This is a genomic window from Ruminococcus sp. RTP21484sp1_RTP21281st1_A8_RTP21281_210402 (genome assembly GCF_040914025.1).
GTDB lineage: Bacteria > Bacillota > Clostridia > Lachnospirales > Lachnospiraceae > Blautia_A > Blautia_A faecis.
The window spans coordinates 1-57,126 of sequence record NZ_JBCPGE010000029.1; the positions used below are offsets into that span (position 1 = coordinate 1).

Annotated in this window: 56 protein-coding genes; 32 read left to right on the plus strand and 24 right to left on the minus strand. The window is 42.2% G+C overall.

Annotated elements, in window-relative coordinates; all coding sequences use genetic code 11:
* The 9 genes from AB5170_RS14000 to AB5170_RS14040 form a co-directional block, all read left to right on the plus strand.
* The coding region (locus tag AB5170_RS14000) for a PD-(D/E)XK nuclease family transposase (RefSeq protein WP_368365078.1) at window positions 1-782 on the plus strand (782 nt) is incomplete at its 5' end.
* Window positions 783-874: 92 nt separating this feature from the next.
* Window positions 875-1,378: a pyridoxamine 5'-phosphate oxidase family protein gene (locus tag AB5170_RS14005; protein ID WP_148463763.1), complete on the plus strand. Its 504-nt coding sequence runs from the start codon at window positions 875-877 to the stop codon at window positions 1,376-1,378.
* A gap of 26 nt (window positions 1,379-1,404) precedes the next feature.
* On the plus strand, window positions 1,405-1,614 hold the full coding sequence (locus AB5170_RS14010; RefSeq protein ID WP_173717530.1) for a DUF6219 family protein: 210 nt from the start codon (window positions 1,405-1,407) through the stop codon (window positions 1,612-1,614).
* Between the two features lie 3 nt (window positions 1,615-1,617).
* The gene (locus tag AB5170_RS14015) at window positions 1,618-2,073 is read left to right on the plus strand and encodes a peroxiredoxin (protein ID WP_148463765.1); all 456 of its coding nucleotides are present in this window, start codon (window positions 1,618-1,620) and stop codon (window positions 2,071-2,073) included.
* Window positions 2,073-2,825, plus strand: coding sequence for a peroxide stress protein YaaA (yaaA, locus tag AB5170_RS14020; protein ID WP_148463766.1), 753 nt, complete (start codon window positions 2,073-2,075; stop codon window positions 2,823-2,825). Before AB5170_RS14015 ends, yaaA begins: the two co-directional genes overlap by 1 nt.
* A 172-nt stretch (window positions 2,826-2,997) precedes the next feature.
* A complete protein-coding gene (gene ahpC / locus AB5170_RS14025; protein WP_148463767.1) occupies window positions 2,998-3,561 on the plus strand; it encodes an alkyl hydroperoxide reductase subunit C in 564 nt (187 codons plus the stop codon).
* Complete coding sequence (locus tag AB5170_RS14030; protein WP_173717531.1) at window positions 3,561-5,213, plus strand: FAD-dependent oxidoreductase; 1,653 nt, start codon at window positions 3,561-3,563, stop codon at window positions 5,211-5,213. Before ahpC ends, AB5170_RS14030 begins: the two co-directional genes overlap by 1 nt.
* Window positions 5,214-5,461: 248 nt before the next feature.
* Window positions 5,462-6,724, plus strand: coding sequence for a GLUG motif-containing protein (locus tag AB5170_RS14035; protein WP_148463769.1), 1,263 nt, complete (start codon window positions 5,462-5,464; stop codon window positions 6,722-6,724).
* Between the two features lie 11 nt (window positions 6,725-6,735).
* A complete protein-coding gene (locus AB5170_RS14040; RefSeq protein WP_148463770.1) occupies window positions 6,736-7,710 on the plus strand; it encodes an AraC family transcriptional regulator in 975 nt (324 codons plus the stop codon).
* A 48-nt stretch (window positions 7,711-7,758) separates the two neighbouring features.
* On the opposite strand, the gene AB5170_RS14045 is transcribed toward AB5170_RS14040, so the two are convergent.
* Window positions 7,759-8,823 (minus strand): site-specific integrase, encoded by a 1,065-nt coding sequence (locus AB5170_RS14045; protein WP_173717533.1) that lies wholly within the window; start codon window positions 8,821-8,823, stop codon window positions 7,759-7,761.
* Between the two features lie 593 nt (window positions 8,824-9,416).
* Between AB5170_RS14045 and AB5170_RS14050 the strand changes: the two genes are divergently transcribed.
* From AB5170_RS14050 to rsfS, 11 genes are all read left to right on the plus strand, one after another.
* Window positions 9,417-11,288 (plus strand): TIGR03960 family B12-binding radical SAM protein, encoded by a 1,872-nt coding sequence (locus AB5170_RS14050; protein ID WP_368365079.1) that lies wholly within the window; start codon window positions 9,417-9,419, stop codon window positions 11,286-11,288.
* Window positions 11,272-11,982 (plus strand): TIGR03936 family radical SAM-associated protein, encoded by a 711-nt coding sequence (locus AB5170_RS14055; RefSeq protein ID WP_226837713.1) that lies wholly within the window; start codon window positions 11,272-11,274, stop codon window positions 11,980-11,982. The genes AB5170_RS14050 and AB5170_RS14055 overlap by 17 nt, the downstream gene beginning before the upstream one ends.
* A 20-nt stretch (window positions 11,983-12,002) precedes the next feature.
* Window positions 12,003-13,235, plus strand: a complete 1,233-nt coding sequence (locus tag AB5170_RS14060; RefSeq protein ID WP_226837714.1) for a ribonuclease E/G — start codon at window positions 12,003-12,005, stop codon at window positions 13,233-13,235.
* Between the two features lie 231 nt (window positions 13,236-13,466).
* Entirely contained in the window at window positions 13,467-13,772 is a 306-nt protein-coding gene (gene rplU / locus AB5170_RS14065) for a 50S ribosomal protein L21 (RefSeq protein WP_118580170.1), read from the plus strand.
* Window positions 13,773-13,784: 12 nt separating this feature from the next.
* Window positions 13,785-14,108, plus strand: coding sequence for a ribosomal-processing cysteine protease Prp (locus AB5170_RS14070; protein WP_118580173.1), 324 nt, complete (start codon window positions 13,785-13,787; stop codon window positions 14,106-14,108).
* A gap of 5 nt (window positions 14,109-14,113) precedes the next feature.
* On the plus strand, window positions 14,114-14,401 hold the full coding sequence (gene rpmA, locus AB5170_RS14075) for a 50S ribosomal protein L27 (RefSeq protein ID WP_015542711.1): 288 nt from the start codon (window positions 14,114-14,116) through the stop codon (window positions 14,399-14,401).
* Between the two features lie 63 nt (window positions 14,402-14,464).
* Window positions 14,465-15,757, plus strand: coding sequence for a GTPase ObgE (gene obgE, locus AB5170_RS14080; protein ID WP_118580176.1), 1,293 nt, complete (start codon window positions 14,465-14,467; stop codon window positions 15,755-15,757).
* Window positions 15,758-15,793: 36 nt separating this feature from the next.
* Window positions 15,794-16,087: a ribosome assembly RNA-binding protein YhbY gene (gene yhbY, locus AB5170_RS14085; RefSeq protein WP_118580179.1), complete on the plus strand. Its 294-nt coding sequence runs from the start codon at window positions 15,794-15,796 to the stop codon at window positions 16,085-16,087.
* A complete protein-coding gene (nadD, locus tag AB5170_RS14090; protein WP_227200943.1) occupies window positions 16,071-16,706 on the plus strand; it encodes a nicotinate-nucleotide adenylyltransferase in 636 nt (211 codons plus the stop codon). The genes yhbY and nadD overlap by 17 nt, the downstream gene beginning before the upstream one ends.
* Window positions 16,707-16,708: 2 nt before the next feature.
* Window positions 16,709-17,314, plus strand: coding sequence for a bis(5'-nucleosyl)-tetraphosphatase (symmetrical) YqeK (gene yqeK / locus AB5170_RS14095; RefSeq protein ID WP_118580182.1), 606 nt, complete (start codon window positions 16,709-16,711; stop codon window positions 17,312-17,314).
* Between the two features lie 194 nt (window positions 17,315-17,508).
* Window positions 17,509-17,877: a ribosome silencing factor gene (gene rsfS, locus AB5170_RS14100; RefSeq protein ID WP_177968997.1), complete on the plus strand. Its 369-nt coding sequence runs from the start codon at window positions 17,509-17,511 to the stop codon at window positions 17,875-17,877.
* Between the two features lie 69 nt (window positions 17,878-17,946).
* Here rsfS and lexA read toward each other — a convergent pair whose 3' ends face one another.
* Window positions 17,947-18,567, minus strand: coding sequence for a transcriptional repressor LexA (gene lexA / locus AB5170_RS14105; protein ID WP_177968998.1), 621 nt, complete (start codon window positions 18,565-18,567; stop codon window positions 17,947-17,949).
* Window positions 18,568-18,800: 233 nt separating this feature from the next.
* Between lexA and AB5170_RS14110 the strand changes: the two genes are divergently transcribed.
* The 12 genes from AB5170_RS14110 (at window position 18,801) to AB5170_RS14165 (ending at window position 29,449) form a co-directional block, all read left to right on the plus strand.
* Window positions 18,801-20,216 (plus strand): HlyD family efflux transporter periplasmic adaptor subunit, encoded by a 1,416-nt coding sequence (locus AB5170_RS14110; RefSeq protein WP_226841028.1) that lies wholly within the window; start codon window positions 18,801-18,803, stop codon window positions 20,214-20,216.
* A gap of 34 nt (window positions 20,217-20,250) precedes the next feature.
* Window positions 20,251-20,955, plus strand: coding sequence for a YggS family pyridoxal phosphate-dependent enzyme (locus tag AB5170_RS14115; protein ID WP_177968999.1), 705 nt, complete (start codon window positions 20,251-20,253; stop codon window positions 20,953-20,955).
* Window positions 20,956-20,970: 15 nt separating this feature from the next.
* Window positions 20,971-21,600, plus strand: coding sequence for a cell division protein SepF (locus AB5170_RS14120; protein ID WP_177969000.1), 630 nt, complete (start codon window positions 20,971-20,973; stop codon window positions 21,598-21,600).
* A 5-nt stretch (window positions 21,601-21,605) separates the two neighbouring features.
* Window positions 21,606-22,358, plus strand: coding sequence for an RNA-binding protein (locus AB5170_RS14125; protein WP_118580331.1), 753 nt, complete (start codon window positions 21,606-21,608; stop codon window positions 22,356-22,358).
* A gap of 29 nt (window positions 22,359-22,387) precedes the next feature.
* A complete protein-coding gene (aroB, locus tag AB5170_RS14130) occupies window positions 22,388-23,479 on the plus strand; it encodes a 3-dehydroquinate synthase (RefSeq protein WP_227200942.1) in 1,092 nt (363 codons plus the stop codon).
* 6 nt (window positions 23,480-23,485) lie between these two features.
* A complete protein-coding gene (gene lspA, locus AB5170_RS14135) occupies window positions 23,486-24,034 on the plus strand; it encodes a signal peptidase II (RefSeq protein WP_226854541.1) in 549 nt (182 codons plus the stop codon).
* A gap of 57 nt (window positions 24,035-24,091) precedes the next feature.
* On the plus strand, window positions 24,092-25,006 hold the full coding sequence (locus AB5170_RS14140) for an RluA family pseudouridine synthase (protein ID WP_118580200.1): 915 nt from the start codon (window positions 24,092-24,094) through the stop codon (window positions 25,004-25,006).
* 106 nt (window positions 25,007-25,112) lie between these two features.
* A complete protein-coding gene (locus AB5170_RS14145; protein ID WP_118580203.1) occupies window positions 25,113-25,751 on the plus strand; it encodes an AAA family ATPase in 639 nt (212 codons plus the stop codon).
* A 265-nt stretch (window positions 25,752-26,016) separates the two neighbouring features.
* The gene (locus tag AB5170_RS14150; RefSeq protein WP_227200941.1) at window positions 26,017-27,456 is read left to right on the plus strand and encodes an AI-2E family transporter; all 1,440 of its coding nucleotides are present in this window, start codon (window positions 26,017-26,019) and stop codon (window positions 27,454-27,456) included.
* 1 nt (window position 27,457) lies between these two features.
* Window positions 27,458-27,904, plus strand: coding sequence for a D-aminoacyl-tRNA deacylase (dtd, locus tag AB5170_RS14155; RefSeq protein WP_148463019.1), 447 nt, complete (start codon window positions 27,458-27,460; stop codon window positions 27,902-27,904).
* 286 nt (window positions 27,905-28,190) lie between these two features.
* Window positions 28,191-29,246: a tyrosine-type recombinase/integrase gene (locus tag AB5170_RS14160; RefSeq protein ID WP_148463018.1), complete on the plus strand. Its 1,056-nt coding sequence runs from the start codon at window positions 28,191-28,193 to the stop codon at window positions 29,244-29,246.
* 65 nt (window positions 29,247-29,311) lie between these two features.
* The gene (locus AB5170_RS14165; protein ID WP_368357286.1) at window positions 29,312-29,449 is read left to right on the plus strand and encodes a DUF6783 domain-containing protein; all 138 of its coding nucleotides are present in this window, start codon (window positions 29,312-29,314) and stop codon (window positions 29,447-29,449) included.
* Between the two features lie 45 nt (window positions 29,450-29,494).
* Here AB5170_RS14165 and AB5170_RS14170 read toward each other — a convergent pair whose 3' ends face one another.
* From AB5170_RS14170 to AB5170_RS14275, 22 genes are all read right to left on the minus strand, one after another.
* The gene (locus tag AB5170_RS14170) at window positions 29,495-29,914 is read right to left on the minus strand and encodes a twitching motility protein PilT (RefSeq protein ID WP_118580215.1); all 420 of its coding nucleotides are present in this window, start codon (window positions 29,912-29,914) and stop codon (window positions 29,495-29,497) included.
* A 156-nt stretch (window positions 29,915-30,070) separates the two neighbouring features.
* Window positions 30,071-31,126, minus strand: coding sequence for a D-alanyl-D-alanine carboxypeptidase family protein (locus tag AB5170_RS14175; RefSeq protein WP_227200939.1), 1,056 nt, complete (start codon window positions 31,124-31,126; stop codon window positions 30,071-30,073).
* Window positions 31,123-32,283 (minus strand): FtsW/RodA/SpoVE family cell cycle protein, encoded by a 1,161-nt coding sequence (locus tag AB5170_RS14180; protein WP_148463016.1) that lies wholly within the window; start codon window positions 32,281-32,283, stop codon window positions 31,123-31,125. Before AB5170_RS14180 ends, AB5170_RS14175 begins: the two co-directional genes overlap by 4 nt.
* A gap of 4 nt (window positions 32,284-32,287) precedes the next feature.
* Window positions 32,288-32,530: a cell division topological specificity factor MinE gene (gene minE, locus AB5170_RS14185; RefSeq protein WP_118580224.1), complete on the minus strand. Its 243-nt coding sequence runs from the start codon at window positions 32,528-32,530 to the stop codon at window positions 32,288-32,290.
* A gap of 91 nt (window positions 32,531-32,621) precedes the next feature.
* Window positions 32,622-33,404, minus strand: a complete 783-nt coding sequence (gene minD, locus AB5170_RS14190; RefSeq protein WP_148463014.1) for a septum site-determining protein MinD — start codon at window positions 33,402-33,404, stop codon at window positions 32,622-32,624.
* 130 nt (window positions 33,405-33,534) lie between these two features.
* The gene (locus AB5170_RS14195) at window positions 33,535-36,360 is read right to left on the minus strand and encodes a penicillin-binding transpeptidase domain-containing protein (RefSeq protein ID WP_308768428.1); all 2,826 of its coding nucleotides are present in this window, start codon (window positions 36,358-36,360) and stop codon (window positions 33,535-33,537) included.
* A gap of 56 nt (window positions 36,361-36,416) precedes the next feature.
* Entirely contained in the window at window positions 36,417-36,944 is a 528-nt protein-coding gene (gene mreD / locus AB5170_RS14200) for a rod shape-determining protein MreD (protein WP_313718431.1), read from the minus strand.
* Complete coding sequence (gene mreC, locus AB5170_RS14205) at window positions 36,934-37,932, minus strand: rod shape-determining protein MreC (RefSeq protein ID WP_148463011.1); 999 nt, start codon at window positions 37,930-37,932, stop codon at window positions 36,934-36,936. The genes mreD and mreC overlap by 11 nt, the downstream gene beginning before the upstream one ends.
* Window positions 37,933-37,987: 55 nt before the next feature.
* Complete coding sequence (locus AB5170_RS14210) at window positions 37,988-39,001, minus strand: rod shape-determining protein (protein ID WP_148463010.1); 1,014 nt, start codon at window positions 38,999-39,001, stop codon at window positions 37,988-37,990.
* Between the two features lie 84 nt (window positions 39,002-39,085).
* Entirely contained in the window at window positions 39,086-39,799 is a 714-nt protein-coding gene (radC, locus tag AB5170_RS14215; RefSeq protein WP_330590270.1) for a DNA repair protein RadC, read from the minus strand.
* A 220-nt stretch (window positions 39,800-40,019) separates the two neighbouring features.
* Entirely contained in the window at window positions 40,020-41,618 is a 1,599-nt protein-coding gene (locus AB5170_RS14220) for an NAD(P)/FAD-dependent oxidoreductase (protein ID WP_173735558.1), read from the minus strand.
* Between the two features lie 14 nt (window positions 41,619-41,632).
* The gene (locus tag AB5170_RS14225; protein WP_173718921.1) at window positions 41,633-42,823 is read right to left on the minus strand and encodes an NAD(P)/FAD-dependent oxidoreductase; all 1,191 of its coding nucleotides are present in this window, start codon (window positions 42,821-42,823) and stop codon (window positions 41,633-41,635) included.
* 105 nt (window positions 42,824-42,928) lie between these two features.
* Window positions 42,929-44,206, minus strand: a complete 1,278-nt coding sequence (locus AB5170_RS14230; RefSeq protein WP_173769980.1) for a methionine gamma-lyase family protein — start codon at window positions 44,204-44,206, stop codon at window positions 42,929-42,931.
* Window positions 44,207-44,299: 93 nt separating this feature from the next.
* Entirely contained in the window at window positions 44,300-45,250 is a 951-nt protein-coding gene (gene miaA / locus AB5170_RS14235) for a tRNA (adenosine(37)-N6)-dimethylallyltransferase MiaA (RefSeq protein ID WP_173717114.1), read from the minus strand.
* A 12-nt stretch (window positions 45,251-45,262) separates the two neighbouring features.
* Window positions 45,263-47,464, minus strand: coding sequence for a DNA mismatch repair endonuclease MutL (gene mutL / locus AB5170_RS14240; protein ID WP_173717113.1), 2,202 nt, complete (start codon window positions 47,462-47,464; stop codon window positions 45,263-45,265).
* Between the two features lie 97 nt (window positions 47,465-47,561).
* Window positions 47,562-50,186, minus strand: a complete 2,625-nt coding sequence (mutS, locus tag AB5170_RS14245) for a DNA mismatch repair protein MutS (RefSeq protein WP_244095590.1) — start codon at window positions 50,184-50,186, stop codon at window positions 47,562-47,564.
* A 120-nt stretch (window positions 50,187-50,306) separates the two neighbouring features.
* Window positions 50,307-51,596, minus strand: coding sequence for a tyrosine-type recombinase/integrase (locus AB5170_RS14250; protein WP_368361801.1), 1,290 nt, complete (start codon window positions 51,594-51,596; stop codon window positions 50,307-50,309).
* 67 nt (window positions 51,597-51,663) lie between these two features.
* Window positions 51,664-51,861: a helix-turn-helix domain-containing protein gene (locus AB5170_RS14255; protein ID WP_118580248.1), complete on the minus strand. Its 198-nt coding sequence runs from the start codon at window positions 51,859-51,861 to the stop codon at window positions 51,664-51,666.
* Between the two features lie 34 nt (window positions 51,862-51,895).
* The gene (locus AB5170_RS14260) at window positions 51,896-53,173 is read right to left on the minus strand and encodes a hypothetical protein (protein ID WP_368361802.1); all 1,278 of its coding nucleotides are present in this window, start codon (window positions 53,171-53,173) and stop codon (window positions 51,896-51,898) included.
* 727 nt (window positions 53,174-53,900) lie between these two features.
* Complete coding sequence (locus tag AB5170_RS14265; protein WP_148463002.1) at window positions 53,901-54,203, minus strand: hypothetical protein; 303 nt, start codon at window positions 54,201-54,203, stop codon at window positions 53,901-53,903.
* Window positions 54,204-54,236: 33 nt separating this feature from the next.
* Entirely contained in the window at window positions 54,237-56,399 is a 2,163-nt protein-coding gene (locus tag AB5170_RS14270; RefSeq protein ID WP_148463001.1) for a PcfJ domain-containing protein, read from the minus strand.
* Between the two features lie 25 nt (window positions 56,400-56,424).
* Window positions 56,425-57,126 (minus strand): hypothetical protein (locus tag AB5170_RS14275; protein WP_368365080.1); only part of this gene is annotated, 702 nt, incomplete at its 5' end.

Sequence of the window (57,126 nt, forward strand, 5' to 3'; positions counted from 1 at the left end):
TTATTAAGAATTTTACACTCATGAGTGATATATTTATGCGAAACGTGTTCAAGAAAAGAGAATGTCTGGAATATGTTTTGCAGGTCATTATGGAGAAACAAGATTTACACGTGATTGATCAGATAATCCAAAAAGATTATAAAAATTTGCAGGGACGCTCCGCAGTAATGGACTGCGTTGCCAGGGATTCCACAGGCAAACAATTTGATGTGGAAATCCAGCAGGATAATGAAGGAGCTTCCCCAAAAAGAGCCCGGTACCATAGTGGACTGATGGATATGAATACCCTAAATCCCGGACAGGATTTTGAGGAACTGCCGGAAAGCTATGTAATTTTTATTACCAGGGACGATATTCTTGGATATGGACTTCCCATTTACCACATTGACCGGCAAATCAAAGAATTAAATGAAGCTTTTCAAGATGAAGCACATATCATATATGTAAATTCCAGGAAACAGAATGATACAGAACTTGGAAAGCTGATGCATGATTTACACTGTAAAAAGGCAGATGAGATGCACAGTCCGATTCTTGCAAAACGAGTATATGAATTGAAGGAGACACAGAAAGGGGTTGAACTTATGTGCCATGAAATGGAGAAAATCTATAGTGAAGGAATGGAAAGCGGAGAGAAACGTGGTGAGCTCAAAAAAGCAAAAGAAACAGCCCTTTCCATGGCAGAAGAGGGCATGGACGTAAAGATGATTGCTCGTTTGGTTAAGGTAAGTGAAAAAGATGTCCAGAAATGGATTGATGAAACTTTGTGTGTAACAAAATAACTGAAATCATTATAAATGGGGCTGTCGGGACAGCCCCATTATCAATATTAATAAAGAATACTATTAAAAGTGTTATGTCTGGAGGCGGTTTTGTGACACATGATCAATTTAAGAAAGCAGCAGATTATTGGAAGAATAAAAAACAGAATGCTATGCCGGAAGAAAAGCTGAAAAAGACAGTATTGGAATATATCAATTCCAACAATACTTGTGCACTTGCGACTGGAACTGGGGATTATGTAAGATGTACCCCAATTGAGTATAGCTACCATGATGGGAAGTTTTGGATGTTTTCAGAAGGTGGCGAAAAGTTTATTGGTCTTGAGAAAAATGAAAATGTATGTCTGGCCATTTATGATAAGTATGATGGAGCGGACAATTTGAAAAGCATACAGGTAATAGGAAAGGCAGATCTTGTGGAACCTTTTTCCGATACATATAATAAACATGCAAAGATTAAGAAGCTTCCAGTAGAAACATTAAAGAAACTGGCTTCGCCAATGAACCTTATCTGTGTAACACCAGTTAAAATGGAAGTACTTTTTTCTGAATTTAAGAAAAATGGATACAGCAGCAGGCAGACAATAAAATTTTAATAAATTATATTTTATGGGGGTATTGTATGAAAGCACATAAATATTGGTCTATCGGAGCATTTATTACCATGATCGGAACTTTTTATACCGGTTACAAAGGGTTAAAATCAAGCCACAAATATTTCGCACTAAGCTCTCTGCTTTGTATGATAATGTCTATCTATACAGGACATAAAATGATTTCTGGCAGTAAAAAAACAAGAAAGAAAGCGGAAGCTACAGAAACGGAGGATTAAAAAATGTTGGAAACAGGAACAAAAGCCCCTGATTTTGAGTTGCCGGATCAGAATGGAAACATGCATAAGTTAAGCGATTATGCCGGAAAGAAAGTGATTTTATATTTTTACCCGAAAGATAATACAGCTGGCTGTACGAAACAGGCATGTGGATTTTCAGAAAGGTATCCTTTGTTTACAGAAAAAGGAGCTGTTATCCTTGGTGTTAGTAAGGATTCTGTAGCTTCCCATAAGAGATTTGAAGAAAAATACGGACTGGCATTTACTTTATTGGCAGATCCGGAGCGTAAAGTGATTGAAGCATATGACGTCTGGAAAGAAAAGAAGAATTATGGAAAAGTTTCTATGGGAGTAGTCCGGACAACATATCTGATTGATGAGAATGAAATTATCATAAAGGCAAATGATAAAGTGAAAGCGGCAGATGATCCTGAAAATATGCTGAAGGAATTGACGTGATGAAGATTATATTATCACCAGCAAAAAAGATGGTTACAGATACGGACAGCATAGCACCAGTGGGAATGCCGAATTTTCTTGATAAGACAACTGAGATACTAAGTTGGATGAAGGGTCTGGAAAAAGATAAACTGAAGGCAATCTGGAAATGCAATGACAAGATTGCCAGGCAGAACTTTGAAAGATTAGAAAATATGGATCTTTATCACATGCTTACTCCTGCTATTTTGTCCTATGAGGGAATTGCATTCCAGTATATGGCACCAGCAGTGTTTGAATACGGACAATTTGAGTATATCCAAAAGCATCTTAGAATCTTATCCGCATTTTATGGAAGCCTAAAGCCACTGGACGGTGTGAGACCATATCGTCTGGAAATGCAGGCAAAGGTTACAATAGGAAATACCCGGAATTTGTATGACTATTGGGGAGACATGCTGTATAAGTCCATCATTGATGACAGCCAGATCATTATTAATCTGGCATCAAAGGAATATTCGAAATGCATAGAAAAATATCTGTCACCGAAAGATACGTATATAACGATTACATTTTGTGAATTATCCGGAGAAAAGCTAGTAACAAAAGGTACTTATGCAAAAATGGCCCGTGGTGAAATGGTCAGATTTATGGCAGAAAGAGGGATTGAAAATCCAGCTGATATACAAAAATTTAACAGACTGGGCTATAGGTTTAGAGAAGATTTGTCGTCAGAGAAGGAATATATTTTTGAACGGTTGTCTGCACTGTAGTGTGGTATTGCTAAATTGTAATTATTCTTGTTGAGAATGATATTCACTTACGTAAAATTCATTGACATCACCAGAAAGAAATGATATATTGCAGACAAGTTAGTTTTGCCTAACTTGCATTAATCCCTGCATTCCAGGGAATGCTTATTACAAAAAAAGGAGGAATTTTAAAATGTCAATGATCAATAAAGAAGTAAGTGATTTTTCTGTTCAGGCTTATCAGAATGGGGAGTTTAAAACCGTGACCAAGGCCGATATTCTGGGAAAATGGAGCGTATTTTTCTTCTATCCGGCCGACTTTACCTTTGTATGCCCTACCGAGCTGGAGGATCTGCAGAATAAATATTCTGATTTCCAGGCTGCTGGCTGCGAAATCTACTCTGTTTCTACAGACTCCCATTTTGTCCACAAAGCATGGCATGATTCCTCTGAAAGAATCGGTAAGATCACTTATCCAATGCTGGCAGATCCTACCCACGCACTCTGCAAGGATTTTGAAGTGCTGATCGAATCTGACGGAATGGCAGAAAGAGGAAGCTTCATTGTAAACCCGGAAGGCAAGATCGTGGTTTATGAAGTAAATGCCGGCAATGTAGGACGCAATGCAGATGAACTTTTCCGCCGTCTCCAGGCAAGCCAGTTTGTAGCAGAACACGGAGACCAGGTGTGCCCGGCAAAATGGCAGCCAGGAGCCGAAACTCTGAAGCCAAGTCTTGATCTGGTAGGTATGCTTTAATGTCGAACGAAAATTTCTATGATGTAGTTGTGATCGGAGGAGGTCCTGCCGGTCTGACAGCTGCCTTATATCTGGCTCGCGCCTGCTACCGTGTTCTGGTAATTGAGAAGGAAAAATTCGGCGGCCAGATTACCATTACCGATGAAGTGGTAAACTATCCAGGCGTCATGAAAACCAGTGGGAAAGAACTGACCCAGGCCATGCAGAAACAGGCGGAACATTTCGGAGCAGAGTTTTTGCTTGGGGATGTTGTCAGCCTAAAAAAAGCAGAAGAAGCATCCGGCGCAGAAATCTGGGAAACAACCACCGATAAAGGTTCCTACAAAAGCTTTGGAATCCTGCTCGCAACAGGAGCCCATCCAAGAATGATCGGTTTTCCAGGTGAGGCCAAGTTTCGCGGTCACGGAGTAGCCTATTGTGCCACCTGTGACGGAGAATTTTTCCGTGGAAAAGAAATTTTCGTAGTTGGCGGCGGGTTTGCTGCAGCAGAAGAAAGCGTATTTTTGACAAAATATGCAAGCCATGTAACTATTTTAATCCGTGGAAATGATTTTTCCTGCGCAGAAGCGGTAGCGGAAGCCGCCAAAAATCACCCTAAGATCACAGTTTTAACCAATACAGAGGTTGTCTATGTGGAGGGTGACCACACGCTGCGAAAGATCTGCTACAAAAATAAAAACACTGGAGAAGAAACCATTTTCGATTCTGCAGATGACACCTTTGGCATATTTGTATTTGCAGGCTACGCGCCAAATACGGATCTGGTAAAAGACCTGATTGCTCTGGATTCCCATGGATATGTGGAAACGGACCGAACCCAGAAGACCAGCTGTCCGGGAATTTACGCAGCCGGAGATGTATGCCAGAAGAATCTCCGCCAGGTGGTAACTGCAGTGGGAGATGGTGCCACAGCTGCCACAGAGCTGGAAAAATATGCCGCAGCCATGCAGGGGAAAACCGGAATCCACCCGGAAAAGCCAATCAAAAAAGAGGCCGAAGTTCACAAGGAATCACCCGCAGGAAAAGAAACAGAAGGGAAATCCTCAGCCGGTATTTTTTCACAGGATATCATAAACCAGCTGAATGTTGTATTTTCCAGAATGGAGGGAAACCTGCAACTTGACCTGCATCTGGATTCCCGTCCCGTCAGCCAGGAATTGAAAGGCTATATGACAGAACTGGAGAAATATACAGACAAACTGACCGTACAGGAAGCGGACTCTGCTTCGGATTCTGCTGCCTTGCTGCCTTTTGTAGAAGTGCTGACTGCCTCCGGGGAAAAGACTGGATTAGCTTTCCACGGCGTGCCAGGGGGACACGAGTTTACCTCTTTTATCCTGGGATTATACAACGCCGCAGGACCAGGGCAGCCCCTTGACCCTGCCATCAGAGAACGTATCCTCGCTATCGACCATAAGGTGCACATGCAGATCCTGGTATCCCTTTCCTGTACCATGTGCCCGGATCTGGTAGTGGCAGCCCAGAGGATTGCCTCCTTAAATCTCCTTGTAACAGCAGAAGTATACGACATCGCCCATTTCCCGGATTTAAAGGAAAAATACAACGTTATGAGCGTCCCCTGCCTGATAATCAACCAGGATCAGGTAACATTTGGGAAAAAGAATATCCCGCAGCTGTTGGAATTGCTCTAATAAGATAATAAAAACTGTAATGATAAACTCCTATGGTTTATTGTTACAGTTTTTTAATTCAAGAAAATTTTTATTCCCCGACCACAATTGTGGTAAAATAGCGGTAAGTAATAACTAATACCGTATTTCCGCAAAAGAATCTGTCTAAGCAGAGTGGTTATCGTCCAAATGGAGTTGTGTGACCCTGTAAGAAATGGTATGGTTATTGTTAGAAGCAACTAACTATTATATAACTCAGGAGGCACACAATGAAAAAGAAGTTCGTTTCTGTTTTATTAGCACTTACCATGTCAACTACCTTATCTGCCGGATTAACCAGTACCGTATTTGCAGAAGAAGCAGTAAGCACCGCATCTGAATGCTCTTATGACGGCGGCAGTGGCACCCAGGAAGATCCGTACCAGATTTCCTCGACAGATTCTTTCCTGACATTTGCCGCTAATGTAAATGACGGCTCAAACGCAGGTTATGCGGATACTTATTTTCTTCTGACAAATGATCTTGATCTTACAGGCATTGACTGGGAACCCATCGGCAATATGAATGACATGGAAAACCATTCCACCTTGTTTCTGGGCTCCTTTGACGGCGGAGATCACACAATTTCAAATTTAAAATATGAATCTGACAAATACAACTGCGGGGCTGGTCTTTTCGGCGTAAACTGCGGCGAAGTCAAAAATCTGACAGTGGAAAATGCAGAAGTAACCGTAACAGATGGCACCTCTCTGGCTATTGGCGGCGTTGTAGGATACAACATGGGATCAGTGGATCACGTAACCTTAAAAGGAAACTCCGTAATTACAGGCAACAACTGCACTGGCGGAATTGTAGGAGGCAACAACAATTCCGTAACCAACTGCTCCGCAGAAAATGTAACCGTCATCGTAATTGGAGATAATGAATTTGAAGAAAACCATATTGTGCAGGCAGATGTAGCAGAATGTGGTGGCCTGGTCATCGGCGGCGGTTTTGGCGGAACCATTGACAACTGCAGCGCAAGCGGAACTGTAAAGGCAGAAGGAAACGAACCGGTTGGTCTTGGCGGAATCGGCGGCTGTCTGGAAATGATGGATTCCATTACCAACTGCACCGCTGATGTCACAATTGAAAGCGCAAATGGCGGCCATGCGATCGGCGGTCTTTGTGGTTACGCAGGCACTCACTCCAATCCAGACGTATGCCTGGAAACAGAAGGATTTTCCACGAAAAATTATCCGTCCGTAATTGATAACTGCAAGATAACTGTTTCCATAAAAGCGGATGGAGCAACCCATGTAGGAGGTCTTATTGGCACCGGACTTTACTATTATGGAGAAGAAACCGTATTTAAAGTTACCAACTGTTCTGTAACAGGATCCATTGACGGTGCTGTAACACCAGGTACCGTTGCCGGCAGGGCAGTGGGCAGTGTAATAGAAAGCTGCGACGCAGACATTTTAATTGATGGTGTGCATGCAGACAATCAGATTGGCACCACTTCCTGCATGTACGAGAGTGCGGACCAGTAAGAGAGGAAAAAATGGAACAGCATCCGTTAACGGATTTTTTTGACCAGAAAGTTCAAAAAACAACGGGCAAAAACAACCGTACTATTTATAAAATGAACAATGAAACCGGAGAAGGAATCATCACGCAATATATTATTTTGCCTGGCATCCAGTTCTTTTATAACGATTTTCACATGAGCAATGGACAGAACCAGAATAAACTGCCTCACGCAGATGTTCTGGAACTGAACCATTGCAGGGAAGGGCGTTTTGAATGCAGATTTGCCAACGGCACTTATCAGTATATTGGAAGCGGTGATCTTGCCATCAACCTTCTTTCCAACCAGACCGTTTCAACCAGCTTTCCGCTGTCTCATTATCACGGCATCTCCATCACCATAGATTTACAAAAAGCAGACTCTGTCATCCGAAAAATCGGCGAGATGACAGGCGGTCTGGACATTGATCTGTTTTCCATTGCCAACGGCTTTTGCAAAAATGGTACCTGTGCTGTAATTAGAAATCAAAATAAAATCAACCACATTTTTTCTGAACTGTACTGCACCAAGCCGTATATGCACGCTTCCTATCTGAAGGTCAAGGTCCTGGAACTGCTCCTTTATCTTGGAACTGAGAAAATACAGAATACCCAGGTAAAAGTTCCGTATTTCGCACATACTCAGGTAAAAAAAGTAAAAGAAATTCAAAAGTATATGGTTTCCAATTTGCGCCAGCATTACACTCTTGAACAATTGTCCGAGCAATTTGACATTCCTCTTACTTCCATGAAAGCATGTTTTAAGGGAGTTTTCGGCTGTTCCATTTATGCCTACATAAAATCCTACCGTATGCAGGCTGCAACCGTACTGCTTCAGAATTCTGACTGCAGCATTACAGAAATCGCCATGAAAATGGGCTACGACAACCCCAGCAAGTTTTCGGAAGTCTTCAAAAAAGAGTATGAGATGACTCCATCTGAATTTCGAAAGAAATACATAAAAGCATAATTGCACACTCCTTTACAAAAACATACCTTGACAAATCTCGTCTCAGCTTTACATTTTATAATAAAATACCTCAGGAAACGGAACGTTTATAGTCAAAGTCTCTCCCTGGATATCCGCGATCTGCTGGCAGAGGCCCAGCATCCGGTAAGGATTTGCATATCCGAAAAGTTTCATGATCTTATCAAACTGTTTTTCCCTTTTGATAAGATCTGCGAGATACATATATCTGAGGTCTCCAAGGGAGATGCGGGGCAGGCCATAGGACTGTGTGATCTTTTTCAGTCTGGTATTCAGTGTGGGAAGCGTCTTGACTTTTCCATATGGACCAAGGCACAGGGCGCCTTCTTCGGCCAGTCCGGGATATCTCAGAAGAATGCCCTCATTCAGATATCTCCGTTCCCTGATCTCATCAAATAAAAATTCCGGAACAGGCACAGTACGGTAATTACTGTCTGAACGGAGCTTTCTGCCACTGTATTTGAGACTCTGACTATTATCACCCCCATTCCTGTCAGCAGACACATAATTCCGTGCATGCAGCCCGCAGATCGTTACCGTGCCTGCCTCCAGATCGAAGCTGTCATATTTAAGTCCAAGGATTTCCCCGGGTTTCAGCCCGCAGTAAAGCGCCAGGGCATATTCCAGATAGTGGGAGGTGTTGTCTTTCTTTGCAGCTGATAATAAGCAGGTAAGCTGTTCCGGTGTATAAAGGACAGGATCTTTTTCCAAAACAGAATATTTTTTTATTTGAAAGAAAAGTTCATAATCACCGGTATCTGGTTCAAAACGATCCTTTATAAAGACACGCAGAAAGCGGTATGCCGAAGCAGCCGTATTTTCATTTTTTTGATTGATGCATGCCAAAAGAGCATTCAGGTATTCTGCATCGATATCGTCAACCGCCCGCTCCTTATCCGGAAGGCTGGGTTCAATGACATTGAAGATCATCCAGTAGTAGTAAGCAGCCGTACTGCTGCTGGTTGAATTCGAAAGACATTTGTTCTGGTACCAGCTCTCCAGGTAATTAACAAAAGTAGTTGCAGCAGGTTCGTTCCTTTTCTCTTTTTTCATTGTTGCGGCTGTAACAGCCATTTCTTTTGATTCTTTTCTCATTCTTTTTTCCTTTCTGCCATCATTGGCTAAGCATTTAACTATATTTCAGTTATATATTGTCCGATTTTCGCTCAGAATCCGATCTTTTATGAAAATTTTTGACAAAATTCTAAAAAAATGACATATTAATCCTGTAAGGTGGATGTCCATACAAAGAAATATATTTATAAAATACTTACACATTTAGTATGTAATATTTTTAAGAATGGTTATTTAAGAAAGGGTTTTCCAGGAAAGCAGATAACCACAAAGAAACAAGTACCCCGACATTTTTTGACAGAAACAAAAAATATGACATATTAGTATTGAAAAAAAGAATCTTGTAAAAAAGGAGTGACAGCAGACAATTTTCACCATTTCCACAAAAGCACACGATTTCTCTTGAATTTCTGAAATGACCTGTATTATAATAGGATAATTAACGGCATATACCACAGCCGATACCGCAGTGACCAAATGCCGTTTTCGGGGTAAAAATAGGTTCAAAAATGAGCATTATTTTTCCCACTTATTCAGAAAAAAAGGCACTATCCAAATCCAAACAGAAAAAGTTCTGTATTTGGCAAATAGTGATAAATTGTGAAAGGAAAAGAATGAGAAAATTAGCACTTCGTGACGAAATATTGCTCAGTGTTGACAAAGCAGCCCGCTATATCGGCGGGGAGGTCAACTCTGTGATGAAAAATTTAGACGGGATAGATGTCCGTGTGGCGTTTTGTTTTCCGGATGTCTACGAGATCGGCATGTCCAACCTTGGTATGATGCTTCTTTATAATATGTTCAATAAACGCCCTGATGTCTGGTGTGAGCGAGTTTATTCCCCATGGCTTGATCTTGATAAGCTTATGAGAGAACAGAATATCCCGTTATTTGCCCTGGAGTCCCAGGATCCTGTCAGGGATTTTGATTTTCTGTGCATCACACTTGGATATGAAATGTGTTATACTAACGTACTCCAGACACTGGATCTTTCCCAGATTCCACTGAAAGCAGCTGACCGTGACGAATCATGTCCTATTGTAATCGGAGGCGGTGCGTGTGCATATAATCCAGAGCCATTAGCAGCCTTTTTTGACCTGTTTTATATTGGCGAAGGAGAAACTGTGTATGATGCGCTTTTTGATGCATACAAGGCCAATAAGGAAGCCGGAGGCAGCAGGGAGGAGTTCCTTCTGAAGGCAGCTCAGATTCCGGGAATTTATGTTCCGGCATTTTATGATGTCACATACAAAGAAAACGGTACAATTGCATCCTTTGCACCAAATCGTCCGGGAGTTCCCGAGAAAGTCCAAAAGCAGCTGATCGTAGATATGGATAAAGGATATTGCCCGATTGAAAAACCGGTTGTTCCTTTTATTAAAGCTACACAGGATCGTGTCACTTTGGAAATCCAGCGTGGATGTATCCGTGGCTGTCGTTTCTGCCAGGCTGGTATGATCTACAGACCTCTCCGTGAACGTGATGTAGAAGAACTGAAGGAATCTGCAAGAGCTATGCTGAAGAATTCCGGTCATGAGGAAATTTCCCTCAGTTCCTTAAGTTCCAGTGATTACACCCATCTGGAAGAGCTGGTAAACTTCCTGATCGACGAATTTAAATCTGCAGGTGTTAATATTTCCCTGCCGTCACTTCGTATTGATGCTTTTGCCCTGGATGTTATGAGCAAGGTTCAGGATATTAAGAAAAGCAGCCTTACTTTTGCCCCGGAAGCTGGTTCCCAGAGACTTCGTGATGTAATTAACAAAGGACTTACCGAAGAAGTGATCCTTCACGGTGCGCATGAGGCATTTGTTGGAGGATGGAACCGTGTGAAGCTTTATTTCATGCTTGGGCTTCCTACTGAAACAGAAAAAGACATGAAGGGAATTGCTCATCTTGCAGAGCGTATTGCAGAAGAATATTACGATACCGTTCCAAAGGAAAAACGCCATGGAAAGGTTCAGATCGTAGTCAGCACATCCTTCTTTGTGCCAAAGCCATTTACCCCATTCCAGTGGGCTCCAATGTATACAGAACAGGATTTTATTGACAAGGCAAAAGTAGTAAAAGAAGAAATCCGTGCACAGCTGAACCAGAAGAGTATTAAATACAACTGGCATGAACCGGATGTAACCACACTGGAAGGCTTCCTTGCAAGAGGTGACCGCCGTGCTTCTGAAGTTATCTTAAAAGCCTATGAAAAAGGTGCCCTTTACGATGCCTGGTCAGAAAGCTTCCGCTACGACATCTGGAAAGAGGCTTTTGCAGAAACAGGAATTGACATTGAATTCTACACACTCCGAGAGAGAAGCACAGATGAAATCCTCCCATGGGATTTCATAGATGCAGGTGTTACCAAGGAGTTTCTGATCCGTGAGTGGAAACAGGCAAAAGGCGAAGTGGTTACACCAAACTGCCGTCAGAAATGTGCAGGCTGCGGAGCAAGACGTTATGAAGGAGGCGTATGTTATGAAGGTAAGAATTAAATTTACGAAAGAAGGGCCTATGAAATTTGTAGGACATCTTGACACCATGCGCTACTTCCAGAAAGCCATCCGCCGCGCAGAGCTTCCAATTGCTTTTTCAGGAGGTTACAGCCCTCATATGATCATGTCCTTTGCTGCCCCTCTTGGAGTGGGCGTTACCAGCACAGGGGAATATTTCGATATGGAGCTTACCTCTGCGATTCCTACTGATGAAATCTGTCAGCGCCTTAACAGCCAGATGGCAAATGGCATTCGTGTTTTAAGTGCCCGCCAGGTGGAAGACGGAAAAGCGAGCAAGGCAATGTCCCTGGTGGCAGCAGCTGATTATCTGGTGGAATTTCGTCCTGGAAAAGCACCGGCAGATGGATGGCAGACAAGAATTACGGAATTTTTAAAGCAGCCTGAGATCCTTGTTACAAAAGAAACCAAAAAAGGCGAAAAACAGGTAGATATCCGACCTTTTATTTACAAAATGAATTTACAGAATGACAACCGCATTTTCTTAAGTCTTGCTTCTGCAAGTGCCAACTATACCAAACCAGATGCTGTAATGGATGCATTTACCAGCTGGCTTGGACAGGAGCTTCCGGAATTTGCCTGCATGATTCATCGTCTGGAAGTATATGCAGATCTTGGAAATGAGAAAAAACATAAATTTGTATCGTTGGAATCCCTTGGCGTGGAAGTTCAATAAACTTAAAACAGGTGAATCAAGTGACGAAATTAATTCTAACAACCATGGAACTTTGCGGTAACAAATGTCATGCCTGTGCAATCGAGGAAGAAGGTCAGATTATGGAGCTTCGCCTGGAGGCAGCCGCCCGACAGTCCATTCTCGGAAATATTTATGTAGGACAGGTGGAAAATATTGCTTCTAATATCCAGGCTGCATTTGTTCTTATTGCACCTGGCGTACGCGGCTATTTTCCTCTTCAGGAAGCAGAGCAGGTTATCTATGCCTCCGGGAAAGCACCTGGCAGTCCCTTACGTCCAGGTGATCAGATTCTGGTACAGGTAAGCCGTGATGCCATGAAGGGAAAACTTCCCGCACTGACTGCAAACTTAAATTTTACAGGTAAATACCTGGTGCTCACCACAGGAGAAAAAAAGTTCGGACTATCTGGCAAGCTCTCTGGTACAGAGCGCCACACTTTATCCAGCTGGCTGGAAGCAGAGGCTGCACGTCCGAATAAGGAATATGGCTTGATTGTCCGCACCAACGCAGCTCAGGCTGAAAAGGCTGAAATCCTTCAGGAGCTTTCTTATCTGAAATCACTGTATGAAAAAGTTGCTGTCAACGGCAAAAGCCGCACCTGTTTCAGCCTTCTCTACGAAACAGAACCGGTTTACCTTACCACTCTCCGTGATATTTACAGCGAAAATCTCACAGACATTGTAACAGATGATCCTGAAATTTTTCAGCAGATCACTTCTTATTTGAAAGAAACAAGTCCGGAGGAAGAAAGCAAAGCCCGTTTTTATCAGGACAAGCTTCTTCCGTTATACAAGCTTTCCCGCATGGAAAACGCGCTGGATGAGGTTCAAAAGGAAAAAATCTGGCTGAACAGCGGCGGGTTTATTGTGATCCAGCAGACAGAAGCCTTTGTCTCCATCGATGTAAACAGCGGGAAATTTACCGGAAAGAAAAAAGCCGAAGAAACCTATCGCAAAATCAATCTGGAAGCAGCTAAGGAAATTTCACGACAACTGCGGCTTCGCAACCTGTCCGGAATTATTCTTATTGATTTTATCAATATGACAAACCCAGATCATAACAACGAGCTTTTTCATGTATTGCAGAAATATCTGAGGAAGGATCCGGTGAAATGTAAAGCCATAGATATTACACCGCTTCACATTCTGGAGATGACACGAAAGAAAGTCAGAAAACCGGTAATAGAGGAGATCAGGCAGATAAAGTCAGGAGATTTTTCGAACACGCTCTAAATAAAACTATAAGAAATTCCTTTTTCGTATTTTCGAAATTATTACAAGCAGCAAACCAGAAACATGGGTTTTCGTTTTTATTTTTTTACAAATTTTTTTACAATTTTTTTTACAAAACCTCTTGACGAAACCAAATCTCCCTGTTATTATAATCGAGTATGCCGCACAAAGAGGTTTAAGAGTCGAGAGACCACCATATTTGGCGAGTAAAGTCTATAGGAGGTGCCACAAATGTACGCAATTATTGCAACAGGTGGTAAACAGTACAAAGTTGCTGAAGGCGACGTAATCAGAGTTGAGAAGCTCGGAGTTGAAGCTGGTGAAACCGTTACTTTTGATTCTGTAATTGCAGTTAGCAATGACGGATTAAAGGTTGGAGAAGACGTTAAGGATGCCAGTGTTACCGCTTCTGTAGTTGAGAACGGAAAGGCTAAAAAAGTCATCGTTTACAAGTACAAGAGAAAAACTGGATATCACAAGAAAAACGGTCACAGACAGCAGTACACCAAAGTTAAAATCGAAAAGATCAACGCTTAATCAGGTGCTGTTATGATCAATATTACAGTTAAGAAGAGAAAAGGCTCTTATCTGGATTTTCTGTCCAAAGGACATGCAGGCTATGCCGAAGAGGGACAGGATATTGTATGTGCTGCCGTATCAGCCTTGATCATTACTACTGTGAATTCTCTTGAGAAATTTACGGAAGAGCAGATTGAAGCGGAAGCGGATGAGGGATATGTATCCATCCATTTTAAAACAAATCCGAATACTGAGCGCGGGAAACTGCTTATGGATTCCCTGATTCTTGGATTAACAGAAATTGAGCATAGTTATAACAATCGATATTTGACAGTAAGAGTCAAGGAGGTGTAACAACAATGATGAAGATGAACCTTCAGTTATTCGCACATAAAAAAGGAGTTGGTTCCACAAAGAACGGTCGTGATTCCGAGTCCAAGAGATTAGGTGCGAAGAGAGCAGACGGACAGTTTGTTAAAGCCGGCAACATCCTTTACAGACAGCGCGGAACTAAGATCCATGCAGGCGAGAACGTAGGATGCGGAAAAGACTATACATTATTTGCACTGACCGATGGTGTTGTAAGATTCACCAGAAAAGGCCGCGATAAGAAACAGGTTTCTATCGTACCAGTAGAGGCAGAGTAATTCGTAGAGCAGGAGGCTTCAAATCTATAAAGGTTTGGAGCCTTTTCTTATAAAGGAGATTTAATGTTCGCAGACAGAGCTACCATATATATCCGTTCCGGTAAGGGCGGCGACGGCCATGTAAGCTTCCGCAGGGAAAAATATGTACCTGACGGCGGTCCGGATGGCGGCGACGGCGGCAAGGGCGGAGACGTCATTTTTGAAGTTGACGAGGGACAGAATACCCTCGGTGATTACCGTCATAAAAGAAAATATAAGGCAGAAGACGGTCAGGAGGGCGGCAAAAAGCGCTGCCACGGTGCCGACGGTGCCGACATTATATTAAAGGTACCGGAAGGTACTGTTATCATGGAGGCTGAATCCCGTAAGGTAATTGCAGACATGTCCGGTGACAATCGTCGTCAGATCGTTCTGCGCGGTGGACGCGGCGGTAAGGGAAATCAGCATTATGCAACCCCTACCATGCAGGTTCCCAAATATGCCCAGCCTGGACAGCCTTTTCAGGAGCTTGAAGTGCTTCTGGAGCTAAAGGTGATCGCAGATGTAGGACTGGTAGGTTTTCCTAATGTTGGTAAATCTACATTTCTCTCACGTGTTACAAATGCGAAACCGAAAATTGCCAACTATCATTTCACAACCTTAAGCCCGAACCTTGGTGTTGTAGATACTGAGAATGGCGGTTTTATCATCGCAGATATCCCTGGACTGATCGAAGGTGCTTCTGAAGGAGTCGGTCTTGGTCATGAGTTCCTTCGCCATATTGAGCGTACCAGAGTTCTGGTGCACATTGTGGATGCAGCTTCCACAGAGGGACGAGATCCTATTGATGATATTTATAAGATTACCAAAGAACTGGAGAAATACAATCCGGAAATTGCAAAGCGTCCTCAGGTAATTGCAGCCAATAAAGTGGACTGTATTTTTGACGACGGTCAGGAGAATCCTGTAGACAGACTTCGCAAAGAATTTGAACCAAAAGGTATCAAAGTATATCCCATTTCTGCAGTTACCGGACAGGGTGTACGCGAGCTTCTTTTCCATATCAAGGAACTTCTGGACAGTTGTCCGAAGAAAGCAATCGTATTCGAGCAGGAATTCTTCCCAGAAGATATGCTGATCAATGAGAGCCTTCCATTTACCGTACAGGTTGATGAGGAAGATCCCTCTGTATTTATCGTAGAAGGACCACGTATCGAGAAAATGCTTGGTTATACCAATCTGGATTCTGAGAAAGGCTTCGCCTTTTTCCAGCGTTTCCTGAAAGAGGGCGGCATTCTGGATGAACTGGAAAACGCCGGTATTCAGGAGGGTGATACGGTCCGTATGTATGGATTTGAATTTGATTATTATAAATAAATAGCAGCTATTCAGCAGGTATTCAGGAGATAAATTATGACAAGTAAGCAAAGAGCATATTTAAAAAGTCTGGCAATGAAAATGGATGCCATTATCCAGCTTGGCAAGGGCGGTCTTACACCGGAAAACACCAAGGCTGTTGACGAAGCACTTGCAGCGAGAGAGCTGATTAAAATCAGTGTGCTTCAGAACTGTCTGGAGGATCCTAAGGAAATGGCACAGGTTCTTGCAGAGCGCACCCATTCCCAGGTTGTACAGGTGATCGGTAAGAAGATCGTATTATACCGCGAAGGTAAAAAAGAGAAAAAGAAAATTGAACTGCCAAAATAATCGAAAAAAAATCGGGATCATGGGCGGTACCTTTGATCCCATCCATATGGGACATCTGATCCTGGGTGAGCAGAGCTATGAGCAATTCCAGCTGGATAAGGTTCTGTTTATGCCTTCCGGCAACCCGCCTCATAAACGGGACCGTGCTGGCAGAGCCTCTGATAACCAGCGTGTGGATATGGTCCGGCTTGCAATTGAAGATAATCCCCATTTTGAGTTGTCTCTTGCAGAAATGCACGAGACCGGGTATACCTATACCTATCGCACTCTGGAAGAGCTAAAAGAATACAATCCGGACACAGACTATTATTTTATCATTGGTGCAGATTCTCTTTTTGCTTTTGACGAATGGATGGAACCAGAGCGGATCTGTCGGGCCTGTACTCTTGTGGTGGCTGTCCGGGATCATGCGTCCTACGCTGAACTGAATCGGGAAATCCAGCGTCTTTCTGCAAGGTACAACGGAAATTTTGCCCTTTTGGATACTATGAATATTGATGTGTCCAGTCATCAGATCCGTCAGTGGATTTCAAAAGAAAAAAGTCTGAAATATTACGTCCCGGATAAGGTGATTTCTTACATGAAAGAGAATGGAATTTACAGAAAGAAGGAAGTCTGACCATGGCAGATTACGATTTTGCAAAAATTGAAAAAAAACTTTCCAAATACCTGGATGAGGATCGTTTTCAGCATACCATGGGCGTTATGTACACCAGCGCATGTCTGGCTATGGTCCATGGATATGATATCAAAGATGCACAGGTGTCCGGTCTTCTTCACGATTGCGCCAAATGCATTCCCAATAAGAAAAAACTGAAGATGTGCAGCGAACACAATATTCCGGTTTCCGATTTTGAGAGAAGTCACCCGTTTCTTCTCCACTCCCGTCTTGGAGCTTATATTGCTCACGAGAAATATGGGATTGACGATCAGGAGATTCTTTCTGCCATCAATTATCACACAACTGGCAGACGTGAAATGAGTCTTCTTGAAAAGATTATTTATATTGCAGATTATATTGAGCCCATGCGTTATAAAGCAAGCCGTTTACCGGAAATTCGCAAACTTGCGTTTGAAGACCTGGATGAGTGTATGTATGAGATCCTAAAAGATACCCTGGAGTATCTGGAAGAAGATTCTGCCGATGATATTGAGCCAACTTCCAAGGAGGCTTATATTTATTATAAAGAATTGCATAATAAGCGTAATAACGTATCTGATAATTAATACTCCGCATATACTGGCGAATATTTTTACTATTTACAATTAACATTCTACGAGATGCGAGATATTTCGCACGAGCGAAGGCCAGGTACCACCTGACAGAGGATATTATTTCACTTTTAAAGCCTTTTGTTCTCGCAGGAATTTAAAATAATATTAGGTCAGTATAAGCATTATTAAGAAAGGAGCAGATCAGAATGAGTACAGTAAGTACAGAGAAAATGATGGCACAGATTGCCTGCAAGGCAATTGATGATAAAAAGGGACAGGATATTAAGGTAATTGATATTCATAATGTTTCTGTAATTGCAGATTATTTCGTAATCGCAAGCGGTACAAACTCCAATCAGGTTCAGGCGATCGTCGATAATGTGGAGGAGCAGCTTGGACGTGCTGGCTTTGAGGCGAAGCAGATTGAGGGAAACCGCAATTCCAGCTGGATTCTCATGGATTACGGCGATGTGATCGTGCATGTGTTTGATGAGGAAAACAGACTTTTCTATGATCTGGAGAGAATCTGGAGAGATGGAAAGGTTCTGGAGATGGACGCGTTTTTAGAGAAATAAAAAAGTCCCCTTTGGTAAACAAATTGTCTGGAAACAGCAATTGTTTGCTAAAGGGGAAATTTTTTATGACTATTGGTAAAAACGCATGACACCAAATACTTTACCCAGAATCTGGATTTCTCCTGTAATGATAATGGGATCCATAGTGTCATTCTCTGGCTGAAGGCGGTAGTAGCCCTTCTCCTTATAGAAGGTCTTCACTGTGGCAGAATCCTCTACCAGGGCAACTACAATGTCGCCGTTATCTGCAGTTGGCTGCTGCTTTACCAGAACCTGATCACCATCGAAGATTCCTGCATTGATCATACTGTCGCCTTTTACCTTCAGTATGAAGCTCTGTTCATTGGGCATAAATTCTGCCGGGATGGGGAAGTAGCCATCTACATTCTCTACAGCCAGAATAGGCTGTCCGGCGGCTACGGTACCTACAAGCGGAACATTGACCACTTCACGGCGGACAAGATTGAAATTGTCATCAATGATCTCTATGGCTCTTGGCTTCGTGGCATCGCGGCGGATGTATCCGTTCTTCTCAAGAGCTTCCAGATGGGCATGAACAGATGATGTAGACTTCAGATTTACAGCTTCACAAATCTCACGAACTGCTGGCGGGAATCCGCGGTTCAGAATCTCACTTTTAATATATTCTAAAATTTCCTGCTGTTTTTTGCTGATTTTACCATATGTCATAAGAGTTTTCCTCCGAAATTCATTCAACTTTTTCTTATCATACCATATTTTTCTTAATTAAGCAAACAGATATTCTGAAAATATGTTCGTTTTTTGATATGCAGGCTGTTCACAGCTTCCAGCTTTGTTCACACACTTTTCGTTTTCTTTTCCTTGTGTTCACCGGCAAAAAATGGTACAATTGTTTGGTATGAAAATTCAGAGCCCGACTCAAAAACAAAGGGGGAATCCGCTTGTCCGAGAAGAAATCTAACAAGCCTGGCAAAATGGCAGGACTTTTTGTCCAGTTAAAGAACATATTCGGACTGAATATTGCCACCGTTGCTTTTGGTGTATTGTTATTATATATGATTTTTACTGCATTTTTACTTGTAACCTCCACACACATCGAATCTTACCAGGTTACCACAGGTCCTTTATCACGAAACGAGACCTACACTGGTATTTCTCTTCGGGAAGAGAGTGTTTTTAAGGCAGAATCCTCCGGTTATGTGAATTATTATGCCCGGGAGGGAAGTAAGATCAATGCCAACGGTGCTGTTTACGGATTAAGTTCCGGAAAAATTGCAGAAACCAAGTCTGCATTGACTGCGGACGAACTGGAGAAAATCCGCAGTTCTATGCTCAGCTTTTCCAAGGGATTTTCCGGAAGTAAATTTAACAACACCTACAGTTTTAAGAACCAGCTGGAGGGAAGCATCCTTCAGTATGAGGGAATTTCCACTGACGGGAATGCAGATTCACAAGTAGTGACCATCGGTGGACAGAATATCTGTAAAGCCCAGGAAGACGGCATTATCCTCTATTCTATGGACGGTTATGAGAATAAGACTGTGGAGAACATTACAGCAGCAGATTTTGACCAGACTTCTTACCATGAAACGGATCTGAAGTCATCCGAAAAGGTGCAGGCCGGAGATAACATTTATACAAATATTACCAGCGAATTATGGAGCCTGATCATTCCATTAAGCGACAAACAGGCCGCCAAGCTGGAGGGACGTTCCACCATTCGTGTGAAATTTCTCAAGGATGATATGACACAGAGCGGCGATTTTTCCATCATAAAAATCGATGGTAACAAATATGGAAAAATTGACTTCAGCCGCGGTCTGATCCGCTATGCATCTGACCGTTTTCTGGATATTGAGCTGGTTACCAATACAGTAACCGGTCTTAAGATTCCCCTTTCCGCTATTGAATCCAAGGATTTTTACGTAATTCCGGCAGAATATGCCACGACTGATCCTGACAGCGGAAGTGTAGGCTTTAACAAGATTTCCAAAGATTCCAGCGGAAATAACGTAAGAACCTTTATCAATGCTACAATCTACGGTAAAGTTAAAATTGAGTCAGATGATGATTCTGCCGATGAAGCTTACAATTATTACGTGGATAGAAGCGCTTTTAAGGAAGGAGATGCTATTGTAAAAGATGACTCCAACCAGCGCTTTATTGTAGGCGAAACAGATTCTCTGGAAGGCGTTTACTGCATCAATCAAGGGTATGCGGTATTCCGTCAGGTAGATATACTGGATCAGAATGAAGAATATGCCATTATTTCCAGTAATACATCCTACGGACTTTCCCGCTATGACCGCATTGCCAGAGACTCCTCCCAGGTAAAAGAGCAGGATATTCTCTACTAAGTTTAACATATACTATTTTTAAGGAGGCTTATAAATGTTAGCTGAAAATTTACAGCAGGTAAATGCAAATATTGAAAAAGCCTGTGCTGCTGTTTCCCGTGACCCAGGTGAAGTCACATTGGTGGCAGTAAGTAAGACCAAACCGGTCTCCATGCTTCAGGAGGCGTATGATGCCGGTGCGTGTGTTTTTGGAGAAAATAAAGTGCAGGAGATCATGGATAAATATGACCAGCTGCCATCAGATATCCAGTGGCACATGATCGGTCATCTGCAGCGCAATAAAGTAAAATATATTATTGACAAGGTTGCCATGATTCACTCGGTAGATTCCCTTCGCCTTGCCCAGACCATTGAGCAGGAAGCTGCAAAGAAAGATCTTGTTATGCCGATTCTGCTGGAAGTTAATGTAGCAGAGGAAGAAAGCAAATTCGGATTAGCGACGAATGAGGTGCTTCCTCTTCTTGAGAAAATCAGCATATTTTCCCATATAAAAGTGATGGGACTTATGACCATTGCCCCATTTGTGAAAAATCCAGAAGAAAATCGTGAAGTTTTTCGCACATTGAAGAAATTAAGTGTTGACATTAATGCAAAAAACATTAATAATGTTAACATGAGTGTTCTGAGTATGGGTATGACCGGAGATTATCAGGTTGCTGTCCAGGAAGGCTCAACCATGGTACGTGTGGGAACCGGTATTTTTGGTGAACGAAATTATGCCACACGGCAAGAAGATTAAGATTGGAGATTGAAAATGAGCGTTTTTGATAAATTATTAGATTCTATTAAACTGAATGATGACGATTATGATGAAGATAATTATTTAGATGAGGATCTGATGGATGACGAAGAGGGGGATTTCTTTGATGACGATCCCATGGATGACAAGCCTAAGAAGAAATTCTTCGAGAAATTCGGTCGTAAGAAAGAGGATGATTTGGCTGACGCAGATACTTCCTTTGACGAAGAACCTGTACATACAGCAACACAAAAGACTGCTGCCAAGGCTCCTGCGAAACAGCCAGCTGAGAAGCAGCGCCCTGTAGCTTCTTCCAAAATCACTCCGATGAGAAGCAGCCGTCGTGCGAATCAGGCTTCTTCTATGGAGGTTTGTGTGATCAAACCTGCTTCCATGGAGGACACCCGGGAAATTGCAGACACACTTCTTGACAATGCAACTGTAATTCTGAATCTGGAGGGTATTGATGTAGAACTTGCACAGCGTATTATTGATTTTGCATCTGGCGCATGTTATTCCCTGAATGGTTCCCTTCAGAAGATTTCCAGCTACATCTTCGTACTTGGTCCCTCTTCTGTAGATATCACTGGTGATCTTCAGAATATTCTTGGCGGCGCTACACCTTCTGTAAGAGCTGGTTATTGATTTTTATGGATAAGGATGAATTTTTACTTAAGAGAATCCGGGAGCTGGCAAATCTCTCTTACCAGAGAGATATTGTCACCTTTACGGATTTTCTTAACTTAAACGAACAAAATATGCTTGTTTCCCTTAAGCTTCATCAGATAGGCGTAGAGGTAAAGCTTTTCGGTGGCTATGAGCATGCAGAACGGCAGATGGCAGCTTTTTTCCCCGGAGGCCTTGGTTTTTCCTGGGATTATCCTATTGACTGCCTGAAAATAGAGCCCAAGGCTCTTCGTTTTTCTGAGGAGCTTGGACATAGAGATTATCTTGGAGCGCTCCTGAATCTTGGAGTTGACCGCAGTGTAGTCGGTGATATCCTCATCAAGGATAAAGAAGCCTGGTTTTTCTGCCTTCATAAAATGTCTGACTTTTTTATTGAAAATCTTATTCGGGTAAAACATACTACCGTTCTGGTTTCCAGAGTAGAACAGGCAGAAGAGATTCCGGAACCTGAATTTGAAATGATAAATGGTACCTGCGCTTCTGTAAGGCTGGATGCTCTCATCGGGCTGGCTTTTCAGACGTCCAGAAGCAGCATGGTTTCTTTTATTGAAAGCGGTCTTGTGTTTGTAAACGGCAAACTGATCACCTCCAATGGATATGAGCCAAAAGAAGGCGATATTATTTCCGTTCGCGGCAAAGGACGCTTTATCTATGATGGTGTATCCAGACAGACAAAGAAAGGACGCCTTGGTGTCCGCATTCGAAAATACGTATAAACAATAATACATTTGGAGAGGATTTAACTATGGCAGAAGAAAAATTACTTGTAAAACGTGACGGGGAGTTCTGTTATCCCATTTATTTTGAAAATGACTTTTCTTTTCTTTCACAGGCCTTGACAGACGAAGGTCTTGCAGGGAAAAGCATGTGTATTGTTTCAGATTCCACAGTAGCACCTCTCTATGCAGACCAGGTGAAAGCAGAGCTTTTGAAAGTAACCGATCATGTATGCCAGTTCACTTTCCCCGCCGGAGAAGCATACAAGAATCTTGATACCGTACAGGATCTTTTCCAGTGCCTTATTGAGAATGGGCTTGACCGCAAAAGTCTGGTGGTTGCTCTTGGAGGCGGAGTAACAGGAGACTTATCCGGCTTCGGTGCCGCAGCCTATCTTCGTGGAATTGATTTTATCCAGATTCCTACCACGCTTCTGGCGCAGGTGGACAGCAGCGTAGGCGGTAAGACTGGCGTTGATTTCAGACAGTTTAAAAATATGGTAGGCGCTTTTCATCAGCCCCGCCTGGTTTATATGAACATGGCCACCTTGCAATCCCTCCCTAAGCGCGAATTTGGCTGTGGAATGGGTGAAATTCTAAAGACCGGACTAATTTGCGATAAAGACTTTTTCGACTTTGTATGCGCAAATTACAAGATTATCCGCACTATGGATCCAGAAATGCTTGCCGTTATGATCCGAAAATGCTGTGCCATCAAAGCCGGGGTTGTAGAGCGAGATCCCAAGGAACAGGGAGAGCGTGCTCTTCTTAATCTTGGCCACACCATAGGACATGCAGTCGAAAAGCTGATGAACTTTAACCTTCTCCATGGTCAGTGTGTGGGAATCGGACTGGTTGCCGCAGCTGCCATTTCCAGGGAAAGAGGTCTCCTCACAAATGCTGAATATGAACAGATCTGCCATAGCCTTAAGCTTTACGACCTGCCTTTGTATGTGGAAGGACTTTCTCCCATGGACATTCTTGCAGCTACCAAAAAGGACAAAAAAATGGAACAGGGACAGATTAAATTTATTCTTATAGATGGTCTTGGAAAGAGTTTTATAGACAAGACAGTTTCGGATCAGGAGCTTCTTGTGGGAATTCACGCCATCTGCAGGTAATCAATCATGGAAAATAAAACAGCTTCAGACTACAATGATCTTCCACTAAAAGCACCTAAATTAAAAGGAATTCTGCTTATCCTTTTTCTGGTTCTTCTGGATCAGGGAACAAAGTATCTTGCAATCAGGTATCTGAAAGGAACCTCCGGGATTTCTCTTATTGATAATGTGTTAAACCTTCGTTACCTTGAAAACAGAGGCATGGCATTTGGCCTTCTCCAGAATAAGATTCTTTTTCTGGTGCTTACCTGTATTGTGTTTTTTGTGGCTATTATATATCTTTTTATAAAAGCACCTGCAACTGTTTATTATAGACCACTGCTTTATACAGCGGCAATTGTGTTCGCTGGAGCAATGGGGAATTTTATAGACCGTGTTTTCCGTGGATATGTGGTAGATTTTATTTATTTTTCCCTGATTGATTTTCCCACGTTTAATGTGGCAGATATTTACGTGACCTGTGGGATCACAGTGATGGTATTTCTTATGTTTTTCCGTTATAAAGAAGAAAATGATTTTGACTTTCTGAAACCGGGGAACAGATCTGCCAGGTAAATTGATTTGTCTGATTTTTCATATACCGCGTAATTGAGAGAGGAGTTTTACTGATACATGGAGCAATTGGAATTTACAGCAACCGAAAATGAAGCAGGAGTGCGCATAGACCGCTGTCTTTCCGATAAATATGAGGAACTTTCCCGTTCTTATCTTCAGAAGCTTCTGAAAGAACAAGGTGTTACCGTCAATGGGAAAGCAGTAAAAGCAAACTACAAAATACAGGCAGGGGATCTGGTTCAGACAACCCTGCCTGATCTGACTGAACCGGATATTCTTCCGGAAAATATCCCTTTGGACATTTTATACGAAGATGATGATGTACTGGTGATAAATAAGCCCAAAGGAATGGTAGTCCATCCTGCAAATGGCCACACCAGCGGAACTTTGGTAAATGCTATTATGTACCACTGTCAGGGCAATCTGTCCGGTATTAACGGGGTTATGCGTCCTGGAATCGTCCACCGTATTGATAAGGACACTACAGGAGCTCTTCTTGTATGTAAGAATGACACGGCTCACCGTGATCTGGCCCAGCAACTGAAAGCGCATACCATCAAGCGGCGTTACCGGGCTATTGTGGCAGGTAATCTTAAGGAAGATGAAGGTACTGTAGAAGGCCCGATCGGCCGTCACCCAATTGACCGGAAAAAAATGGCGATCAACTACAAAAATGGAAAAGACGCTGTCACCCATTATAAAGTCCTGGAACGTTTCGGGAATGCGACTTATATCGAGTGCCGCCTTGAAACCGGTCGTACCCATCAGATCCGTGTACATATGACCAGCCTTGGACATCCTCTTCTTGGCGATGAGATCTATGGCTCAGGCAAAAATCCTTATCATCTCCAGGGACAGACTCTTCATGCCATGGTTTTGGGCTTTGTTCACCCAAGAACAGGAGAGTATATGGAATTTTCCGCACCTTTGCCAGAATATTTTCTCAATTTGTTAGAAAAATTAAGAAAATAGTTGTCAGTTTACCCTGATGTAGTGTATAATAATCTTACAAAATTCCTATGAATTACCAGTCACGAAGTGAACAGTAACAAAGGAATTGCAGAAGGGAGTGGCAGATATGAACAATACAACAAGTTCAATTATTACCATCGGACGTGAATATGGAAGCGCCGGCAGGCAGATTGGTCAGGAAGTAGCCAGATATTTTGGAATCAAGTGTTACGACAAAGAACTTCTGGAGCATGCTGCAAACGACAGCGGTATTTGCAAGGAATTATTTGAGAATCATGATGAGAGGCCAACTAACAGCTTTCTGTATTCTCTTGTAATGGATACTTATTCTTTTGGATATTCTTCTGCTGGATTTACAGACATGCCTATGAACCACAAGGTTTTCCTGGCACAGTTCGAAGCCATCAAGAAATTAGCTGCAGAAGGCCCCTGTGTTATGGTAGGGCGCTGTGCAGATTATGCTCTTGCAGATAATAAAGACTGTTTCAGTGTTTTTGTTCATGCTGATCTGGACTGGAGGATCAAGCGTATTGCAGGCAAATACAATAAGACACCTAAAGAAGCCAAAGATATGATCACCAAAACAGATAAGAGCCGTGCAAGTTACTATAATTACTACACCAATAAGAAATGGGGTGCAGCAGCGGGCTACAGCTTAAGCGTTGACAGCAGTGTGCTTGGTATCGAAGGTGCTGCCCAGGCGATTATCAATACCATACATATTTTTGATGACCTTAAGAAATAATATACAGAATCATGTGAAAATAAGGAGTTCTCGAAAGAGAGCTCCTTTTGTAATTTGTTGCATCTCAATTCCTGTTTTCGGTTCCTGTTTTCAAACGCCATCGCCACTTTATATTTTTTTAATGAGACATTGAGACAAAACTGTGTTATAATAGATAGCAATCGCTGTTAAATAAATAACAGTACAGACACTTATTGGTTACTGTGCAAACAGCAGACAGTAACACATATTTTGCATTCATGTTTCAGGAGGACGATATTAGAATATGAAATTACGCTGGGACAATCAACATGTTCGCTGGGGAGTAACTTCTTTCCTTGTAATCGCAGCCAGTATGCTCTTTTATTATGGTGTTTTCCATATGAAGACACTGATTACAGGAATTCAGACATTTCTGGGGATTCTCACACCTATTGTTTATGGGGTCGTGATCGCCTTTTTACTGACCCCTGTATTAAATTTTCTGGAGAAAAAAATTATTTATCCGCTTCTTGCCAGGAAAGAAGTATCAGTAGGAAAGAAGGGACGCAAGGCAATTCGGTGGGCATGCGTAATTTTATGTATGTTTCTCTTCCTTGCTCTTATTTATGCCCTTATTATGATGATTCTGCCGGAACTGATCCGAAGTATTATGGGTCTGATCTACAGTTTTCCAGCCTATGTGAAGGTTATTCAGAAATGGTTGCAATCTTTCATTGAGAAATGGAATCTGAACAGTGATGCACTGGACACTTTGAATCAGTCCATCACCACAGCTCAGGACTACCTGACCACGAATATCCTTCCGCAGATGCAGGAAATGCTAAAAAATATTTCCGCGGGTGTGTTTGAATTAATTAATTTTCTGAAGAATTTCCTCATCGGAGCTATCGTTTCCCTGTACCTGATGGCAGATAAAGAGGGCTTCATTGCCAAGGCAAAAATGCTCACCTACGCAATTTTTAATACCCAGCATGCGAATTTTATCATCCATTCCATGCGTTTTACCAATAAAACCTTTATCGGATTTTTCAGTGGTAAGATTTTGGATTCCGCCATCATTGGCGTATTGTGCTATATTGGTATGAACTTTTTGAATATGCCATATATACTTTTGATCAGTGTTATCATTGGTGTAACCAACGTAATTCCATTTTTTGGACCTTACCTCGGAGCAATCCCAAGTATTTTTCTCATCTTGTTGGTGGATCCGCTGCAGGCTATTTATTTTGCAATTTTTATTCTTGTTCTCCAGCAATTTGACGGCAATATTCTTGGACCGAAGATTCTTGGTGATTCCACAGGACTTTCCAGTTTTCTGGTCATTGTCGCCATCCTTATTGGCGGTGGAATCTTTGGAATCCCAGGTATGATTATTGGCGTTCCTGTTTTTGCAGTACTTTACGCAGCACTTGGCAGACTAGTCCATATCAGCCTGATTTATAAGCAGGTTCCAAATGAGGAGCAAAAATACACCAACATTGACTGTCTGGATCCGGAAACACATGAACCCGTTCTTTTCCCGGAAGAAGAGCCGAAGAAAAGGGAGACGCCCAGACGCACTGCAATGTTGAAATTTACCCTTACTTTGTTAAAAACGATCCAGAAAATTCTGACTACAATCTGGACCCTTATAAAAAAATATTCTGTGATAATTTATCAAAAAGTCAGACAATTGATGGAAGAGTACAGACAGAATCAAAACAGTAAAAAGGACGGAAATTAACATGCGGCTTTTAATACAACGTGTAAATCATGCAAGCGTAAAAGTAGATGGTGAAGTTATCGGAAATATTGGGAAAGGCTTTCTTGTACTGGTCGGCATAGGTCAGAATGATACCAGGGAAATTGCAGACAAATATATGAAAAAAATGCTAGGACTTCGAATTTTTGAAGATGAAAATGGCAAAACAAACCTTTCCCTGGCAGATGTAAATGGGGAGCTTTTGATGGTTTCGCAATTCACGTTATATGCCAACTGCAAAAAAGGAAACCGGCCAAGCTTTATTGAAGCCGGTGCGCCAGAACAGGCAAATGAACTTTATGAATACATGCTAAAGGAGGCTGCAAAAGTTGTTCCAGTTGTTCAGCATGGTATTTTTGGCGCTGATATGAAAATTTCACTGGAAAACGATGGACCGTTTACAGTGATGCTGGACGAATCGATCATGTAAAATTAACAGCAATTGTAACGAAACCGGCCAAGGCTATATTGAAGCCGGTGCGCCAGATGTTCAGAATCGTCTGTGACTGCATAATGAATGCAGTCGAACCATCAATTATATTTTAACATTTAATGAAACCAATTATATTTTAACATTTAATGAAACCTTGAAAAACGCCGAAAACAGCCAGAAGAAGTGGCTGATTCGGCGTTATACCACTCATCTAGATCTATACGACAAACCCGAGTTTTTCATATAGATTGGTATCATTATTACTTCTAAAGGAGAATCTTTCATGGATAAAAAAGTCACCTACCACGAACAGACTGACGTCGAAAATACCTTGCGGCTTCGTGATGTTCTAAAAACCTTGCCGCCATTTTGCAAGGATTTCTTTCGTGCCATTGAACCTCGTACCACAACTAAAACCAGAATTTCCTATGCATATGACATCCGCATTTTCTTCCAGTTTCTTCTGGAACAAAATCCAGCCTTCAGGGACTGGTCTATAGATGCCTTTACAGTGGATGTCCTGGATCAGATCACAGCTGTTGATCTTGAAGAATATGAAGAATATCTGAAAGTTTACCAGGCCGGGGATAAAACGGAAACCAATGGCGAACGTGGTCTGAAGCGAAAAATGTCCTCATTGCGAAGTTTTTATGCATATTATTTTAAACGTGAAATGATTCACACAAATCCTACCGTCCTTGTGGACGTTCCAAAGATTCATCAGAAAAGTATCATTCGCCTGGAAGCTGATGAAGTTGCCTTGCTGCTGGATTATATTGAGCACGGCGGGGACGACCTTACCGGTCAGAAAAAGGTATATTATGAAAAAAACAAAGACCGTGACCTCGCTCTCGTTACTCTTCTGCTCGGAACAGGTGTTCGTGTTTCTGAATGTGTAGGTCTTGACATAGAAGACGTAGATTTCAAAAACAATGGAATCAAGGTTACTCGAAAAGGTGGAAATGAAATGGTTGTATATTTCGGTCCTGAAGTAGAAAAAGCTCTGAAAAACTACCTGGAAGTACGCAAGAACATTATTCCTGTAGAAGGCCACGAACACGCTCTCTTCTACTCTACCCAGCGCAAACGAATTGGTGTCCAGGCCGTTGAAAACCTGGTCAAAAAATATGCCCGCCAGGTTACCACCACCAAGAAAATCACCCCTCATAAACTCCGCAGTACCTACGGCACCGCCCTCTACCAGGAAACAGGCGATATTTACCTTGTAGCGGACGTTTTAGGCCATAAGGACGTGAATACTACCAAGAAGCATTATGCAGCCTTAGACGATTCCAGACGGCGTCAGGCAGCCACTGCTGTAAAGCTGCGTGAAGATTAACATCTGCTTCACACGTACAATTGTTGTAATCACCGCATTTAATTCACATAATATTATTATTGTAAATCAATTCAAAACTTTCTGCAAAATCTCCCTCAAAGTGGAGCGTGCAGATTGTAGGAATGATTTTTCAAACACGCTCTAAGGCGCAGCTCAAAAAAGGACATGACCCACAGTCGAGTCATGTCCTTATGTACCTCTAATTTGGTTTTACTGAATTTATAGCTGCAATATCATATTATCCGAGATTATAATGCTACTGCAATCTTATCCTGTAATGCTTCCGGAATCTCTTCTTTGTCAAGCGAAATACTTACAACTATTGAAATTCCATATTTCTCACCGATCTTGTCCAGCTGATCAAGTGTATCTGTAACATCAGCGTCTTCCAACTTGGAAACCTTGAGGAAACTGTCCAGATAAATCTGCTCAAGATCATGATCCTGAGAAATAATACCACAGATGAAACCTACGAATTCATCTGCATTCTTCAATGGATAAGAGGAGACGTCGATAAGACGTACCTTATTGTTAAGCTCATACATATGTTTGGTACTCTTGTCAAGGTAAACAATGCTTCCGTTGGCTTCTTTCACCGCACCGTTTACTCTGTCTAAGAGCACTTTTGTTTTGCCTTTGCCTTTCTTTCCTACGATCAGTTCAACCATGATGTTTTCCTCCTTAGACAATATGATATTAAATTTTTACCAAAACCTTGTTTAATATGTTTCATATTATAGTATAATTTTTCTAAATTTTCAAGAGTTTTTTTAATATTTCTGTCTATTTTTCTCAATTGTGGCTACGATTCATAAACAGACTGACTAGTTTATATTCTGCAAAAGGGACGACATCTGCTCATAAAGCTCGTCTTTTGTGGAGGCACCCATTACAATGGAAATGTACGGCTTTCCATAAGCATTCTGGCTCAGCAACGCCAGACAGTTGCCTGCATTGTCCGTAGTACCTGTCTTTCCACCTAGAATAGTCACATTCTTAGGAGGGGTAGCTTCTCCTGTGAGATAATGGTCTGTGGCAAGTAATGTGGTACTTGCACTGCTTCCGTCCGCATGAGTATATTCTACGGTATAAGATCCGGACTGTGTGATCTGAGTAAACTCCGGATAATTCAAAGCTTCCTTTAGCATCAGATAGATATCATAGGGAGTGGTATAATGGTTTTCGTCCTGCAGACCATGAGGATTGGTAAAATGAGTTCCGGTACAGCCAAGTTCCCTGGCATAACTGTTCATCATCTCCACAAACCCCTCTGTAGAACCACCCACATGCTCTGCAATAGCCGCTGCTGCATCATTACCCGAATAAACCAACAGACAATGAAGAAGCTGATCAAGAGTCACCTGGTCACCTGCCCAAAAGCCGCAAACCTGTGAACCCTCCTCCAGATTCAGATTCTCCTGTGTAATGGTTACTACATCATCCATATTTCCATATTTCAGTGCCAGCATAGCTGTCATGATCTTGGTGATACTTGCTGGATATACCTTTTGAAGTGCCTGCTTGGAATAAAGCACCTTTCTGTCATCCAGATCCAGAAGAAGTCCTTTCTGGTTTTCCCCAAGGGAAACACCATCCATCGGAACATCTGATACGACCACACACAGATTCTTGGCAAAACCATCAGCTCTCAGGCTGTCTAAGTCTGTAATTCCACCAGAAAACTCTCTGGAAGCTACATATGCCTCCTCCAGCTTATCAAAAACAGTTCCATTTCGGAGAACATAAATTGCACCGATCCCAGTACCGCCAAGTACAACCAAAAGCAACAGCAAAAGAACAGTATTTCTGATCCTCTTTCTTCTGGAACTTCGAAATCTTGCCTGTTTACGTCTTGAGTTCTTCTTTTTTGCGGCTGTCATAAATATTCCTCTTTCTTATCAATTTCTTTTCTCTTAAGTTCTTTATTATAAGTACTGCTCTGCAGACCTACATTCATCACAAGCCCCATACCAATAAACAAGCTGACCAGGGAAGTCAGACCATAACTTACAAAAGGAAGAGGCGTACCAGTATTAGGTGCCAGTCCAGTAGCAACGCAGATATTTAAAAAACTCTGTATAGCTACGACACTTCCAATTCCGCAGCAGATAATCTTCCCGGCCAGATCCTTTGCCCTAAGGCTCATCCTGATACATTCAACTGAAATCAACAGCAATAATACGACCAAAGTTGTACATCCTATAAATCCATACTCCTCTCCGGCAACCGCGAAGATAAAGTCAGTCTGGTTCTCTGCAACAAAGTTTCCAGCATTTACAGAAGAAACCTGGTCATCCCCGGTAAGTTTTTTTCCAACCAGTTCTCCGGAGGCAATCGCCGTCTTCGAGTTATTCTGCTGTTCAATATCCTCCTGGTATTCCTCGTTTTCCGGGTAAAGGAAAGACATAATACGCGTTCTCTGATAATCCTTGATCAGGGTCTGATCCGGCTGTACAACAATGGACAAAAATATGATCAAAAGGGGAACCGCGATCAGAATCGCACCTCCGATGATCTTGTAACTCAGTCCTGCTATATACAGCAGAATACAGAAAATAATGGTTACCGTAATGGTATTTTTCATATCCGGCTGTGCATAAATAAGAGCCAATGGAACAGCCAGAAGGAGCACTGATTCTGCCAACACCCTGAAAGTATTGATATCATCTTCATGATCCATAAAAAACTTGGCAAAAAACAGAATAATAATAACCTTGGAAAGCTCGGTAGGCTGAAAACGGAAACCACCGATATCCAGCCATCTGGACGCACCTCCTGCCTCACTTCCGAACAATCGTACACCAATAAGCATAAGCAGATTAAAACCATACATGATCCACTGGAAATTCAATATCCAGGAATAATCCATTAACGATAAGATCACCAGCAACACAAGCCCCATCACAACGCCCAAAAGCTGTTTGTTTCGAAGATCTGGAGACGCACTTGCTACCAGCTGCACTCCAAACAGACTGATCGCAGTCAGAAGGATCACTAGTTTAAAATTGTAAAAACGTAGCTTATACTGTTTAATCATAAATTTATCTGTCCTTTTTCGTCAACACAGGAATATACGCCATTAAAACAGGCGGTTCCTGTGATATCTGTATTTTCACTTTAGTTTCCTCTATGGTCACATACTTCTTTACTGTATGTACCAGGTCACTTTTTAACATTTTCATCATCTGTGGAGAGCATTCTATGCGTTCTGAGATAAGAAGAAGTTTCATCCTGTCGCGAGCATATCCTGCTGAACGCCTTCTTTCATTTAAAAAGGTCTTCATGCAAAATCCCTCCATTCCAGAGCATTAGTTGACATAACATTATTACAAACAACCAACATGCTATTTTGCGTAACTAATTATTACCTGAATATCAATGTCTTTTAAACAGTCTTGAAAACATACCTTTCTTCTGTCTGAGTTCTGCAAAGGGAACTTCCTCTCCCATAAGCCGTTTGCAAATATTTTGGTATTCCTCCTCCGCCTGAGAATTTTTACCAGAAAGAGGCTCACCCTGATTGGTTGCTATCACAATCTGTTCGTCATCTAAAAGAGTTCCAATCAGATCTACAGCCAGAATCTCTGTCACATCATCCACAGACATCATATCTCCCCTGGCGATCATGTCAGGACGAAGACGGTTGATGATCAGATGGATATCCCGCAGATCATTTGCTTCCAAAAGCCCAATGATACGATCCGCATCGCGAATTGCAGATACCTCCGGTGTCGTCACTACAAGAGCTTTATCTGCACCTGCAATGGCATTCTTAAATCCCTGCTCAATTCCAGCCGGACAATCCAGCAATATATAATCAAACTCTTCTCGCAGATCATCCGTCAGTTTGATCATCTGTTCCGGTGATACGGCAGTTTTATCCTTGGTTTGCGCAGATGGCAGCAGATAGAGCTCCGGATGGCGCTTGTCTTTGATCAGAGCCTGTTTCAGACGGCAGCTTCCATTCACCACATCTACCAGATTATACACGATCCGGTTCTCCAACCCAAGCACAACATCCAGATTACGAAGACCAATATCCGTATCCACAACCACGGTTTTCTTTCCCATCATAGCCAGACCAGTTCCTATATTGGCAACTGTAGTGGTTTTTCCTACACCGCCTTTTCCGGATGTAATGACAATGACTTCACCCATTTCTTCTGATTCCTCCTAAACAAAATGTTCCAAAATCCTGGTATTTCTCTTATGGATATGCCTGCCGGAACACTCCCGGCAGGCATATCCAGTACTGCTGATCAGACTATGAACAGCAGCAAAATCGTTTTTAGTCATTCGATGTATCACTGGTATCTGTAGAAGCAATACCTGTGAGAATAGAATCTTTATCTGCAAGATTGTACATATATTTAAAAATATCATTAGCAATCAGACATGCATTACCGGAGCTGTAACCATTGGCAATACGGATTGCCACTGCATACTCCGGATCAGAGGCCGGCGCATAACCGATAAACAGACCATGGTTTGGATGACGAAGATCCAGCTCTGCTGTACCGGTTTTACCTGCCACTTCTACTCCAAGACCATCAAACTGGGAATGAGTCTGGATCACACGACGCATACCATCATGGATCACATCCCAGATATTTGAAGATATATTTACCACATCCTCAATTTCCGGCTCATACTCCTGGATCACTTCTCCCTTCGGGTTCATTACTTTGTCCAGAAGGGTCAGTTTAAATACATTTCCGGAAGTAGCCATAACAGTAGCATAACGAGCCAGTTCTGATGTGGTAAACAGGTTATTTCCCTGTCCCATATAAGATGGAACTGCTTTGGCATCGGAAACCTTCGGAGTTGCCTCTGAAAGCTCGATTCCAGTCTTCCGGTCCAGACCGATCAAAGAGGCATATTCCTGAAGCTTATTCAGACTCTGCACCTCGGAGAACTCATTATCCCCAACTTTTCCTAGCTGAAAACCGATCATGTTAAAGAAATAGTTACAGGACTGCTCGATTGCAGTACGGATATCCAGACTTCCATGACCATTCTTATACCAGCAATTAATAGGCGGATCTACATAGTCAAAAGTTCCGGTACATTCAATATATGTACCTTCGTCAATAATTCCTTCTTCCATTCCTGCAATTGTTGAAAGAAGCTTCAGTGTGGAACCTGGTGCAGTGGTTTGCTGGGTCGCTTTATTGAAGAACGGACTGGACTGGTCAAGTGCCAGCTTTGCGTAATAATCTGTATCCATATCATTGGTCAGACGATTATTGTCATATCCGGGATAGGAAACAAGTGCAACCACATCTCCAGTCTTTACATCTACAACTACAGCGGACGCTGAGCATGGCATTAATGCCAGCTGTGCAGGCTCTATCTCCAGAGTGTATATCTTATTGATCATAAAATCATAAGCTCCCATTGCTCCGGAAGCCAGATTCTCATAATCATCATCATTTTTGTCAAGGACTCCCTGCTCATAAAGCACCAGGCAGATTTCCTGTCCGGAAATTGTATCTTCCTGCAGCATATATTTGTAAAGGAGCTTGGAAAATCCAGTATCCGTACTGAGATAGTCAATAATATATTCTGTCAGTGCCTGATAAATTTCCTCAGAATCCAGATACTCTCCTTCCGGTGAAAAGCTGCTGATGTCGATCCAGCCCTGGCTTGTGGCATAAGTCAGGTAATCCTTCAGGCTGATGGTTTCATCTGTTGTCCATGCTTTGTAAGTAGCATCTGATGTATCGATGGCATCTTTGGAAATAATTCCAAGCGTGTCTCTAAGAAGGTCATTACAGATGTAAGACAGATATTCCTGTGTTTCTTCATCTTCATCCTTATAGGCTGGCGGGTTTGAGCCATTCAGCTTCGTGCTTATTGTATCAAAAACTCTCTGCTGCTTTTGTTGAAATTTGGCATATAAATTTTTTTCTATGTCAGAGGCATCCTCATTGCTGAATTTGGTGATATCAATCACACTGTTGGAAATCAGGGCATTGTATACATCATAAATAGGAATACGGATCTGACTGGCATCTGTGACATACGTGTAATCAAAAGTCTTTGCCGCATCAATTTTCGTCAGAAGAACACCAGCCACACGCTGTTTGAGGATCTGATAGATTGCCGATTGCCAGTCAGTTTCAATAGTAAGCTGCACATCATCTCCTGCAACCGGCTCTACTTTGGTGTCCTCGTCAATTTTTAGAACCTTTCCAAGGTTATCAACAGAAACCGTCTCCTTACCGTCTGTTCCCTGAAGGGTAAGTTCCATATACTGCTCAATTCCTGCTTTACCTACGATCGCATCATTGGAATAATCCGGATTCTGTTTCCGAAGCTCTGTCAGCTCCTCGGAGGAAGCCTTACCAGTATAGCCAAGGATTGGTGCCATGCTTTCATCATCAATATACAGGCGGATGGAATCCTCAACCACATCAATTCCCTGCAGTCCGGTCTTATTCTCCATGATCGCAGCTACCGACTTTTCACTGACATTGGTAGCAATGGTAACCTGCATGTATTTCTTAAAACTGTTGGTATTCAGTTCGTAGCGGATAGTTGCAATATCAAGCATTTCCTGCTTGGTCAAAGTAAGAGGCAGACCATGGGAGATCAGCTCGTCCTCTGTATAAGCACGATCACCGCTAAGAACAATAGAAAATTTCTCGGAACCAGTGAGAAACTCCATCATCTGATCCGCAGTCGCCGTCTTCTGTTCATCTTTCAGATCATCGATCAATGCCTGTCCATAAATATCGGCACGGAAGCGATTCAGGGTAAAGCCCTCAACAACATCAAAAGCATACTCTCCATTCTTATCTACCACAATATGGAAGGAATGGGTAATATCATCTCCGTTGCTGTGAAGGATCTGAAGTACCTGATAGGCTACACCATTTAATGTAAGATTCTTCTCCCTTGTAGAAGTGTAAGTTCCATTATCTTCCAGCGTCAGAGAATAGGATAGCACATTAGATGCAAGAATATCTCCGTTTCTGTCCAGAATATTTCCGCGGGTGCTCTTGAGCACACGCTCTTTGGTTGTCCTGGCCTGGAATTTGCTGATGTAATCCTCTCCCTGAATAATCTGCAGATCAAATAATCTACGCACCAGAACAACTGACATTATCACAAATACCAAGATCAGGACTGTTGTTCGTTTTAAACTGATTTTCTTGAAAATTCGTTTTATTTTAGTACCCAAATTGACTCACTTTCTTTCCTGGTTATGTTCATGTAGTGATAGTTTATGTAACGGAAAATCCGGTATACAATCAAGGTAATAAATACCGTGTAAAACATTTCCGGGATAATGATCCTGTACAGATAAGTCCCAAGTCCCAGTCTGCCTCTTAAAAGGAACTGCAGCCCATAAACAGACAGATTATATAAAAGATCTGCAACTGCAGTCAGAAATATAGGAACCTTCACATCATCATCGTAATAAATCCTGTGCGCATATCCACTTAAATAACCAATATACATATAGATCAAAGCATAAAATCCAAATACTGATCCAAAGAACAGATCCACAAAAAGCCCTGAAAAAAATCCTGCCCAAAGGCCGCTTTTGCGCCCGCGCATAAGCCCCATGGATACACAGAAAACCAGCATCAGATTAGGAGTTACAGAGCCAATAGAAATCAGATCCATAACCGTACACTGCAGAAGAAAACATATTACGATCGTAAGAAAATAGACAATCTTACCCTTCATCTGCGCCCTCCTGTCCGTCTGCCGCACTGCTGTCAGTACTGCCGCTACTCTCCTGACTGCTGTCGCCAGAAGTACTGTCAGAACTGCCGCTGTCAGAATTGCCTTCCACCTGCGCAGTTCCGTCTACCAGATCCTGCTTATTCACAGTAATAACAAATACATCTTTCAAATGAAGGAAATCCACAGGTGTTACAATGGTTCCTGTCTTAGTCAGATTATTGCTGTCTACCTGCACTTCGCTTACATATCCGATAAACAATCCTTCTACAAATTTCTCACTGATATTGGAAGTAACAATACGTTCCCCGACAGTCACCTTGTTCTCCTGATCATAAAGCTGCTCAAAGCGAAGCTTTCCTTCATCAATCAGTTCCAGGTCTCCGTTTACAATACAGTTATCAGAAGTGCTTACAGTCATTGCACTTACGCTGCTGCTGTCATCAATAATGGAGCGGACAGTAGCCCAGGAGGAACCAACTTCTGTGACAATTCCAACAAGCCCCTTGCCTGCGATCACATTATTATCGACCCTTATCCCATCATCAGAACCTTTGTTGATCATAAAGGTATCGTACCAGTTTCCAGGATCTTTGGAAATGATAGTCGCAGCCACCTTCGGATAGTCCTCATAGGTCTGATCCAGATTGTAAAGTTCTTTCAGTCTCTGATATTCCCCCTGATCCTGGATCAGTTTGTTATTCTGTGTAGTCAGACTGTCCAGTTCTGCCTTCAGCTCTTCATTTTCAAAAAGCAGATCCTGTTTGTCCTTGAAACTGTCCCTAATAGAACGGACCATACTGCCGATCTTTTCAATGCTTTTTTCAAAAGGGACTATGACAATTCCCGCTGTTTCCTGCAAAGGAGCTGTGGAAATACCTGAAGCAAATGTAGCCACAATACAGCTCAGACAGAAAAGTGTCATAATCGCCAGCAAATGTTTACTTTTCAGATTTATGCGAAATCGAAATTTTTTCTTAAGGTTTTTCATAAAATGGCACCCCTAAAAATTTATGATTTATAACTGTTCAGTACCTTCACAGTTACTATAATTTTCTTTGTGTGATGGGCTGAGCCCATTTACGAAGTTCTCTGTCGTGGATGATCTTCTCCAGACCTTTTACAGCTGAAGTTTCGTAAAGATCTGACAGGTTAAAAGAATAGCCTGTGTAACTTGCCAGATATGTATCTATATGAGGGATTCTGGTGCTCCCTCCGGTAAGGAAAATGCCTTCTTTCGCAATGTGGTAGGATATCTGCGGCGGGATACGTTCCAGAAAAACCTTCATCTGGGCACCGATCTCATTGACACAGTTCATGATTCCCGCATTGACTACATAGGCAGAAATAACCTCTTCCCTTGGAAGACCGGAAACACTGTCAATTCCTACAACCTTACGTGCCTGCTTATGCTGGTCTGCAAGCCGTCCCATTACCAGCTTCAGCCGCTTCCCGGTACGGGTACCGATCTGAAGATTATAACGCTTGCGTACTTCGCTGCACACGGCCTCATTCATCTGACGTCCGCCAATTGGAATCTTCTTGTTTATGATAATACGGCCTCCCGTAATAATGGAAAAATTCGTACTCTGGGCACCAATATTTACGATCATGCTTCCTGCATTGTTCTCCAGATCCACACCCATAGCTATGGCATCTGCAATAGGAGCCTCTACCATGTAAACCCTGTTCTTCCGCAGCCAATGTCCATTCGCCACCTGATAATAAGCTCTTTTTTCAATAGCAGTCATGTCCAGAGGAACTGCAAAGTACATGACAGAGCCTATTCCCAGAATTTTATCAATTTTTTTCATCATACTGTAAAGTACAATTTCCTGCAGTTCCAGATTGGCTATCATACCAAAAGCCATCGGCGAACTTACGGAAATATCAGAGGGTGCTTTCTCAAACATTTCATACGCTTCGTTGCCCACGGCTATGATTTTGCGGCCCTTGGCCGCAATCATGTTCTTCTCAATGTAGCTTTTATTTCGAATCATGGAATAGACCTTGACGGAACTGCTTCCAAGGTCTATTCCATATGTTTTTTCAAACAGCATATATCTGTCCCTTCATCCTTACTATGCCCTGCAAAAACAAATACCCGCCACTGGTTTACAGACGGCGTCAGCACTTCCGGCGGATCATTCCTCCGGCATCATTCCCTGTTCTTTAAAGCTAATGTATCTCTGGTCACCGATCACAACGTGATCCAGAAGCTTCACCCCAAGAATCTCCCCAGACCGGTAAATACGCTCTGTAATTTTCTTATCACATTCACTGGGCGTAGGATCTCCGCTTGGATGGTTATGAACCAGGATCACACTTACAGCGTGAAACTTCAATGCTTCCATAAAAACCTCCCTTGGAGTGATCAGAGTTGAATTCACGGTTCCCCGGGAAAGCATCTGCTCACCAAGAAAATGGTTTTTTCCATCCAGCAGCATAACGATCAATACTTCCTGCTCTTCGTGCCGGAGACGTTCCATATAGTATTTTGCTATCGTGATGGGTTCGTTAAAAGAAAGTCTTGGTCTGGCAACAGCAGACGCCATCCGCTTGGAAAGCTCCCCGATACATTTCAGCTGGACGGCCTTGACTTTCCCGATTCCGTTCACCTTCATCAGATCCGGAATGGACATATGTAAAAGTCCCAGAAGTCCCGGATAGGAGGTATCTTTCGTAAGACTTAAGATTTGATTGGCGAGTACAAGAGAATTGCAGCCTTGTACACCGCTTCTCAGGATCACTGCCAGAAGCTCGCTGTCGCTGAGCACGGATGGTCCCCACTGCAGACATTTCTCATAAGGACGTGACGACTCCGGCAGTTCTCTGATGGTCTGTTTCATTTCATTCATATCTTTCACCTGCAGTTCTCCAGGACTGACAGGATACTGCTCACACCATACCCAAAGCATACTTCGCGCAGCTTTGCCAATGAACAGTAATGGGACTGTTCTTCATGCCATAATAAGCAGATTCTTCTTATTCCCCGAGACACAAAGACAGTTTTCCCCGCATTGTGTTTCACAATGCAGACTCATTTTAGCATAAAAAAGGAGAGATGTACACTCTCTCCTAAAAATTTCTAAACTTTTTAGAAACAGCTTCCGCTACTTTTATGCCATCCATAGCAGCAGAAGTAATCCCGCCTGCATATCCAGCGCCTTCCCCACATGGGTAAATCCCCTCATAGTTTGCTTCCAGGGAATCCTTATCACGGACAATACGCACCGGAGATGATGTTCTGCTTTCCACGCCGGACAACACTGCATCAGGACGGTCAAAGCCTTTGATTTTTTTTCCAAAGGCAAGAACACCCTCTTCTATGGAATCACCGATCTCTTTTGGAAAAATACTGCGCACATCACCTGGAACACAGTCACCCTTAATACAAGGTTCTACATCTTTAAGTCTTGTACTTGGCTTATGATTCTGATAATCTTCAAACAACTGTACCGGAACCTTACCATTTCCAGCTTTCCACGCTGCGCGTTCCAGACTGCGCTGGAATGCTACACCGCCCAGTGGACCCTCTTCTGGAAAATCAGCCGGAGTCACCGATACGATCAGCGCACTGTTTGCATTGCGGCTGTCCCTGGCCTGATAGCTCATACCATTTACAGCAAGCATCTCCGGTTCCGAAGAAGCGTTCACCACATAACCTCCCGGACACATGCAAAAGGAATAAACACCACGGCCATTTTCACATGTGTGAGTGACTTTATAAGCAGCTGCTCCAAGTTTCTCGTTTTCCTCTTCCCCATAAAGAGCCAGATTGATCATGGACTGTGGATGTTCCATACGTACACCTACTGCAAAAGATTTTGGTTCCATATAGATTCCTTTTTTCTCAAACATGGAAAAAGAATCTCTTGCGCTGTGTCCAACTGCCAGCACACATACCTGGGCAGGAATCCTTTTTTCCCCATTTATCTCAATTTCTTTTAACTGACTGTTTTCAAAAAAAAGATCTGTCACTTTGGAACGGAACTGGAATTCCCCGCCCATTTCCTCAATTTCATGGCGAAGAGTCTCCACCACACCAACCAGCACGTCTGTACCAAGATGTGGTTTCTGCTGATAGATAATTTCTGACGGTGCACCCGCCTGCACGAAACGCTTCAGTACTTCATGATTTCTTCCTGAAGGGTCCTTTACCAGAGTATTTAGTTTTCCGTCGGAAAAAGTACCAGCCCCACCTTCACCAAACTGCACATTGGAATCCGGATCCAGTATGCCATTTTTCCAGAAATTCTCGACAGTCTTCTGACGGATATGCGCTTCCTCTCCCCGTTCCAGAACCAGAGGCCGATAACCTGCCCTTGCCAGATACCAGGCACAAAAAATTCCGGCAGGTCCGCTTCCTACAATGACTGGCGGATATTTCAGTTCCTCTTCACCAGGAGATGGAAATATGTATTCCTTTTTCTTGGTTGACATAATGTTATTATCATGAACCTTTCGTAAGATCTTGTTTTCCTGATTTATATCCTGCAAAGACACGTCTACTGTATAAACAAATTTCTTATCCTCTTTATGCCGGCAATCCAGTGACTGCTTCACTATTTCGTAAGTGAAGCCTTCATTTTTCAGACGAAGCTCCTTACGGATCTTTTGGCTTAACTCTTCCGGGGTATGATTGATTGAAAGTTTCAGCTGGGTAATTCGAATCATGTTATTCTCCTTTTTCAAACACGCTCTGACATTTTGCTGGCATTCACTCCTGCAACATAACCGCTGGACCAGGCCCACTGCAGATTGTAACCGCCACATTTCCCATCAATGTCCAATAGTTCTCCTGCGAAATATAGGCCTGAATTTCGTGTGGATTCCAAGGTCCGGGCGTTAACCTGCGTAGTATCAACGCCGCCTGAGCACACCTGTGCCTGTTCAAAAGACTGATAACCAGTCACTTTAAGCGGATAGCTGCTGATTGCTTCTTCCAGATCATTTGCTGACAAAAGCACTTTTGCAAGCTTATCCGGGAAAAGTCCGGTCAAAAAGTCTTTTTTTCCTTTATAGGGGCAGTTTTCCTTTCGTATTTTCAGAAAAGCTTTTAACTGTTCCCGGGAAAATTCTGGCAGAAAATTTAAAATCAGAGTCACATTTTTTCCCTGTTTCAGTGCACGGATTCCGTATCGGCTGACCTGAAACACCGGAATTCCGGATACGCCATAATCAGTAAGCTGTAGTTCTCCTGTTTCCTCTGTGACTTTTTCCCCATCCACAAGCAGCGTAATTCTGCCTTCTGTTCGAACACCTGCCCAGCCGGAAAAGCCTGTATTCCTGCATTTCAGGGCAGTTAAAGCTGGGAGAGGCTCTATAAGCCTGTGCCCCAGTGCTGCGGCAAGCTCATAACCGCTGCCATCTGAACCGGAAATTGCAGAAGCTTTGGAACCATTGGCAAGAATAACAGCCTCACCCTCGTATATCCAGCCTTCTACCTGAACCTTCCAGATATCCTGTTCCTTAAAAACACGTTGTACTTTTTGGTTGGTCTTGATCTTTACCCCAAGATTCCGTGCTTCCATACACAATACCTCGGCAACGCTTGCTGCCTGTCCGCTGTGAGGATAGAGATAGCCGCCGTTTTTATTTACAGGATAAATTCCAAGCCGGGTAAAAAATTTCACCGTGTCTTCTACCGGAAACTGGTTCAGAACTGCCTGTTCAAAGCCTGGATTTTCGCTTCGATATGCATCAGACGGCACCTGGATATTGGTAAAATTACATTTGCCGTTTCCTGTAGCGCAGATCTTTTTGCCTGGTTTTTCATTTTGTTCCAATATGGTTACAGCGGCCCCGTTTTCTGCAGCTGCAATGGCAGCCATCAACCCGGACGCCCCGCCGCCTGTAACGATAACACGTTTTTTCTCCATATAAACTCCCGTTTTTTACATCTGTTTGAAAGAACTTATGGTAACGGTTCAGCGCTTCACAGTTATACGCCTGGCGTTGCACGAAAATTCATGTTTTTCATAATTTCACGGTAATTTTACCAAATCCTGCTCCACAAGTTTCTGCAAGGACATCATAACACCTAGTTTTGCATGCTCCCAGGTAAGTCCTCCCTGGAAATATACGGCATATGGCTCTTTCACAGGTCCATCTGCGGAAAGCTCAATAGAAGAGCCCTGTACAAATGCGCCAGCTGCCATAATGACCTGACTGTCATAACCTGGCATATCCCATGGCTCCGGATCAACATAACTGTCAACCGGGGCAGCAGCCTGAATCCCCTTACAGAATGCGATCAGACGCTCCGGACTTTTTAAAGTCACTGCCTGAATAATATCCTGCCTTGGCTCTGTGGAATTTGGAACCACGTCAAATCCAAGCTTTTCATAAATATTGGCTGCAAAAACAGCGCCCTTTAACGCACCCTTTGTCACCATCGGTGCAAGGAAAAATCCCTGATAGAAGGAACGGTTTACGCCAAGTGAAGCTCCCACCTCAGCACCAAGCCCCGGACAGGTCATACGGTAAGAAGCATTTTCCACGCACTCTTTGGTTCCCGCAATGTAACCGCCAATTGGAGCAAGTCCGCCGCCCGGGTTTTTGATCAAAGAACCAACCACCATATCTGCACCAACATCACTGGGCTCAATCGTGTCAACAAATTCGCCGTAGCAATTGTCTACCATACAGATCACATCAGGCTTAATGCTCTTTACAAATGCAATCAGCTCACCAATCTGCTTTACTGAAAAAGAGGGGCGTGTCATATAGCCTTTGGAACGCTGAATCTCAACCAGTTTTGTTTTCTCATTGATTGCTTTGCGGATATTTTCATAATCGAAAGTTCCATCCTCAAGAAGATCCACCTGACGATAAGTTACTCCGTATTCTGCCAGGGACCCCTTGGATGGACGGATACCGATCACCTCTTCAAGAGTATCATATGGCTTTCCGGCTGGTGCCAGCATTTCGTCGCCTGGACGCAGGTTTCCAAAAAGAGCAATGGCCAGGGCATGCGTTCCACACGCAATCTGCGGACGCACCAGACATGCTTCTGTGTGGAATGTATCCGCATAAACCTTTTCCAGAGTATCACGGCCGTAATCGTTGTAGCCGTAACCTGAAGAAGAGCCGAAGCACTCCTCGCTGACGCGGTTTTTCTGCATAGCCAGAAGAACTTTCATCTGGTTATATTCTGCAGTTTTGTCAAACTGTTCAAAACGCTCCTTTAAGGATTTTTCTATTTCATGGCAAAAATCGTAAACCTGGGAAGAAATTCCCAGCTGCTCGTATAATTCTTTCATAATAAATTTTCCGTCTGTCTGACGGTATTCCTCCATTTTTTTGTTTTCAAAGCGGGCGATTACCCCCTGTGGAAAATCTGATTATCGAAATAACTACTCTCCAGTTATTCCTTTTTCATGGCAAACGCTCAGCATATATTCCAGCATTTTATTCTCGTCATACCCGAACTCATCTTTATTCACCCACACTGTTTCCGGTTCTCTGTGGAACCAGGTGAGCTGGCGTTTGGCAAAGTGCCGGGTGTCGCGCTTCAAGATCCGCACAGCCTCTTCCAGCGGCATTTCTCCATCCAGATAGGCCAGGATTTCTTTATATCCAAGACCCTGCATGGAAACCATACCTCTGTGATAGCCCATGTCCTTCAGCTTCTGGACTTCTGCCACAAGACCGCTGGTCATCATTTCATCCACCCGCTTATCAATGCGTTTATATAAAAGCTCCCGTGGTGCATTCAGCACAAAGTATGCCAGATTATAGGGGCTGGTTCGTTCCTGCTGCTCCTCATTGTGTGCGGAAATAGGGCTATGGTTCTGATGATAAAATTCCAGTGCGCGGATTACACGCTTCGTGTTGTTTTCGTGGATCACTTCGGCGCTTTTGAGATCCACCTCTGCCAGCATCTGATGAAGATATGCAGCACCTTTTTCCTGGACAATCGCCTCCAGATCGGCCCGGTATCCATCGTCCTGCTCAGCCTGGGTAAAATCAATATCTCTGGTCACCGCCTGAATATAAAAGCCGGTTCCCCCCACCAGAATGGGAATATGTCCCCTGGTGTAAATCTTTTCCATGGCATCCTTTGCCATCTGTTGAAAACGCACAATGTGAAATTCATCCTCTGGCGTCAGCTCATCCACCAGGTAATGGGGAACTCCCTGCATTTCTTCTGGCATGATCTTCGCAGAGCCAATATCCATATATTTATAAACCTGCATGGAATCTGCAGATATGATCTCGCCGCCAATGGCTTTTGCCAGAGAAATAGACAGCCTGGTTTTTCCAACTGCAGTAGGACCGGTAAGGACAATAAGAGGTTTTTTCATAATCTCTCCTGTTTATACAATTCGCTTAAATTTCTTTTCAATTTCTGTCTTTGTCATCGCAATGATAGTGGGACGGCCATGAGGACAATTATATGGATTGTCCAGAGTAAGAAGCTCGTCGATCAGCTTATCTGCCTCCAGAGCAGACATCTGATGATTTCCTTTGACAGCAGATTTGCATGCCATTGTGGCAAGTCTTGCTGTGAAAAGGTCAAAAGCATCCTTTGCACCTTCTCCTCCCAGATTGTCAAGCATTTCCAGAAAGAGTTCTTCTTCATGGAATCCGTACAAATTTGTCGGAACTGCACTGATACAGTATTCCCTTCCACCAAAGGGTTCAATCTCAAAACCGTATTTCCTGAAATATTCTTCGTTGGCTTTTAATTTCGCCTGTTCATCCATGTTCAAGGTCACCACAAGCGGAGGATTCAGATATTGCGATTCAATGGACTGTTCTTTAAAACGTTTTACAAAGCGCTCATAATTTACCTTTTCGTGAGCTGCATGCTGGTCGATAATGTAAAACTGGTTTTCAAATTCCACCAGCCAGTAGGTGTCAAACAACTGGCCAATCAGCTTATGGCGGTTTCGGGATTCTGGTGCCAGAAGTTTCTCCTGAAAAAGCTCAAGCTGCTTTCCCCCAACGGATGGATATTCTGTACCTGGATCACTCTGTCCAGGCTCAGATTTATCTGGTATCTCATAGTTTACGGATACAGCAGTCTCTGCCTGATTATCGGCTTCATTCATTCTCTCAACCGATATGTTATCTTCTGCCGCTTTTTCATCTGCACTTTTATCCGCTTTTTCTTCTGCTTTTTCATCCGCTCTTTTATCTGCCTCCGCAGCCTCTTTTAAAGTTCCTGCAAAAAGAGCTTCCTCTTCCTTGCTAAATGGCTTCGCCTGATAAATTGCCTGCTCACGAAGCACACTGCTGGCCTGACAGCCAGAGCTGTTTACAAGGCTTCCAGATGAATTTATTTTTCCAGTTGGAGCTGTTTTTTCAGTTAGAGCTGTTTTTCCAGTTAGAACTGTTTTTTCAGCAGCCTGTGAATAGCAGCTTTCATTATTCCCTGCGCTGCTTCGACCAGCTTTTTCAGCAGCACCTTCACAATGAAGCTCCGTCCTGCGACTTTTCTCAAATGGCTCCGGAACTGCTCCGCGGCTTACTGCTGCCACCTTTGATTCCCGCTCCTCTTTCCCCACTGGAACAACCGGTATCAGTTCTCTGTGAAGAAGTGCATTGTGAACAGCCTCGTAAATGGCATCATACACCTCCGCCCCTCTTGCAAAACGAACCTCCAGTTTCCGGGGATGAACATTTACATCCAGATCATTTCCTGTCATCTGGATCTGCAATGACACAAAAGGAAATTTATGCTGCATGACAAAGCCCTTATATGCATCCTCAATGGCCTTCGTAATAATATTGTTTTTCACAAATCTGCCATTTACATAGTAATTCTCAAAGCTTCGGTTTCCTCTGGAAACTTCAGGTTTGCCGGCGTATCCCTCAATTTTCATAAAATCATTTTCGTAGGAGACTTCCAGAAGTGCTTTCGCCATATCCCTGCCGTATACATTATAAATCACATCTTTTACATTATAGTTGCCGGAGGTGTGCAGCTTCACCTGTTTGTTCTGAATATATTTGAAAGATATTTCCGGATGGGAAAGAGCAAGCTGTTCCATCATAGTTCCAATATAATTTGCTTCTGAAGAATCAGATTTCAGGAACTTGCTTCGGGCCGGTGTATTGTAAAAAAGATTCCGAACCAGGAATGTAGTTCCATCCGGAGCTCCCATTTCTTCCATGCTTTGTTCCACGCCGCCCTCAATCACATAACGCACACCACTGATCGCGGAAGGTGTTTTGGTAATCAGCTCCACCTGGGAAACAGCGGCAATACTGGACAAAGCCTCACCACGAAATCCCAGTGAGGCTATGTTTTCCAGGTCTTCTACTTTTTCAATTTTGCTAGTGGCATGACTTAAGAATGCTGTTGGTACCTGAGATGCTTCGATTCCGCCACCGTTGTCGGTAATACGGATCAGCTTCTTTCCTCCGTCTGTGATTTCCACAGTTACAGCTGTAGCACCTGCGTCAATTGCATTCTCTACAAGCTCCTTCACAACAGAAGAAGGGCGTTCCACCACTTCTCCTGCTGCAATTTTATCAATGGTATGTTTATCTAAAACTGCTATTTTTCTCAAGTTTTTCTCTCCATATAAAAGCAGGTTGACCGCTTCGGTTCACAATACGGACATGTCGCCTGCGGTGACAACACCATATATGAAAGTCAACAGTCAGTTACCATCTGTTCTTTATCTTATTCTGAAGATTGTATAACGTATTTAAGGCTTCCATGGGAGTCAGATTTCCAATGTCAATGCCTTTTAATTCTTCAATAATGTCATTGTCCTGTACAGTGTCAAATAATGACATCTGCGCCATATCCATTTCTACCTTCGGCTTCTTCTTCGGTGAAGCCAGATCTTTTACAGCAGCAGTAATGTCTGCATCGCTTAATTCCTCAACCAGCTCTTTTGCACGGTTAATAACAGAATCCGGAACACCTGCCAGCTTGGCGACCTGAATTCCATAGCTCTTATCTGCGCCGCCTTTTACAATCTTGCGGAGAAAAACAATATCGTCACCTTTTTCCTTAACTGCAATGCAGTAGTTGGTAACGCCAGATAGTTTTCCTTCCAGTTCAGTCAGTTCATGATAATGTGTGGCAAATAATGTCTTGGCTCCACAAAGCTTTGTATTACTGATATGTTCAATCACTGCCCAGGCAATGGCAAGACCATCAAAGGTACTGGTTCCACGGCCAATCTCATCCAGGATCAGAAGGCTCTTGGCAGTGGCATTTCGAAGGATATTGGCAACCTCAGTCATTTCCACCATGAAAGTACTCTGTCCGCTGGCAAGGTCATCTGATGCACCTACACGAGTAAAGATTCTGTCCACAATTCCAATTACAGCCTTATCTGCCGGAACAAAGCTTCCAATCTGTGCCATAAGTACGATCAACGCAGTCTGGCGCATGTATGTGGATTTACCTGCCATATTTGGACCTGTAATAATGGAAACTCTTTTTTTAGTATTGTCAAGGTATGTATCGTTGGCAATGAACATATCATTATCGATCATCTGCTCTACAACCGGATGACGACCACCTTTGATATCTATAATTCCGCCTTCATTTACCTTCGGACGTACATAATGATTGCGCTCAGCAACAAGCGCCAGGGATGCAAACACATCCAGACCTGCAATTGCCTTGGCTGTACGCTGGATTCTTATCACTTCCTGGCCAACTTTATCACGGACATTGGAAAACAGCTCGTATTCCAGGGCATAAAGTTTATCTTCAGCGCCAAGGATCATATTTTCAAGGTTTTTCAACTCCTCGGTAATATAACGTTCTGCATTTGCAAGAGTCTGTTTACGGATGTAGTTCTCCGGCACCAGTTCTTTAAACGTATTGGTTACCTCAAGGGCATAGCCGAATACACGGTTATATTTGATCTTCAGGGATTTGATTCCGGTACGCTCACGTTCCTTTGTTTCCAGCTCTGTAAGCCATTTTTTTCCATCTGTGCGGGCACTGCGGAATTTATCCACATCTTCGTTAAAGCCTTCACGAATAATGCCTCCATCCTTCTGGGCAAGGGGCGGTTCATCTACAATGGCGTGCTTGATCAGATCTGTAATATCTTCAAGACTGTCCATGTCCTTGTAGATTTCTTTCAGAATCGGTGCCTGAAAGTCCTTGAGAACCTGTTTAATATAAGGAATCATTTCCAGAGAGGACGCAAATGCTACCATATCTCTTGGATTTGCAGACTTAAAGCTGATGCGGCTGACCAGACGCTCCAGGTCATACACTGGATTGAGATATTCCCGGATCTCATCGCGGAGCATCGGTTTCTCATTCAGCTCTTCAAGAGCTTCCAGTCTGCGATTGATCTCTTCTGCATCGATCAGTGGCTGTTCCACAAAGGAGCGAAGAGTACGGGCACCCATGGCTGTTTTAGTCTTATCCAGTACCCAGAGAAGAGAACCTCTTTTCTGCTTTTCACGGAGGGTCTCCACCAACTCCAGATTTCGTCGGCTGGAGCTGTCAATCAGCATATAACGCTCTGCCGTATAAGGACGGATGGTAGTCATCTGAGAAAGTGCAGTCTTCTGCGTTTCCTTAAGATACAAAAACAGCGCTCCGGCAGCTATGATTCCACTGTCATAATCGCTGATTCCAAGGCCTTCCAGATTGGTTACGTGAAAATGTTCCCTTAATTCTTTTCTGCAGGTATCATCATCGAAATACCAGGCATCCAGGGAAAAAATACAAATTCCAAGACGTTCTTTCAAATCGTCTGTGTCAACCCCACTCATAAAAAAGGAATCATTACATATGATTTCAGCCGGACTGAATTTGTTGATCTCATCAACCAGTTTCTGGCTATTTGGTACTTCTGTAAGGAAACAGTCACCTGTGGTAATATCCGCTATTGCACAACCAAAGCGGTCTGCTATGGAGACAATTGACATCAGATAATTGTTCTTTGACTCATCCAAAGAAGTTGCATCTAAAGTAGTTCCGGGAGTAACCACACGGATAACAGCACGCTTTACAAGTCCTTTTGCTTTTTTCGGATCCTCTACCTGTTCGCAGATTGCAACTTTATGTCCCCGTTCAATAAGACGGTTAATATAGGTATCAGCTGCATGAAAGGGAATTCCACACATAGGAGCACGTTCTTCCAGACCGCAGTCTTTACCGGTGAGCGTCAGTTCCAGCTCCTTGGATACCAGAAGTGCATCATCAAAAAACATCTCGTAGAAATCCCCGAGACGATAAAATAAGATGCAGTCTTTGTATTCTTCTTTTGTTTTGCAGTATTCCTGCATCATCGGTGACAGTTTCATGGTTTGCGCTGAATCCCTTAATTTATGCGGGTTTGAAGCACCTGAAATAGTAGTTTGACCCCCATTTGACCCCCGGTTAGTATTTTGTATGTTATCAGTAGTATTCTTCATAATTTTCCTTTATTCTTTTTCTGGCACCGCCGGAACTTTTCCCTCATCGTATTTTGCAGCAAATTTTCTAAATTCATCTGCCACATAATCCTGTTCCAGATGTGTATAATAGTTCGTCATATTTACGCTTGTATGTCCCACAATCTTACTCACCGTAAATGGAGACATATTAGACTCATTCAGTTTGGTGACGAACGTATGCCGAAATTTATGGGGATATACCTCATAAAGACGAGGTTCCCTATTTTCTTTTTCAGCTAATTCGATCTCTTTTTTTTCAATTATGCTTATAATACGTGAACATTCCGCGTTTGCATATTGAGGAAGAAAAACCCCTCCTGGTTGTGTTGTGAATACAAGATCCGGAAAATCTTTGAGGAAAGGATTTTCCTTTCCCCATGATGATCCGCTTTTTTCTTTATCCGCAATCTGCTTTTTCTCCCAAGAGTGAAATGCCAATTCAACACCCTCTGTCATAGGAATCCAACGATAACTTGCCTTTTTCTTAGGCGTCGTTATCTGTTTAACTGACTCTGGTTTTTCTAATCGATTTTTTCCTTCATCAAAATAAATCGTCGTTCTATTCAGTGTTTTATATACACGAATTCGATGACATTCAAAATCAATATCAGACCAGCAAAGTGCTGTAATTTCGCCAATACGCATTCCAGTATTCAAAATAATATAAAATAGTTCATAATATCTCGTGTTTTTTGCTGCATCAAGAAATGTTTTAATTTCCTCTGGTTGAAGTATTTTGCTTTCATCCTCCAATATTGGATCAACTGTTACTTTTTCGGATTTTTCTATTGCAATCCCTTTACAGGGATTCATTGGAATCATTTGATTATCTACCGCACTTTGAAGTAATTGCTTTACAATTGATAAAGTATGGACAACTGATGATTCCGCATAGCCATCGTTTTGCATTCCTTCAACCATATTGTAGATATGAGAGGGTGTGAGGCAATCAAGCCTCACAGAGCCAATAAAATCTGCACCCCGCTCAAATCCATCTACATATCCACGAACCGTATTTGCTTTAATTCGCCCAATTTTGTAAAGTTTCATCCATACATCAAACCATTCAGAAACTTTATATTTTTTCGCTTTATCATTATAACCCAGAATGTATTTTGCTTTTTCAAGATCACGTTTTTTCTTTAGTTTTGCCAAATTTCTATCATATAAATATTGGGGTTTCGGGGAACCTGGTATATAATATTTGGCTTGATAACGTCCGTCCTTCCTTTGCGAAAGTCCACTTCCTAATTCTTTGCCTTTCAAAGATTTTCCCATACTGTGTTCATCCTTTCCAGGCCAGATTTCAAGTACATCAGAATATTAACACGTTCTTAAAAAATATTCAAGTGTCCTGTTCCTCCAACCAGTGTTCGAATTTTTTTCTGTGTACAAGTGTTCTGCGCCCAATTCGGACGCAGAAATCATTTTCAGCCATTATAGTACGAACTGTTTTTTCAGATAACCCAGTTAATTCACAGGTTTCTTTTACTGAAAGAAGAAGTTTCCCATTTTCCTCCTTTGTATCGTTCTTTTTTCTCATACCTACATTTCCTTTCACATATCAAATTCAACTACTACAATGTACCTTTCTCCCGTAATGCCAATATTTTTTCTATTGCTTCCTGTCTTGTTATGCCTTCTCTTTTGGCTTTTATTGCAATATACTCTTGCGCTACACCATATGCTTTACAGCAAGCCACAAAGCTTTTGTACACTTCTCCATGGAAATGGAATTCTTTTTCTATCCTCGCTTGATAAGTAGCAATAACAGCCTCTTCAAAAGAACAGCTAGTATCTCTCATGCGCTTAAGTACCAATTTTTTTTGTATTTTTAAATCATCATAGCAACTGGTTTTAGAAGGATATTCTTTTCCCATTATAACGACTTTTTTAGGGACTCCCGGTTCAAAATTCGTCTGTCTTTTAAATTGCTTTTCTTTTGCTTTCCGATCCTTTCTTTTTAAAAAGTATTCCACAGCTTCTTCGGCAGAAACCATTTTTTCTACCATTCTTCTATAAACATCCTTATACCGTATCCCCTGTTCTTCACAGCACTGGCGAAGATCATTATAAAATTGATCACCGACTTTCAGTGCCACATTTTGAAACACTTCTTCTCTTTTGGCATAATAATCGGCAGCTTCCGTAATCGAGCATTCATTGCGAAGTGCATATCCATAAAGAGTTCCTTCTCGGATTCGCAGATCAGAACATAATTCCTTTATATTTTCATAGCATTTACCATTTTCCAATGTTATGTTTTCAATATCTCCGGTGCCAAAAAGCCTTTCTTTTTTTTGCTTTAGGTTTTGTAACGTTTCCTGCACACTGCAATCACTGTTCATAATTTTTGCCAAAACTCGTCTATATGGAAATTTCAACATCCTACAACATTCATGCAGATCCGCATATTTTACTCCATCAAATTCTATAACATCTGTTCCTAGTTTTTGCTTAACTTCCAAGCAGTGTTTGATGGCTTCCTCTTTTGAACAATTATATCTTGAAGAATAATTGTAAACATCATAATACTTTATTCCGTACTGTCTGCACTGTTCTGCAATGGACTTATGGCAAATGGTGCTATCATAATCATTTTTTCTTCTTACAGGATGCTGTATGAGGTAATAGTTAAGAGCTTCAGCTAATGAAATATCCTCTGCAATACATTTTTGGCGTACTTTGTCTGCTTCTAAATTGTAATTCCAACAGCACTTCACAAATGAATCGTATTTTTTTCCTTTGTAAAAAAAAGGAGAAGGATTATATACTTTTTGATTTCCGTCCCTGTTTTCAGCTTTTTTCAAACAATAATTTAGTGCTACAGTTTTTGATCTTCCTGTTTCTCTCATACAACGTCTCACAGTGCATTCAGGTATTCCCAGCTCTTTACAACACTCACGAAATGATGCATAATTTTTGCCTTTATACTTGAAGCGCAAAAGATTTGTATGATTAATTGAGCGCTCAAGAGCTTCCTAAACTGTATACCCGCATTGATACTGTAATTGCTGAACGCTATATTTGTTTATTTTATAAAAATCGCAACAGGTATCTAAGCTAAGCCATTTCCTATTACGAAAAACAAACTCCTTTTTCTGTTTATTCTCTAACATCTGGCTTATAGCTTCCTCAAACGTACAGTTATAGTCGTGTGCATGCTGCAATACTCCCAAATATCTTAATCCAAGTTTTTCGCAGCAATTCTTTTTTCCCGAATATGTAACACCATCATATTCATAACTAAATTGTTCCCAATATTTCGATTTTCGTTTCGGTTTATGCATTTGAACATGATCCTTTCCTTGATTCCAAATTGACACAAAACAGGCAATATTCCCCCTTTCGTTATTTTATTCACGGCATTAGCAGAAGTAATATAAAAAACACCCTAAAACCATTATCCTTATGATTTTAGGGTGTACTAATCACACTATATTAAGCTCTTAACATCTTGATCTCCATCAAGATAAAATATCTGCAGTATCTGCTGCCAAATGCCATTTTTATTATACCATCCAACAATTTTGTGTCAATTCCACTATAGTTTCATATCTGTAGTATTTTAATTCCACCATTCTAATTCTTTACAAACCATTTTCTTCTGTACCTCATTGCAAAGAGTTCCAAACGATTGCGCATTTCTTCATGACAATTATGTGAGCGAAACTCTCCATGGATCTCTACAAATTGCTCCGTATAATCCTGTGTTATATCCACCAGCCAATCAGATACCACCACTGGGATCCAATCCACATTTTCGCGAAACCTTTTTACAACGATTTCCATTTTATAGAATTTTTCACTACCATATTGATAACAAAGCTTAAATTCCGTTGCAATCCTCCCTGTCAGGGTAACTTGATTATTTCCATTTTTCATAGTATCTTTATCATCTTTCTTTTGTTTTCTGGTTTATGCTGCATTTTCCATCAAATCCTCTTCCAGAATATCCGCAAGCAGCTTTCCAGTAAAGCCAAATCCGTTCACCTTTACTTTCTTTTCCCGCAGATCCTCAATTTCTCTCTTTCGAAGATCACGGCTTTTTATCGAAAGCATCTTATCTTCCTTATTTAGTTTACGCGAAAGCTGTTTCTGCCAACGCAATAAAAATTTCTCGGCCTGCTTAATATCCGGGTTCTGCCTGTTAAAATATGTCCGTTTCTGGCGTACTGTCCCATCTGGTTCCACTTCCAATGTATAATATGGCTTTTGGGGTGCATTCTTTTTTCTCAGGAACAAAAGATAAGACTCCTGTTTTACCATACGCGCAAAATAAGTATCTTTTCCGATGATGCAGTGCTGCAGTTCTTCTCCTTCTTCCAGAATATCCTTGATTTTCCGCGGTGCCACAATTTGGAAAGTATGATCGCTATATTCATATTTTCTCAGGTTCTCACAGACGTTTTCTATACCAGGAAATTTTTCTGCAATCTCTTCGGCTTTTATATCCATTTTCTTCTCTATCATCAATTGAACCAGTTCGTTATGCCGTTTTTCCAGTTTTCTCACACGGTATATAATTGGATCCTTCACGTCCATACCAAGCTTTAACGCCATGTCAAGATAGTCTTGCCAGGTACCAATAAGCTCCTTTGGCTTTTTTTCGCTTTCTTTTGCCTGTTTTTCCAAATAATTTTTTATCTGTTCCGGGCTCATCCGATCCAGTACAAACAAAAGGTCTTCCGGACAGATCTGCCATTTCGAGAACCAGGCAATCACGTTATCTTTTATCACTTTTTCAAATCCCTTTTCATAAGTCAACCATTGCAGAAATACTTTTCCACCATGATTATTGCGAAGGCGGTTCAGGCGGAACTTATCAATCCCAAGAGCATGTCCAAGCGAATCTGCTTCCTTATAAAAAACAGAAGTATTGTTTTCTATGATTTCCTTTGCAAGCTCATTCAGCCCGGCTTTTATCAGCTGCTCCAGATAAGGATATTGCTTTAACCGATGAAAATAGGCTACCGGCTCTACTGTTTCACTTTTTCTGACCAGCTCATGGAATCCGCTTCTTTTAAGCTGATTATTTTTTATTCCATGGAGTGACTTTTTGTAGATATGCCCCGGATAGCGGGGTTCATATCCCCAATTCCCCCAGCAATAAGGGTTGTATGTATTCAATGACCCATGGATCCATCTGTTCTCTTCTGTCCCATGATAATAACCCCAGTAAAATTTTTTTTCGTTAAGGTCTTTATCAAATACATATCGTCGCAGCTCTCTCCAGTTATAAACTGGTTTTGTATAAGCAACCATGTCATATTTCACATCTGCCCTGAATTCACGAATAACAAAATTATCACCGCATGTCTGCAAAAGATATGCAGTTTCTTCTTTTGACTTTACCATGCGCTGTCTTCCCACTGCCTTATATTGGATCTTATGCCTGCAGTTAGGACATTTTCCCGTCCTGTTGTGTTTTACGCCATTCACCACCACATTCTTTTCACACCATGTACAGTAGCCTGTGATATTTTTCTTCCGGGAGTATTCATAAAAAATGTAATTCTGTGTAATTCCCACTCTTTTCAGCCATTTCTCCCAGTCCTTCGGAGTTTCCCTGACGTATTTCATAACCTGGTCCCAGGCGGTTGTTCGTTTTAAATGTTTCTGTATCTTTTGCCTTTCCCGTACCTGTTCTTCAAAATGAAAAAGGCCATAACATACATTATCTTTTTTATATTCCTCACCCAGGGTTTCCCATATTTGACTGCGGCTGTTTAGATCACACCAGGTATGATCTCCCTTTACCCCTTTAGGCAGTTCAATTTTATCCAGCATTTTATTGGTCCATTTCTTCAGCCGGTAATCATATCCTATGAAGCAATCATTTTCCTTATCAATGAACAGGGTATATAAAGGTCTTCTTCCGCCAGCAGTCAAAATATCTGTAACAAAAAAACCAATTTTTAAGATATTTTCGTCCATTTCTGCCTGAATGAACAAACCAATTGGATATTCCATTCTCTCATAAGCCATATTTCCGATAGCTGGAATATCACTTTCTGCCGCCAGAACCATCTCCTCCGATGGTTCCAATACCTTCATTTTTTTAAGCTTTCGTTTTTCCATCTAATTTGTCCTTTCCGAAGTTATTTTATAAATCCAGGGTTAACTGCTCAGCCTCATCCTTATGCTCATTTGCCGTAACCCACTCCTGTTGCAAAGCTTCAATCTGTTCGGCAGAAAGTCTCTTCTTCATAAATCTTTGTTCTGTATCATTCAGAGACTCCCAGCCCTTTTGCACAATCTTTCTTTTTGTCTGCTCCAAGCGTTTCTCTTTTCGTTTCTGTTTCCACTTCTTCTTCGCTTTCGCAAAGTCTGCTTCATAGCCAATGTATATTCCGGCTTTTTTATCCTCAGTATCCTGTGCCTTATCTCGCGTCAATCGCGTAGCAACTCTAACATTCAGAATTTCCACCTTCAAATCCGGATCGTACAAGGCCTGCATAGAATAGCCATTCCACCATTCCTTATCAAAAATATCCTCCTGTTTTCTTTTTACAATTTCCTCACAGATATCGACCGAAACCTTGCTTTGCAAAAATTTCTTTCCCCTTGTGATCGTCACTACAGGCTCCCCGGCAAAAAAGGTATCATCTTTTCGGATTGTAGATACCTTTAAATCGTAGTATATATTCCCTGTCTTTTTGGAAAGAGGTCTGCCCCGCAGCATACAATACTCTCCTGGTCCGCACATGCACCTCATCGGATTATATTGCAGGCTCCATTCCTGCTTCTCGTAGTTATAAGACATATGCATCTTACAAATACAGTTTTTATGCTGTTCCTTAAATTT

Bases quoted from the DNA above. Each gene is read 5' to 3' on its own strand.
- AB5170_RS14010 (WP_173717530.1), top strand. From the start codon at position 1,405: ATGAAAGCACATAAATATTGGTCTATCGGAGCATTTATTACCATGATC.
- AB5170_RS14015 (WP_148463765.1), top strand. From the start codon at position 1,618: ATGTTGGAAACAGGAACAAAAGCCCCTGATTTTGAGTTGCCGGATCAG.
- yaaA (WP_148463766.1), top strand. From the start codon at position 2,073: ATGAAGATTATATTATCACCAGCAAAAAAGATGGTTACAGATACGGAC.
- ahpC (WP_148463767.1), top strand. From the start codon at position 2,998: ATGTCAATGATCAATAAAGAAGTAAGTGATTTTTCTGTTCAGGCTTAT.
- AB5170_RS14030 (WP_173717531.1), top strand. From the start codon at position 3,561: ATGTCGAACGAAAATTTCTATGATGTAGTTGTGATCGGAGGAGGTCCT.
- AB5170_RS14035 (WP_148463769.1), top strand. From the start codon at position 5,462: ATGAAAAAGAAGTTCGTTTCTGTTTTATTAGCACTTACCATGTCAACT.
- AB5170_RS14040 (WP_148463770.1), top strand. From the start codon at position 6,736: ATGGAACAGCATCCGTTAACGGATTTTTTTGACCAGAAAGTTCAAAAA.
- AB5170_RS14045 (WP_173717533.1), bottom strand. From the start codon at position 8,823: ATGAGAAAAGAATCAAAAGAAATGGCTGTTACAGCCGCAACAATGAAA.
- AB5170_RS14050 (WP_368365079.1), top strand. From the start codon at position 9,417: ATGAGAAAATTAGCACTTCGTGACGAAATATTGCTCAGTGTTGACAAA.
- AB5170_RS14055 (WP_226837713.1), top strand. From the start codon at position 11,272: ATGAAGGTAAGAATTAAATTTACGAAAGAAGGGCCTATGAAATTTGTA.
- rplU (WP_118580170.1), top strand. From the start codon at position 13,467: ATGTACGCAATTATTGCAACAGGTGGTAAACAGTACAAAGTTGCTGAA.
- AB5170_RS14070 (WP_118580173.1), top strand. From the start codon at position 13,785: ATGATCAATATTACAGTTAAGAAGAGAAAAGGCTCTTATCTGGATTTT.
- rpmA (WP_015542711.1), top strand. From the start codon at position 14,114: ATGATGAAGATGAACCTTCAGTTATTCGCACATAAAAAAGGAGTTGGT.
- obgE (WP_118580176.1), top strand. From the start codon at position 14,465: ATGTTCGCAGACAGAGCTACCATATATATCCGTTCCGGTAAGGGCGGC.
- yhbY (WP_118580179.1), top strand. From the start codon at position 15,794: ATGACAAGTAAGCAAAGAGCATATTTAAAAAGTCTGGCAATGAAAATG.
- yqeK (WP_118580182.1), top strand. From the start codon at position 16,709: ATGGCAGATTACGATTTTGCAAAAATTGAAAAAAAACTTTCCAAATAC.
- rsfS (WP_177968997.1), top strand. From the start codon at position 17,509: ATGAGTACAGTAAGTACAGAGAAAATGATGGCACAGATTGCCTGCAAG.
- lexA (WP_177968998.1), bottom strand. From the start codon at position 18,567: ATGACATATGGTAAAATCAGCAAAAAACAGCAGGAAATTTTAGAATAT.
- AB5170_RS14115 (WP_177968999.1), top strand. From the start codon at position 20,251: ATGTTAGCTGAAAATTTACAGCAGGTAAATGCAAATATTGAAAAAGCC.
- AB5170_RS14120 (WP_177969000.1), top strand. From the start codon at position 20,971: ATGAGCGTTTTTGATAAATTATTAGATTCTATTAAACTGAATGATGAC.
- AB5170_RS14125 (WP_118580331.1), top strand. From the start codon at position 21,606: ATGGATAAGGATGAATTTTTACTTAAGAGAATCCGGGAGCTGGCAAAT.
- aroB (WP_227200942.1), top strand. From the start codon at position 22,388: ATGGCAGAAGAAAAATTACTTGTAAAACGTGACGGGGAGTTCTGTTAT.
- lspA (WP_226854541.1), top strand. From the start codon at position 23,486: ATGGAAAATAAAACAGCTTCAGACTACAATGATCTTCCACTAAAAGCA.
- AB5170_RS14140 (WP_118580200.1), top strand. From the start codon at position 24,092: ATGGAGCAATTGGAATTTACAGCAACCGAAAATGAAGCAGGAGTGCGC.
- AB5170_RS14145 (WP_118580203.1), top strand. From the start codon at position 25,113: ATGAACAATACAACAAGTTCAATTATTACCATCGGACGTGAATATGGA.
- AB5170_RS14150 (WP_227200941.1), top strand. From the start codon at position 26,017: ATGAAATTACGCTGGGACAATCAACATGTTCGCTGGGGAGTAACTTCT.
- dtd (WP_148463019.1), top strand. From the start codon at position 27,458: ATGCGGCTTTTAATACAACGTGTAAATCATGCAAGCGTAAAAGTAGAT.
- AB5170_RS14160 (WP_148463018.1), top strand. From the start codon at position 28,191: ATGGATAAAAAAGTCACCTACCACGAACAGACTGACGTCGAAAATACC.
- AB5170_RS14170 (WP_118580215.1), bottom strand. From the start codon at position 29,914: ATGGTTGAACTGATCGTAGGAAAGAAAGGCAAAGGCAAAACAAAAGTG.
- AB5170_RS14175 (WP_227200939.1), bottom strand. From the start codon at position 31,126: ATGACAGCCGCAAAAAAGAAGAACTCAAGACGTAAACAGGCAAGATTT.
- AB5170_RS14180 (WP_148463016.1), bottom strand. From the start codon at position 32,283: ATGATTAAACAGTATAAGCTACGTTTTTACAATTTTAAACTAGTGATC.
- minE (WP_118580224.1), bottom strand. From the start codon at position 32,530: ATGAAGACCTTTTTAAATGAAAGAAGGCGTTCAGCAGGATATGCTCGC.
- minD (WP_148463014.1), bottom strand. From the start codon at position 33,404: ATGGGTGAAGTCATTGTCATTACATCCGGAAAAGGCGGTGTAGGAAAA.
- mreD (WP_313718431.1), bottom strand. From the start codon at position 36,944: ATGAAGGGTAAGATTGTCTATTTTCTTACGATCGTAATATGTTTTCTT.
- mreC (WP_148463011.1), bottom strand. From the start codon at position 37,932: ATGAAAAACCTTAAGAAAAAATTTCGATTTCGCATAAATCTGAAAAGT.
- AB5170_RS14210 (WP_148463010.1), bottom strand. From the start codon at position 39,001: ATGCTGTTTGAAAAAACATATGGAATAGACCTTGGAAGCAGTTCCGTC.
- radC (WP_330590270.1), bottom strand. From the start codon at position 39,799: ATGAATGAAATGAAACAGACCATCAGAGAACTGCCGGAGTCGTCACGT.
- AB5170_RS14220 (WP_173735558.1), bottom strand. From the start codon at position 41,618: ATGATTCGAATTACCCAGCTGAAACTTTCAATCAATCATACCCCGGAA.
- AB5170_RS14225 (WP_173718921.1), bottom strand. From the start codon at position 42,823: ATGGAGAAAAAACGTGTTATCGTTACAGGCGGCGGGGCGTCCGGGTTG.
- AB5170_RS14230 (WP_173769980.1), bottom strand. From the start codon at position 44,206: ATGAAAGAATTATACGAGCAGCTGGGAATTTCTTCCCAGGTTTACGAT.
- miaA (WP_173717114.1), bottom strand. From the start codon at position 45,250: ATGAAAAAACCTCTTATTGTCCTTACCGGTCCTACTGCAGTTGGAAAA.
- mutS (WP_244095590.1), bottom strand. From the start codon at position 50,186: ATGAAACTGTCACCGATGATGCAGGAATACTGCAAAACAAAAGAAGAA.
- AB5170_RS14250 (WP_368361801.1), bottom strand. From the start codon at position 51,596: ATGGGAAAATCTTTGAAAGGCAAAGAATTAGGAAGTGGACTTTCGCAA.
- AB5170_RS14255 (WP_118580248.1), bottom strand. From the start codon at position 51,861: ATGAGAAAAAAGAACGATACAAAGGAGGAAAATGGGAAACTTCTTCTT.
- AB5170_RS14260 (WP_368361802.1), bottom strand. From the start codon at position 53,173: ATGAGAGAAACAGGAAGATCAAAAACTGTAGCACTAAATTATTGTTTG.
- AB5170_RS14265 (WP_148463002.1), bottom strand. From the start codon at position 54,203: ATGAAAAATGGAAATAATCAAGTTACCCTGACAGGGAGGATTGCAACG.
- AB5170_RS14270 (WP_148463001.1), bottom strand. From the start codon at position 56,399: ATGGAAAAACGAAAGCTTAAAAAAATGAAGGTATTGGAACCATCGGAG.